A 53,101-nucleotide genomic window follows, 5' to 3' on the forward strand; every position below is an offset into this window, starting at 1 on the left:
CTGCACCCGCTCTACACCGTCGACGGCTACGAGTTGGGTGCCGAGGCGGTCATCGACACCCTGCCCGGCTACGCCGGCTCCCGGCCGGTCCGGGTCGGCAACCTCGCCAACCACCAGCTCCAGCTGGACGTCTTCGGCCCCATCGCGGACCTGATCGCCGCCGTGGCCGACGCGCGCGGCTCGGTCCGCGAGGACGAGTGGCGGGTGCTGGAGAACATGGTCGAGGCGGTCCGCCGCCGCTGGCACGAGCCCGACCACGGCATCTGGGAGGCGCGCCTCGCACCGCGGCACCACATCTTCTCCAAGGTGATGTGCTGGATGACCGTGGACCGGGCGCTGCACGTGCTGCGCCAGCACGGCGGCGAGGACCAGCCCGAGTGGGTGGAGCTGCGCGACCGGATCGGCGCCAACGTGCTGGAGTACGGCTGGCACGAGGAGGTCGAGGCGTACAGCGTCGCGTACGGCGACGAGGACATGGACGCCTCCTCGCTCTGGATCGGCCTCTCCGGCCTGCTCCCCGGCGACGACCCGCGCTTCCTCTCCACCGTGCTCAGGATCGAGGCGGACCTGCGCAGCGGCCCGGTCGTCTACCGGTACCACTGGGACGACGGCCTGCCCGGCCGGGAGGGCGGCTTCCACATCTGCACGGCGTGGCTGATCGAGGCGTACCTGCGCACCGGCCGCCGCACCGACGCGGAGGAGCTGTTCCGGCTGATGGTCGACACGGCGGGCCCGACCGGGCTGCTCCCCGAGCAGTACGACCCGCTGGCCGAGCGCGGGCTGGGCAACCACCCGCAGGCGTACAGCCACCTCGGGCTGATCCGCTGCGCCCTGCTGCTGGACAACATGCTCAAGCAGTGACCTGAGCGCGTTCACGGCGGTCGGAGACGAGGTCTCCGACCGCCGTCGCGCATCCGCACCGTCAGACGTCGAGGGCGCCGACCACGTCGCCGATCACCACGATCGCCGGCGGGCGCAGGCCGGCCGCGACCGCGTCCGTGGCCACCGCGCCCAGGGTCGACCGCAGCGTCCGCTGGGCGCCGGTCGTCCCCTCCTGGACCACCGCGACCGGGGTGGCCGGATCCTTGCCGTGCCCGACCAGGGTGGCGGTGATCGCCGCGAGGTTCTTCAACCCCATCAGCACGACCAGGGTCCCGCGCAGGCCGGCCAGCGCCTCCCACCGCACCAGCGAGGCCGGGGAGTCCGGCGCGACGTGGCCGGAGACCACGGTGAACTCGTGCGCCACCGACCGGTGGGTCACCGGGACGCCGGCCGCCGCCGGCACGGCGATCGCGCTGGTCACCCCCGGCACCACGGTCACCGGTACGCCGGCCGCCGCGCAGGCCAGCAGCTCCTCGCCGCCCCGGCCGAAGACGTACGGGTCGCCGCCCTTGAGCCGGACCACCACCTTTCCGGCCCGCGCCCGGTCCACCAGGATCCGGTTGATCTCCTCCTGGGCCCGGGACGGGCCGTACGGGATCTTGGAGGCGTCGACCAGCTCGACGTCCGGGCGCAGCTCGTCCAGGAGCAGCCCGGGTACCAGCCGGTCGGCGACCACCACGTCCGCCTCGGTGAGCAGCCGCCACCCCTTCACGGTGATCAGCTCCGGGTCACCCGGCCCGGCCCCGACCAGCGCGACCCGCCCGACGGCGACCTCGGCGGGCGCCCCGGCCGCCAGCCCGGTCCGGACGGTCAGCAGTTCCCGGATCGCGTCCCGGACGCCCATCGCCCGGCGCGGGTCGCCGCCGCCGAGCACCGCCACGGTGACCGGCCCGTGCCGGGTCACCGCGGGCGTCCAGGCGGTCGCCGCCGCGCGGTCGTCGGCGCGTACGCAGAAGATCCGCCGCTCGGCGGCGGCGGCGCTGACCGACGCGGCGGCGACCGGGTCATCGACCGCGACCTGGACCAGCCACGCCCCGGCCAGGTCGTCGGGGACGAAGCGGCGGGGCAGCCAGTGCAGCCGACCGGCGTCGGCGTGCCCGTGCAGGGCCGGGGTCAGCTCGGGGGCGACGAGGAGTACGTCGGCGCCGGCGTCCAGCAGCGCCGGCACCCGCCGGGTGGCGACCGCTCCCCCGCCCACCACGACCACCCGTCGGCCGGCCAGCCGCAGGCCGAGGGGGTAGGGGTTGTCGCTCACGCCGCCGCCTCGCTCCGCTCCGCAGTGGCGCGAGGCGCCGCGCTACCGAGCCGGATGGTTCGCTCGCTCCGCTCGCTCACTTCTCGGAGACCCCCGCCGAGTCGAAGGTGGCGACCTCGTGCAGCACCCGGACCGCGCCGGTGACCACCGGCAGCGCCAGCAGCGCGCCGGTGCCCTCGCCCAGGCGCAGGCCGAGGTCGATCAGCGGCATCAGGTCGAGGTGTCGCAGCGCGACGGTGGCGCCCGGCTCGGCCGAGCGGTGCCCGGCGACCATCGCGCCGACGGCAGCCGGGGCGAGGGCCGCCGCGACGAGCGCGGCGCTGGCCGCGATCACCCCGTCGAGCAGCACCGGAACCCGCCGGGCGGCAGCGCCGAGGATCAGCCCGGCCAGCGCGGCGTGCTCCAGGCCGCCGACGGCGGCCAGCACGCCCAGCGGGTCCGCCGGGTCGGGCCGGTGCCGGGCCAGCGCCGCTCGCACCACGTCGATCTTGCGCCGGTAGGTCTCGTCGTCCACCCCGGTGCCCCGGCCGGTGGCCTCGGCGGGATCGACGCCGACGAGCGCGGCGACCAGGGCCGCCGACGGGGTGGTGTTGCCGATGCCCATGTCGCCGGTGAGCAGGATGCCCGCCCCGGCGTCGATCAGCTCCCCGGCGATCCGAATGCCGGTCTCCACCGCCGCGCGGGCCTCGTCGCGGGTGAGCGCGGCGGTGACCGTCATGTCCCGGGTGCCCCGGCGGACGTTCGCGGCGACCAGGCGGGGCGCGACAACCTGGCCGTCCCGGTCGGATCCGGCCGGGACCGCGTCCGGGTCGACCGGGAGCGGGGTGGCCACGCCGACGTCGACCACGGTGACCGAGGCGCCGGCCTGCCGGGCGAAGGCGTTGACCACCGCGCCGCCGGCCAGGAAGTTGGCGATCATCTGGGCGGTGACCTCCTGCGGCCACGGGGTGACGCCCTGGGCGTGCACCCCGTGGTCACCCGCGAAGATCGCCACCGCGGCCGGCTCGGGCAGCGGCGGCGGGCACGACCCGGCCAGCCCGGCGAGGCGTACCGAGAGCTCCTCCAGGGCGCCGAGGGAGCCGGCCGGCTTGGTCAGCCGCCCCTGGAGGTCGCGGGCGGCGGCCATCGCCGGCTCGTCGAGCGGCCCGATCGCCGCAATCGTGGTCTCCAGCATCATGCCTCCAGGATCTCCGCCAGTACCTCGGTGAACGCGTCGGTGGTGCCCGGGTCGCGGACCGCGACGCGCAGCCAGTCGGGGCCGAGCCCCGGGAAGGTGTCGCCGCGCCGGACCGCCCAGCCACGCTCACGCAGGGCCTCCCGGATCCGGTCCGCGCCGGCCAGGTGCAGCAGGACGAAGGCGCTGGCCGGGCGGCCCGCGACGCGTACCCCGGGCAGGGCCGACAGGCGTGCGACCAGGTGCTCGCGGTCGGCGGCGAGCCGGCCGGCGATCGCGCGCTCGGCCGCCACGGCGGCCGGCGACGCGCAGGCGGTGGCGGCGGCGAGCGCCGGGGTGGAGACGGCCCAGAGCGGCTGGACGGCGGCCAGCCGGGCCAGCAGCGCGGCCTCACCGAGCAGGTAGCCGATCCGCAGCCCGGCCAGCCCCCAGGTCTTGGTGAGGCTGCGGACCACCACCAGGCCGGGCAGGTCCCGCCGGCCGGCGAGGGACTCCGGCTCGCCGTCCGCACCGGGTGCGCCGGTGGTGTCGGCGAACGCCTCGTCGACCACCAGCACCCGGCCCGGCCGGGCCAGCGCGGCCAGGTCGGCGGCGGGATGCAGCACCGAGGTGGGGTTGGTCGGGTTGCCGATCATGACCAGGTCGGCGTCGACCGGGACCCGGGCCGGGTCGAGCCGGAAGCCGTCGGCGGGATCGAGCAGCAGCCGGTCCACCGCGTGCCCGGCCGCGCGCAGCGCCGCCTCCGGCTCGGTGAACTGGGGGTGCACCACCACCGGGCGGCGCGCCCCGGTCAGTGCCCGGGCGAGCAGCACGAAGCCCTCGGCGGCGCCGGCGGTCAGCAGCACCTCCTCCGGGGGACGGCCGTGCCGGGCGGCGACGGCGGCCCGGGCCGGCCGGGGATCCGGGTACGCGGCCAGCTCGCCCAGCGACGCGGTGAGCGGGTCGGCCAGCCAGTCCGGCATCACGTCCCGGCGCACGTTCACGGCCAGGTCGATCAGGCCCGGGGTGGCCTCGGCGTCCCCGTGGTGCCCGAGATCGGGCTCGTCCCCGGTGCCCGACGGCACGTCGATCAGCTGACCACGCATGTCCGTGATCCTGCCGGGAAGCCGCCGTACGGGACAGCGGATCCCAACGTGGGTCACGTCACCGCCCGGCGACACCCTCGCCCGTTTATGAATTCTTCTCATTTCTGAATCGGAAATGTCATAACTTGACCACGTGAGCAACCGACCCCTTGCTGCCACTGGTCGTTCCGTTCCTCTCTTGCGCGCCGGGCTGATCGCCGGCATCGTGATCGCCGCCGCGGCGTACCCGTTGGCCGCCGTGACCGGCGTCGGCGCGAAGGCCACCGCCCACGCGGTCGAGCAGAAGACCGACATCCTGCGCACCGCGCTCCCGGCCGAGACGTCGTACCTCTACGCGCCCGACGGCAAGACCGTGCTGACCATGTTCTACGAGGAGTACCGGCAGTACACGAAGCTGTCGGACATGTCGCCCAACATCCAGCAGGCGATCGTCGCCGCCGAGGACAACCGCTTCTACCAGCACCACGGCGTCGACCCGAAGGGCGTGGCCCGGGCCTTCGTGGCCAACGCCCGCTCCAGCGGCGTCTCCCAGGGCGCCTCCACACTGACCATGCAGTACGTGCGGATGGCCCTGCGGGACAGCGCCAAGACGCCGAAGGAGGTCCAGGAGGCCACTCAGCAGACCAGCCTGCGCAAGGTCAAGGAGATGCGGATGGCGCTGGACGTCGAGAAGGCGCTCACCAAGGACGAGATCCTGGAGCGCTACCTCAACTCGGCGTACTTCGGCCACCGGGCGTACGGCATCTACGCCGCCTCGCAGATCTTCTTCTCCAAGACCCCGGCCACGCTCACCCCGGTCGAGGCGGCCACCCTCGCCGGCCTGGTCAAGTCCCCCTCCGAGTACGACCCGATCAGCTCGGACCAGAAGGACGCCACCGGCCGGCGCAACTACGTGCTCGACCGGATGTCCCAGCTGGGCTACCTCTCCCCGGACGCGGCGGCCGTGGCCAAGGCCGAACCGATCCGGACCAGGGTGACGACCCCGCCCAACGACTGCGCCTCGATCCCGGAGAAGTACCAGACCTGGGGCTTCGCCTGCGACTACGTGAAGAACTGGTGGAGCGCCCAGCCGGCGTTCGGCGAGAACCGGCTGGAACGGATGGACAAGCTGCGCCGCGGCGGCTACCGGCTCGTGCTCAGCCTCGACCCGAAGATCCAGGGGGCCGCGGAGAAGAACGTCGGCGCGAAGGATGGCGTGGGCAGCCCCTTCGCCAACGGCATCGTGGTCGCCGAACCAGGCACCGGCCGGGTCAAGGCGATGGCGGTGAACCGGAACTACTCGCTGGACCTCAGCGAGAACGGGCCCAGCTCCAACCCGGAGGCCGACCCCAACGTCAAGGCGAACTACCCGAACACGGTGGCGCCCCTGCTCGGCGGGGGCAGCCTCCCCGGGTACCAGGCCGGATCGACGTTCAAGATGTTCCCGATGCTCGCCGCGCTGGACTCCGGGATGCCGCTCTCCACCGCGTACGACTCGCCGTACCGGTACCAGTCCAGGGTCTACGACGGCTGGGCCCCGTCCAACGCCAGTGGCGCCATGACCGGCCGGCAGACCATGTGGTCCGGCTTCGGCAAGTCGGTGAACACGTACTTCGTCCAGCTGGAGGAGCAGCTCGGGGCGGAGAAGGGGGTGCGGCTGGCCGAACAGCTCGGGCTGCGCTGGCGCACCGACGTCGACCGGGACCACGCCTCCCCGACCAAGGCGAACAAGTGGGGCGCGTTCACCCTCGGCGTCTCCGACGCCACCCCGCTGGAGATGGCCAACGCGTACGCCGCGATCGCCGCGGACGGCCGGTACTGCGAGGCGATGCCGGTCTCCTCGATCACCAACCGGGACGGCACCCCGGCCACCTACCGGACGGCGGGCGGCATCGAGCGGGAGGTGGCCAAGCCGCGCTGCCGGCAGGTGGTCAACGCCGACGCGGCCCGGGCGGCCACCGACGCGGCCCGCTGCCCCACCGGCGACACCCCGGCCCGGGGCGCCTGCGGCGGCTGGTCGACGGCGGACAGCGTCCGGGGCACGGTGGGCCGCCCGGTGGCCGGCAAGACCGGTACCACCGACAGCACCCGGTCGGCCTGGTTCGTCGGGTACACCCCGGAACTCGCGGCGGCGAGCTTCATCGCCGACCCGGACAACCCGTTCAACGCCGTGGGTGACGGGCAGTCGCAGATCCCGGTGAACGCGGTCGCCCAGACCCTGCGCGACGGGCTGAAGGGCACGACCACCCGCCAGTTCACCCCACCGTCGGACCGCATGGTCGGCTGACGCCCGCCCGCCGGTGGTGGGTCACGAGCTTCGCGTCAGGAACGGTGCGGTTCCTGGCGCGAACCTCGTTCCGGCCCGACGGGCGGCCGGACGGTGGCCCCGGCCGGCCGGGCTAGTGCAGGTCGGCGGCGACCAGTGACCACAGCTCCAGGTCGACTCGGGCGCCCCGGACGTAGCCCGCGTTGCGCAGCAGACCCTCGTAGCTGAAGCCGGCCTTCTCGGCGACCCGGCGGGACGCCACGTTGCCCGGCGCCACCCGCAGCTCGACCCGCTGGAAGCCGTGTTCCAGGATCAGCGCGATGGCCAGCGCGTCCACCGCCTCGGCGGCCAGCCCGAAGCCCCGCGCGTGCGGTGCCAGGGCGTACGACACCTCGGTGATCCGGGCACCCCAGTCGGTACGCCGGGTCCAGAGGCAGCCGACCACGCGGTCGTCCTCCCGGCGGAGCACCGCGTAGTGGTCGCCCTCGCCGCTGTCGCGCCGCTGCCGGGCCAGATCGGCGCACCAGGCGTGCCCCTCGATCCGCCCCGACGACTCGGCCAGCGGCAGCCAGCGCTGGGTCTGCCGATCGGCGAAGACCTCGTCGACCGCCTTGGCGTCCCCGGCCGCCAGTGGACGCACCTCGGTCCGCGGGGTGGAGACGGTCAGCTGCGGGAAGCGGCGTACCGCCACCTGCCCGATCACGCCGGGGCTCCCACGCCCTCGGCGCCCGCGGCCACCCCGGCCGCCGCGACCAGCCGGGTCGCGACCTCCGGGTGCGCCGCCCAGTGCAGGCCCAGCTGCGAGGCGTGCACGCCCCGCCAGACGAAGCCCTCGGGAGAGCCGCCGTCCCAGCTCCACGCCGGGCGCTGACCGGCCCGCGGGGTGAGCACCCCGGCGTGCTGCTTGTAGCCCACCGCCACCGCGCCGGCGTCCGCCAGCACGCTGTCGCTCAGCGCGGTCGCCTCCCGGTAGCCGACCACCAGGCCGTCCCGGCTCTCCCCGATCGCGTCCAGCACCCCGCACATCGGCAGCCCGTCCAGCTCCCGGGCCAGCCAGAGCAGGCCGGCGCCCTCGGCGAGCACCGGCCGGCCGGTGCGGGCCAGCTCCGCCACCGCGATGCAGAGCCGGCGGTTGGCGGAGAGCTCCCGGGCGTACGACTCGGGCAGGCCGGCGCCGACGACCAGCGCGCGGACCCCGGCCGGCAGCGCCTCGTCGCTCAGCGGGTCGACGGTGACCACCCGGGCCCCGGCGGCGCGGATCAGCTCCGCGGTCTCCGGGAAGCTGTAGCTGCCGCCCGGGCCGCCGGCCAGCGCGACCAGCGGCGCCTCCCCGGGCGGCGGCGCCGCACCCGGCGGGTTCGCGGCCGGCGACGGGGACCACGCCGGCACCGGCAGCGCGGGCGCGGACCGGGCCAGGGCGAGCAGTCGGTCCAGGTCGACCGTGCCCGCGACCGCCTCGCCGAGGCGGCGCACCGCGCGGACCGCCTCGCCGTCGCGCCGGAGCACCGGCACCACGCCGTGCCGCCGTGCGGGCAGCACCGGCGGCAGCTCGTGCCGGCGCAGGGCGCCGTAGACCGGGACGTCGACGTCGTCGAGCGCCTCACGCAGCATCGTCTCGTGCCGCTGCGAGGCGACCTGGGTGAGGATCACGCCGCCCAGCCAGAGCTGCTCGTCGTACGAGCGGAAGCCGTGCACCAGCGCGGCCACCGACTGCCCCATCGCGGCCACGTCCACCACCAGCACGACGGGGCTGCGCAGGGCGGTGGCGACGGCCGCCGTGGACTCCGCCTCGGGCCGGCCGGCCACCGAGTCGTAGAGGCCCATGGTGCCCTGCACCACGGCCAGCCCGGCGCCCTCGGCACCGTGCCCGAAGAGCGGTACGAGCCGGTCGGCGCCGACCAGCCGCGCGTCGAGGTTGCGACCGGGCCGGCCGGCGGCCAGCCCGAGGTAGGCGGCGTCGATCTGGTCCGGGCCGACCTTGAAGCCGGCCACGTCCACCCCCCGGTCGGCCAGCGCGGCGAGCAGCCCGATGGACAGGGCATTGGTGCCATGGCCGGAGGAGGGCGCGCTGAGCACGAGGCGCGGCACGGCGGTCATCATCGACTCCTCGTTGGCGGCAGTGGCGGCGCGCGGACCGACCGGGAGGAACGGGACGGCGATCCGCTCGCGTGACCATACCCGCCCCGACCGACGTCCGGCGGCCGCCGAGTGGTCGCTGCCCCGGGCCGTCGCGGTCAGTGGCCCCGGTCATACGGGTAGCCTCGTACCGTGTACCGGTTCCTGCTGACGCCACGCTGGCTGGGCTATCTCGCGCTGACCCTGGTCGCCGCCGCGGTGATGGTGCTGCTCGGCAACTGGCAGCTGGCCCGCTACCACGAGCGCACGGCGGTCAACGAGCGCATCGACGCCGGTAGTCAGGGCACACCCGCGCCGCTGCGCGACCGGCTCCCGGCACCCACCGGCGCGGCCGGCTCGGCCGGCCCGGCCCCGGCTGAGCGCGACGAGTGGAGCCGGGTCACCGCCACCGGCCGGTACGACGCGTCGAACATCGCCCTGATCCGCGGTCGGACCGTCGACAGCCAGGTCGGCTTCGAGGTGGTCGCTCCCCTGGTGCTGGCCGACGGCACGGCCGTGCTGGTGGACCGGGGCTGGATCCCGCCCGCGCCGGGTGGTGCGGTGGCGGTTCCCCAGGTGCCCGCGCTGCCGACCGGCGACGTGACGGTGGTCGGCCGGGTGCGCCCGACGGAGTCCGGTGGCGGCGCCGTCGACCGGCGCGACGGCCGGCTGGAGGCCCGCCGGATCGTCGTCGGCAAGCTGGCCCGCGAGCTGCCGTACCCGGTGCACGGGGCGTACCTGCTGTTGGACGAGCAGACCCCGGCGAACGACCCGGCGTTCAGCGCGGTGCCGATCGGGCACGCGAACAACTGGCAGAACTTCGGCTACATCGTGCAGTGGTGGCTCTTCGCGGGGATGTCGCTCTTCGGCTACGGCTGGGTGGCGCGACGCGAGGCACGCCGGCTTGCCGGGGGCGACGCGCCGGCGAAGCCGCTGGACCGGGCCGCCGAGCCCGCCCCCTCCGCCTGACCGGCGACCACTGCCCGTTCCTCGGCCGGAACCTGACCTGCTCGGCAGGGTGCGATGCCCCCCGGGCCGGGTCAGCCGGGCGCCCGGCCGGCGTGGATGGCCCGGACCATGTCGATGGTGTCGGCCTCGGCCGCGGCCTTGTCGTCGCGGTAGCGGACCACCCGGGCGAAGCGCAGCGCCATCCCGCCCGGGTAGCGGGAGCTGGTCTGCACCCCGTCGAACGCGATCTCCACCACCTGCTCCGGACGGACCCGGACCACCCAGTCACCGCGCTCGACGGCGAGGGCGAGGAAGCGTTCGGTCTGCCAGCGCAGCAGCTCGTCGGTGAGGCCCTTGAAGGTCTTGCCGAGCATGACGAACTCGCCGGTGTGCGGATCACGGGCGCCGAGGTGCAGGTTGGAGAGCCAGCCCTGCCGCCGGCCGCTGCCCCACTCCACCGCCAGCACCACCAGGTCGAGGGTGTGCCGGGGTTTCACCTTGACCCAGGCGGCGCCTCGCCGGCCGGCGTCGTAGGGGGCGTCCGGGGCCTTCACCACGACCCCCTCCTGGCCGGCGTCGAGGGCGGCGGCGAACGCGGCCCCCGCCTGCTCGGGCCCGTCGACCTCCAGCCGGCCGACCAGCAGCGACTCGTCGACCGCGCCGGCCAGGGCGGCCCACCGCTCCCGGCCGGGCAGGTCGATCAGATCCGTGCCGTCGAGGTGCAGCAGGTCGAAGAAGTACGGCGTGAGCACCGTCGTGCCGGTGGTCTCGGCGGCGGCGAGCACGGCCGGGGCGACCGGGGCACGGCCCGTGGTGCTGGGGGTGGTGCGCCGGGCCGCCCGGCTGGAGGTCTGCTGGAACGGCAGCGGCCGCCCGGTGGCGTCCAGCCCGATCGCCTCGCCGTCGAGCACCAGATCCCGGCCGGGCAACGCGCGCACCGCGGCGACCACCTCGGGCACCCGCGGGGTGATGTCGTCCAGGCTCCGGGTGAAGACCGCGATGTCGTCGCCCGAGCGGTGCACCTGGATCCGGATGCCGTCGAGCTTGACGTCGACCACCGCCGGTACGCCGGTGGCGTCGAGCGCCGTGTCCACCGACGGGGCGCTCTGCGCCAGCATCGGGGCGAGCGGCCGCCCCACCTGGAGCCCGAAGGCGGTCAGCGCGGCGGCGCCCCCGGAGAGCGCGGCCACCGCCACCGCCCGCAGGTCACCGGCGAGCAGCAGCGCTCGGCGCACGACCGCGACCGGCACCTCGGCGGCCCGGGCGATCGCGTCGGCGAGCAGCCCCGCCTGGGCGCCCTGCCGCAGCTCGCCGCTGAACAGGCCGACCAGCAGCCGTTGCTCGTCGGCGGTGGCCGCGGCGAAGAGGGCGCCTACCAGCTCCCGCCGGCGGGATTGCGAGCCGGGGCCGTGGACCGCCGCGATCCCGTCGATCGCCGCGTCGACGGCGGCCACGGTCAGGGTCGGCTCGGCCGCCGGCGGGGGTAGGTCACGCAGGCTGGCCCAGCCGACGCCGGTCTGTCGCTGGCGCAGCTCACCGGCGAGGTAGCCGGAGCCGGCGGGCACCTCGGCCGGGTCGAGCGAGCGCAGGGCGGCGGCGAGCAGCTCCACCTTGGCCCGCCGGGCGCCGGTGGCGCCGACGGCCGCGGAGGTGGCTGCCAGGTCGAGGAACCGCACGGCCCTATCCTGCCAGCCACCCCCGACACCACCCGGGCATTGCCGTGCCCGGGCCGCCGTCGGCCGCCACGCGGAGGTCAGGCGGAGACGGGCTCCTCGATGCGCAGGCCCCGGGCGCGCACCTCCTCGGCGACCCGGGAGAGCACGCCGTCGAGGGCGACCAGCGCGGCCGAGAGCTCGCCGAGCTGATCCTTGAGCGTGTCCTCGGGCCACGCGGAGACATCGACGTCCCCCAGAGCACTCACGGCGGCCTCGAGCCGCGCCATCACGTCGTTCGTACGCATGTTCGAAAGGCTATAACACCCCTGCGCCCGACACATCGGAAACTCCGACATCGACCCCGAAGTTACGGTTCCGCGACCTAACCGACCTGGCGGCCGGCCTCGGCGACCTTCGCCAGCAGCAGCGCCTCGGCCAGGCAGACCCGGGCGAACTCCCCCAGGTGCAGGCTCTCGTTCGGGCCGTGCGCCCGGGCGTGCGGGTCCTCCACGCCGGTCACCAGGATCGCCGCCTGCGGGAACATCTCCTGGAAGGTGGCGATGAACGGGATCGAGCCGCCGACGCCGATGTCCACCGGGTCGGTGCCGTCCCAGGCGCCCCGGAAGGCGGCGCGGGCCGCGTCGAACATCGGCCCGGTGGCGTCGATGACGCAGGGGTCCCCGTCGTGCTCGAAGGTGACCGTCACCTGCGCGCCCCACGGGGCATGCTTCTCCACGTGGGTGCGGAGCGCGTCGTACGCGCGCGTCCGGTCGTCGCCCGGCGCCAGCCGTACGCTGAGCTTGGCCTTTGCCGCCGGCACCAGCGCGTTCGGCGCCTCGCCGGTGGCCGGGGCGTCGATGCCGAGGACGGCGAGCGCCGGCTTGGTCCAGAGCCGGTCGGTGATCCGGCCGGTGCCGAAGAGGGAGGCGCCCGCGACCAGGCCGGCCTCGGTGCGGAACCGGTCCTCCGGGTAGTCGACGCTGGCGCCCTCCCGGCCGACCAGCCCCTCGACGGCGACGTCACCGGCGTCGTCGTGCAGGGTGGCCAGCAGCCGGGCCAGCGCGGTCAGCGCGTCCGGCACCGCGCCGCCGAACATGCCGCTGTGCACGGCGTGGTCCAGGGTGCGCACCTCGACGAAGCAGTTCACGATGCCGCGCAGCGAGGTGGTCAGGGCGGGCACGCCGACGTCCCAGTTGGTGGAGTCGGCGATCACGATGACGTCGGAGGCGATGTCCTCCCGATGCTCGGCGAGCAGCCGCTCCAGCGAGTCGGAGCCGTACTCCTCCTCGCCCTCGATGAAGAGGACCACGCCGACCGGGAGCTGGTCGCCGAAGGCGCGCAGCGCGGCGACGTGCGCCATGATGCCGGCCTTGTCGTCGGCCGCGCCCCGGCCGTAGAGGCGGCCGTCCCGCTCGACCGGCTCGAACGGGTCGGACTCCCACAGCGACAGGTCGCCGACGGGCTGCACGTCGTGGTGGGCGTAGAGCAGGACGGTCGGTGCGCCGGCGGGGGCGGCCCTCTTCCCGATCACCGCGGGCTGACCGCCCGAGCGCACCACCTTTGTGTCGAGGCCGCAGCCGCGCAGCAGCTCGGCCACCGCCTCGGCGGAGCGCTCCACGTGCGAGTGGTCGAAGCCCTCGAAGGCGATGCCGGGGATCCGGACGAGGCGTTCCAGGTCGGCACGGACACCGGGCAGTTCCCGCTCGACGGCGGCCCGTACCTCGGACTCGGACATGATCGGAGTGGTCATGACCGGCATCGTATGCCGGCCTTACCCCGGCGTACCCTCCGAGCCCGCGTCGGCGCCGTTCGGGCGGGCGGCGCCGGCCCGCCGGGCCCGGCCGGCGGCCTCGCTCGCCGCGCCCATCCAGGACCGGGCCCGGCCGGCAGTGCCGCCCACCCACTCGCCGACGTCGGCGGCGCCGTCGCCGAGCCGGCGCAACAGCCCGACCAGCGGGTCGGTGGAGTGCTCGAACGCCTCCCGGTACGACTCGGCCGCCGCCCTGATCTCCTCCGAGACGCTCGTCGCGGCGTCGTCGTCGCGGCGCGGGTACTCCCCGGCCAGCACCCGCCCGTACGCTCCGGAGTCGATCCACCGGCGCAGCTCGGCGGCCCGGGCCACCGGCACCGGGTGGGTGCTCCACGCGGTCATCCGCAGCTTGTGCAGGCTGTCCCGCAGGTCGCCGCCGCCGGAGTACTCGGCGGCCTGTTCGAGGAAGGCGGCCGTGTCGGTCTGGGTGAGGTCCCCGCCGCCGGCGAGCTTCATCAGCAGCCGCAGCGCGGCGGCCGGGTCCTGCCCGGCGAGCAGGCCGGCCCGGTCGGCGGAGAGTTCCGCCTTACGCCACCACTCCAGCATCGCCGCGATGATCGCCCGCAGCGCGATCGCGCCCACCGGCAGCCAGCTCAGGTTGGCCGCCCAGCGGGTGACGATCATCAGGATGGTCTTGTACACCGCGTGCCCGCTGAGCACGTGACCCAGCTCGTGGCCGAGCAGGCAGCGCAGCTCGTCGTCGTCCAGCTGCTGCACGCAGGCCGAGCTGACCACCACGAACGGCTTGTCCAGCCCGATCGCCTCGGCGCGCAGCCACGGCGACTGGGTCACGTAAAGCTCGGGCAGCTCGGCCACGTCGAGCGCGGCGGCGGCCTCGGCCCAGCGCTGGTGCACCGCCGGGTACTGCCGGTGGTCGACCCGGATGCCGGCGGCGAGGAACTGCAGCCGGAAGGCGCGCTCGTTCCACATCCCGAAGAACGCCTTGACCACCTCGTCGAAGCCGCGCAGCTCGCGTAGGGCGACCAGGGCGCCCCGGTCGGCCGGATGTTCCCAGGCCCGGGAGCTGACGCCGGTCAACGTGATCCGGCGCCGCGCGGGCGTCTCCGCTGCTGCCATCTGGGCTCCCCGTTCCCCGGTACCGGTGTCCCCGCATCGTGCCGCAGGCGCCGGCCCGCGTCCATGCCCCGTTCGACCGGCCCGGCTCGGCGGTTCCGCCTCAGGGCCGCCGCACGTAGTAGCGCCGCGCGTCGTGCGGCAGGGTCGGCGCGCCGTCGACCACCAGGTCGACGTGGGCGGCGGTGTCGTCGGCGGCGAAGTGCGACCGCTCCCCGGCGTGCCAGCGGCGCAGCTCGGGCAGGATCTCCGGGCCGTCCCGGGCCACCGCGCGGGCCAGCCGCAGCGACGGCGGCGCGGTGACGAGGACGGCGAGGCTCAGCTCGGGCCGGATCGCCGCCCGGGCCGCGCTCACCCCCTCCACCAGCAGCACCGGCGCGACCGGCACCGGCACGGCCCGGGGCAGGAAGGCCTTCCGCACCCAGCTGTACCGCCGGTACTCCCCCGGCCGGCCGGCCCGCAGGGGCGCGAGCACCCACTCCTCCAACCGCTCCCAGAAGGTGAACTGGTCGTCCCAGCCGTCGAGCAGGTCGTCGGTGTGCACCACGGGCGGCGGTCCGTCACCGGCGAGGTCGCCGAGGGCCTCCGCGAGGCGCGCGGCGAAGACGCTCTTGCCCGCGCCGCTCGGCCCGTCGACGGCCACCAGTCGGGTACGCCCCAACCGCGCCGGCCCGGCCAGCACCCGCCGGGCCAGCGTCGCGTACGCCTCGACCAGCGCCACCGTCACGGGTGCGACGCTAGTGGGTGTCCCCCGTCAGCCTGGTTCCGGCACCGGAGCCGGCGTTCGCCGCGCGGTCGACCCTGGTGAGCGGCATGATCTGGACGTGCTCAATGACGTGATGAGTCCCGGCGTGGACGCCCTGCTGGAACAGGCCCGTTCCGGGCTGCGCCGGTTGACTCCGCAGGCGACGGTCGAGGCGGTGCGGGCGGGTGCCCTGCTGGTCGACATCCGTCCCGAGGAGCAGCGCCGCGAGCAGGGCAACCTGCACCTGCCTGGCGCGATCGTCATCGACCGGACGGTGCTGGAGTGGCGCCTGGACCCGGCCAGCGAGTCGCACGTCCCCGAGGCGACCGGGTACGACCGCGAGATCGTGCTGATCTGCCGGCACGGGTACAGCTCCAGCCTCGCGGCGGCGAGCCTTCAGGCGCTGGGGCTGCGCAACGCCACCGACGTGATCGGCGGGGTGGAGGCGTGGCGGGAGGCGGGGCTGCCGTTCTCCGACGACCCTGCCGACATCCGGCCCTGACCCGCCCTGGCGCTCGTCGGCCCGGCCCCCGCCGCCCTGGCGCCCGGGCCAAGCCCGGCGCAGGGGTGGGGTCAGCTCGCCGGCGGGGCACCGGGCGGGATGAAGGGCAGGTCGGCGGGCGCGCCGCTCTCGATCAGCCGCCACAGCGCGTCGGTGTCCAGGTGCTCCTCGACGAGGTCGCCGAGCAGGTCCAGGGAGCGTTCGCGAGCGGCGGCGAAGGCCGTGTCCGGGGCGACCGTGAAGCCGGAGCGGCCGGCCGCCCGGGCCACCTCGGTGAGGAACCGGCGGCGGAACTCGTCGGACTCGAACGCGCCGTGCCAGTGGGTGCCGTGCACCGCGCCGAGCCGGACCCCCTCGCCGGTGCCGTCGGCGTAGGTGAGCAGCGGGACCAGGGTCGGGTCGGCGGTCGAGACGTACCCGTGGTGGATCTCGTAGCCGCGGACCGGGACCCCGTCGGCGGCCATGCCGGCGGCCTGGCGGACGGTCTTGCGCGGGTCGAAGGTGATCTCGACGGGGAGCAGCCCGAGCCCGGGGACGCTGCCCCGCCGGCTCTCCACCGGGTCGTGGATGGCGCGGGCGAGCATCTGGAAGCCGCCGCAGATGCCGAGCAGCGGCCGGCCGGCGGCGGCGTGCGCGGTGACCGCGTCGGCGAGCCCGGTCTCCCGCAGCCAGGCCAGGTCGGCGACGGTGGACTTGGAGCCGGGGAGGACGACCAGGTCGGCGGCGGCCAGTTCGGCGGGTTCGACGGTGAGCCGGACCCGGACGCCGGGCTCGGTGGCCAGTGCCTCCACGTCGGTCGCGTTGCTGATCCGGGGCAGCCGGACCACGGCGACGTCCAGCCAGTCGGTGCCGCGCGGGGCCGCGGGTCGGCCGAGCACCCGGCCGTAGGCGAGGGAGTCCTCGGCGTCGAGCCAGAGGTCGAGGTGCCAGGGCAGCACGCCGTAGGTGGGCCGCCCGGTGACCCCGTGCAGCATGTCCAGACCCGGCTGGAGCAGCCCCAGGTCACCCCGGAACTTGTTGATCACGAAGCCGGCGATCAGCGCCTGGTCGGCCGGGTCGAGCAGGGCGACGGTGCCGAACATCGAGGCGAAGACGCCGCCCCGGTCGATGTCACCGACGACGATGGTGGGCAGGCCGGCGTGCCGGGCCAGCCCCATGTTGACGTAGTCGCCGGCCCGCAGGTTGATCTCGGCCGGGCTGCCGGCGCCCTCGCAGATCACCACGTCGTACGCGGCACGCAGCTCGGCCAGCGCCGCGTACGCGGTCTCGGCGAGCCGGGGCCGCAGCTGCCGGAAGTTGCTGGCGGTGACCGTGTCGACGGCCTCGCCGAGCAGCACCACCTGGCTGGCCAGGTCGCTGCCGGGCTTGAGCAGCACCGGATTGAAGCGCAGGTCCGCGGCGAGGCCGCAGGCGGCGGCCTGCATCGCCTGCGCGCGACCGATCTCGCCGCCCCGGCCGTCGGCGCCGACCACCACCGCGGAGTTGTTGGACATGTTCTGCGCCTTGAACGGCGCCACCGAGACACCCTTGCGGTGCAGCCACCGGCAGATGCCGGCGGTGAGCACGCTCTTGCCGGCGTCGGAGGTGGTGCCGGCGACCAGCAGCCCGCCGCTCACCGGGCCCGCCCGTCGGCGGCCCGGCCGCCGGCCAACCCGGTCCGACCGACCGCCCCGCCTCGACCGACCGACCCGGTCCGACCGGTCGACCCGGTCCGACCGGTCGACCCGGTCCGACCGACCGACCCGGCCCGGCCCGACCCGCTCCGACCCGCTGGCGTGAGCGCGTCCAGGGCGCGCCGGCCGGCGGCGGAGACCAGCCGGCCGGCGGTCAGCGGCCAGGCCGCGGCCAGCCCGAGGGCGGCGAGTCCGACGGCGCCGGAGACCCGGGCGGCCCGCTTGAGGTGGCGTGCCTCCGGGCGGGGGCCGTCACCGAGGAACGGGCGCACCTCGGAACGTCCGAAGTAGACGTTGCGCCCACCGAGGCGGACACCGAGGACGCCGGCCATCGCCGCCTCGCACTGCCCGGCGTTGGGGCTGGGGTGGTCGGCCCGGTCCCGCCGCCAGACCCGCCAGGCGGCGGCCCGGTCGCCGTGGGCGGCGGGGGCGACCGCGATCGTGAGCAGCCCGGTGAGCCGCGCCGGCGCGAGGTTGAGCAGGTCGTCGAGGCGGGCGGACGGGGTGCCGAAGCGGGCGTAGCGCGGGGAGCGGTGCCCGACCATCGCGTCGAGGGTGTTCGCCGCGCGGTAGCCGAGCAGGCCGGGCAGCCCGGCGAGCGCGCCCCAGACCAGCGGCGCCACCACCGCGTCGGAGGTGTTCTCGGCGACCGATTCGACGGTGGCCCGGGCCAGCTCGGGCTCGTCGAGGGTGGACGGGTCCCGCCCGCAGAGGTGGCCGAGGCGTCGCCGGGCCGCCGGCAGGTCGCCGCGGCGCAGGGCTCTGCCCATCACCTCGGACTCGTGCCGCAGGGTGCGCCCGCCGAGCACCGTCCAGGTGCCGGCGGCCATCAGCGCGGCGCGGGCCACCGGGTGGCGGCGGGTGGCCAGGGTGCCGGCCACGCCGAGCAGCACGGGCGCGCCGACCGCGAGGCTGGTGAAGAGCGCACCGGCCGCCCGGTCGGGCCGGTAGACCCGCCGTTCCAGTGCCCCGGCAGCGCGGCCGAACCCGGCCACCGGGTGCCAGCGGCGCGGGTCGCCGAGCAGGCTGTCCAGGGCGTATCCCGCCACCAGCCCTGCCGCGTTCGCCACCGCGGTCGAGTGCCGCACCCGCACCACCTCCGGCCGGCCAGCCTAGCCGTACGGCGGGGTGGCCACGTTCACCGTCGCCACCCCGCCCCCTCGTACGCCCACCCGGTCCCCTTCCTCCCGGCCGGCCCGGCACTGCCTCCTCGCCCCCGGCCGGCGCGGGCCGGACCTCAGGCCGGTACGGGCACCCGGCCGCGACCGCGCCGGCCCCGCCCGGGCGGCGCGACGGCCGGCTCCTCCGAGGGCGGGTCCAGTTCGCCGGCCCCGCCGGGCTGGTCGGCGTCACCGTCCCCACCGTCGCCGGGCAGCGGGGCGAGGTCGTCGCCCGCCTCGCCCCGGTCGTCGGTCTCCTCGTCGAACGGGTCGGCGATCGGCGGGAGGTCGATGCCGGAGCCGGGCAGACCGGAGCCCGGCAGACCGTGGCCGGCGCGCGGGTCGGTGAAGCCGGAGAACTCGAACTCCTCGTCGAACGGCCGGTCGTCGGGGGTGGCCGGGGCCTGCTCGTGTGGCACCGGCTCGGTCGGCTCGCCGTGCACCCGGGCCGAGGCCTCGGCGTCCTCGACGCTGCTGGTGGTCATGCTGGGCTTGTTGCGCAGGAACCGGGCCCGGCCGCGGGACAGATCGTGCCCGACCGCGACGGCCTCCAGCTCGTAGAGGGTGCGGTGGTTGCCGGCGTCGTCGGTCCAGTCCCGGGTGTAGAGGCGACCGGCCACCACCACCGGGTCGCCGACCATCACCGAGGCAGCCACCCCCTCGGCGAGCCTGCGCCAGCAGTTGACCCGCACCCGCAGGCTGTTGCCGTCGACCCAGCGCCCGCTGTCCCGGTCGAGCCGGCGGGCGGTCGAGGCGACCTTGAAGTTGGCGACGAGCGTGTTGCTCTGCGTGGTGCGCCGCCACTCCGGCGCGGTCAGCACGTTGCCGACGATCGTGACGTAGGTGTCGAACATCGTCCCCTCCCAGGGGTCCAGGGCCGGCCGTGGCGAGCCGACCTCGTGCCGAGACTGGCCGGGCGGCAGGGCCCGCCGCGACCGGTCCGGCCCGGTCTGTGGACGACGGGACCGGCTGTGGACGAACACCTGATCAAGGTCCCGGTGTGCTAGGGCCGGCCGGCCCTGGGACGGCGTACGGCCGGCCACCACGATCGGAACCCGGGGTCGCCCGGAGTGAGGACGACCCCGGCTGGGTACTGAATTGATCAACCGTCCCGACGAGAAAGGTCAGCGCTGATGACTCTCAGCTCGCTACCCATGACCGGCTCCGCCCGCACCGAGCGGGAGGTGCGGCGGTGAGCGCGGTGACCAACCCGGCGACCGTGGCCGAGTGCCTGCGCGTCGGCGCCGGCTTCTCCCAGGGCGACCGGAACTGGATCGTCGAGCAGTTCGCGACGCTGGACGCGCGGCTGGCCGCCTTCCACGCCGACGCCACCGAGCTGGAGGTGTCGGTCAAGGACCGCGAGGCGCGCGGACAGAAGGTCACGCTGGAGTGCTGGATCGCCGGGCGGCAGAAGCTCGTCACCACCTCCAGCGAGGAGGACCTACGGGCGGCGCTCAACGACGCCCGCGACGACCTGCGGCGCAAGCTCAACGACGCGAAGACCAAGCAGGAGCCGCGGCACAACAAGCACGTCCGGGAGATGGGCCAGCCCGTCCCGGAGCAGCCCGCCGACGCCGGGACCGACGCCGAACGGGTCGACGCCGAGACGGCCTGACCACGTCCGGCGCGTCCCCGTCCGACCGGTGCGGCCGGACGGGGACGCGCCGGGGGCTACCGCCGGGTAGCGTCCGGGCGTACCGTCGCGGACGTGGAACAGGACGTGCTGGGGCCGCCCTACGAGCGGCAGACGATCGACCTGGGCACCGACGACGAGGGGCCGGTGGTCGCGACCCTGGTCCGGCGGCGCGCCGAGCGCCCCACCGGCCGGGCGGTGCTCTACGTGCACGGCTTCGTCGACTATTTCTTCCAGACCCACGTGGCGGACTTCTTCGCCGAACGGGGCTGGGACTTCTACGCCCTCGACCTGCGCAAGTACGGCCGCAGCCTGCTGCCGCACCAGACCCCGAACTTCTGCCGCGACCTCGGTGACTACTTTCCCGAGCTGGACGCCGCCGCGAAGATCATCCGCGAGGACGACGGGCACGACACCCTGCTCGCCATGGGCCACTCCACCGGCGGTCTGATCATCTCGCTCTGGGCGGACGCCCGACGCGACGCCGGCCTGGTCGACGGGGTCTTCCTGAACAGCCCCTTCTTCGACATCAACGCCCCCTGGCTGGTCCGTCGACCCCTCGCGGCCGCCGTCTCCCGGCTGGGCCGCCGGGCGCCGCAGCGCATTCTCCCGTTCGGCCTGGGCACCGTGTACGGCGAGAGCCTGCACGCCGAGCATCGCGGCGAGTGGACGTACGACCTGGCCTGGAAGCCGCTCGCCGGGTTCCCCGTCCGGGCCGGCTGGCTGGGGGCGATCCGCAGCGGTCAGCAGCGGCTGCGCGCCGGCCTGGACATTCCGGTGCCGGTGCTGCTGGCCTGCTCGACGCGGAGCTTCAAGGGCACCAGGTGGCACGACTCGGCCGCCCTCGCCGACGCCGTGCTGGACGTGGAGCACATGGTCCGCTGGGCGCCCCGGCTCGGCCGGCACGTCACCCTGGCCCGCTTCGACGGCGGCATGCACGACCTGACGCTCTCCGGCCCCGCCGTACGGGAGAAGGTCTTCGCCGAGGCCGGACGGTGGGCCGAGGCGTTCCTCGGCGCCGGCCCCACCTCGACCTCGGCCGCCGCGGACGCTGCCGGGCGGGGATCGGCCATCCCCGCCGGCCGCACCTCCGCCGAGGCGGACGAGCCGGCCGCGCAGGGCACCTGAGGTCAGGTTCCGGCGCCAGATTCGCCGGGTGAGACCGGCCGGGCGGGTCCGGTCAGGCGGGCAGGCCGGCGACGATCCGGTCGAGGGTGGCCAGCGGGTGGCTGCCCTCGCCGGGCAGCACCAGGCCGAGGCAGCGCAGGCCGACCTCGCCGGCGGCGTCCGGCCGCACGGCGAAAACCGGCGCCCCGACGTACCCCTCGGGCAACCCGGCGGTGATCCGCAGGCCGGCGTCGTCGCGGACGGCGCGCTCGACGGCCACCTCCAGCGGCCGTGACCCGTCGGGGCGGACGCCGAGGGCGAGCACGATCGCGGAGACCGGCTCCGCGCCCAGCGCCTCGACCTCGTCGGGCCGGACGGCCACCGCGTCGGGCACCGGCTGGGTACGCCAGCGCCAGCCCTGCTCGGCCGCCTCCGCGTGCAGGCCGGCAGACGCCATGATCGCCGCGCCCGCCTCGGGCCGGTGCGCCCAGCGCGCCGGGAAGTCCGGAAGTACCAGCTCGTCGGGGGCGACGCCGGCCGGCTCGGTGAGGCTGGCCCGCAACCCGATCCCGCCGACCTCGGCGGTGGTGACGGCGTCGGCGGTCAGCAGGTACTCCCCGGTCGGGTGCGCGAAGAAGAACGCCGTCCCGGCTGTGCCGAGCGGCACGATCGCCCTCCCCAGGAGCTGGCACAGCTCGTAGGCGACCTCGTTCTCGGCATCCGGTTCCAGCAGCACGAACCCGAGGGTACGGGCCGCCCGGCACCGGAACCCGGGTGACCTCCGGACCGGTCGCGTGAGAACCTGATCACCGGCGTCGAGACGGCGACCCGTTCCCCCGCCGCGTGCGGGGTCGGCGGTACCCTCTTGGCGCGACACGTACGCCGCGCGCCCGTAGCTCAGCGGATAGAGCAGGGGACTTCTAATCCCAAGGCCGCAGGTTCGAATCCTGCCGGGCGCACCACTGTCACCGCAGGTCAGCGGCTTCCCGCTCGCGGTTGAAACGATCACCGCGGCCCCGTACAGCCATTCGTACAGCCAAGTCCGCCCGCTAACACCGGCGCTCGCCGACAACGATTGACCGGCTGACCAGGTGCGCAATCGCCTGACAAGCCATCCCGGATTTCTTCTAAAATCAAGGCCGCAGGTTCGAATCCTGCCGGGCGTACAGGCACTCCCCTCGCTTGACCGGCTCGCGTGGGGGCTATTCGTGGTGCGAGCGCGTTACGGTGGCCCCCTTGGCAGCCTCGAACGGACGCCGCGGCCCATCGCCGGCAAGGAGCCAGCACATACCGGGCGGGATGTGCCGCTAGCCGTCGCCCCTGGCCGGACGGATTGCGAGCATCGGATTCAGCTTTCTTTCCACGTTCCCAACGGTTCGCCAGACTTGAAGTACACCGTGATCCTTATTGGTGGCTCGCCGTCTGCAGCTTGACTGCACGCCACTTTCCAGAATCTGCGCGTTGCCGGCCCCATCTTGTCGCTGCCTTTGGAACTGTACACAACGTCGGCCGCACCTGAGCCGCCATCGGCACATGCGATGAGGTCGGGGGTGAACTGCCAGGTCCCTTTAAATACCTCAATTGTGACGTCATAAACGAAGGAGTCCCCGATTACCGAGTCATCGCGACCGAGGGAGACAAGGACCGATGCTTCGACTCCATCCCGCTTGATAGTCAGAGGGTCTGCAATACGCAAGTCATATGACTCCTCGAGCGGCGCAGATGTAGGCGTCGGACTTCCATCAGTCCCTGGCGGGTGGGCCGATGCCGCACTTCCCGCGGCAGGAGAGTTGCTACTGGACTCTCCCCAGACTACGGGAATTATCGCAAGGACAAACGCTCCAATGAAGGCAACCAACGCTGCCGCTTTCCAGCGCCCCCTTGCCACGTCAACAGATCTGTGCACATCGTAGTCCACGCCGTTCACGGTCGAATATGAATGGGCGTGTCCCCCCGCCGTGCCGCTATAGGTCGACCCACCGGAGCTTGCTGGCTTCTTTACCACCGCTGCAGCGATGGCACCCAAGGCGCCGATGAACGCGGCGCCTAGGGGTACAATCTTGACCCAGTCCACCGGACCATCCTCCATCAGCAGCGAACCATGGTCGTCCCTTATCAGGCTAAAGCAGTGTCGGTCTTGATGAAGGACGGTTACTTCGTAGCGTCGTCTATGTGACTCAACGATCGCGCTGCGCTAGGCCCCTCCTACAATAGCGATCCGAACTTGAGACGAATCAAGACCTGTCGCCCCGTACATCGCGGCAGCGACAGCCGGACTAAGGGCACCCGCACTCCGCCGTCTGGCCGTTCGGGAAGCTGAACGACCAGCTGCGGCGACCTCCTGACCCGTCAGCCGGTGACCCACTGGGGCAGCGCTACGAGGGCGTAGACCGGATCATGGGCGTGGATGTCGTCCCGAGGAGGTCGGGTGGAGACCTGGCGCTACCTGGCCGCTGCGGTCATGAGCCTGGCCATGTGCCTGCTCGGGGTCGCCCTGGCCACCAACTTCCGCGGCGTGACCCAGTGGCACGTGCGGCGGTCGATGTCCGTCGCCAGCGTGCTGCGGAGGATTCCGCCGTGGCGGTCGCTACCGGATGCCGGGTACGGCCCGCGCCTGGCACGCTTCGTCCTGTTGGAGCGGGTGATCGGCGCGGGCTTCGCCGCAGCCGGGATCATGTTCCTGATTCTTCTCGGCTACTACGTCGTGTCCGGCCAGCCGCTGCCGTCGAGCCGATGACGAGGCCGCGCTCGGACGGATGCGGCGGCCGGGCCGACCATGAAAGAGTCGTCAGTGGACGAACTCGAAGACCGTCCCGGTGACATCCAGGGGACGAGGTGCGCCGTCAAGACGGTGCACGCCCACCGAGAAGCGCACATCGTCCGGGGCGTGAAACGCCTCCTCCACGAAACCGGCATCGCGGAACCAGGCCCGGACCGTCGGCGTCAGATCGGGCGCTCGCCGCGCCCTGGTCCAGATCACGGTGGCGCCCTCCGCACACAGCTGGGGAAGAGCGGCGACGGTGCGCTCCACGTCGGCGTCGGAGATGTTGCCGAAGACCCCGACCATGAGCACCAGATCGGCCGGAACCGTTCCGACGTATGACGAGAGCCGGCCCGCGTCCGCCTGCCGGACCAGGAGGTTGGCGAGCCCCGCCTGGTCGGCCGCGGCCCGGGCGGCGGCCACGTTGCCCGGGTCGTACTCGAGCAGCGTCCCGCGTACCCGCTGGGCGTCGGGCCGTGCGGCGAGGACACCGATGAGGTCGTGGCCCTGCCCGGCGCAGGCGCTCACCACGGTCAACCGCTCGTCCGAACGTTGATCGAGCCACGAGGCGATGTGCTGCTGAACCAGCCGGAGCCGGCGGGACAACGGAGAGCTCTCATCGGCGTACGCCTCATGCCACGCCTGCCAGTGCGTCCGGGTGGTCATCGGGAGCATCCTGCCAGAGAACCCGGTCGAGGAAGTCCTCCACCGCCGTGGCCATCTCGCCCAGCACCGTCGCTGACCTCGCGAGCGGCCCCGGCACGCGAAGCCCGTGATCGGCACCCTCGGCTTCGTACACGTGCGGCGACAACTCGCGAGCCAGACCGGGACGCCAACTGCTGTCCGCCGTACCGCCGATCAGCAGCCGGGGCGCGCTGGCCCGGCGAAGGCCCTCGACCACCTCCGGGCGGTGCAGCAACGGCGTGATCCAGATTGCGGGCAGTCCGTGGTCGGCGGCGAGAGCAGTGGCGAGGGTGCCCAGCGAACTGGCGATGATCAACGGCTGGGGCAGGCCCCGCAGCGCCGCCGCTATCTGCGTGACCGCCCACGGACCCCGCGCCTGCGGCTCCGGTGGCAACTCGCCGCGCCACGACACGTGGTGCAGCCGGGCGCCGCGTGCCCGCGCCGCATCGACGGCAAACAGCTGGTGGGGCAGGTGCCAGCAGCCACCGCTGCCCGGAACCACCAGGGCCGTTCGCTTCGCCGACACGACATCCTCCCCGCGGCGGGACCCCTGCCGACAATCCCCTCGGCGGGCCGTCTTCGCGGAATCCCTCGCCGACGGCAAACTACCCGGCGCCGTGGCCGGCCGGTGCCCCTTGGCTGCGCACGGGCCCACGAGGGCTGTGCGCACGGGCCCACGAGCGCCTGATCCCCCGCTACATTGCTGGGCATGTTCGTCACAGGGCTGGTCAATCTCTACACCGCCGACATCGAGGCCGGGGTCCACTTCTACCGCGATCTCCTCGGCTTCGAGGAGACCTTCCGCACCCCGCGCGAGGGCGTTCCCGCGCACGTCGAGCTTCGCCTGAACGGGTTCACCATCGGTCTCGGCACGGTCGAGGCGGCCAGGAACGTGCACGGGGTGGAGGCCGCACCGGGCAGCCCGGCGATGGTCCTGGTGGTGTGGACCGACGACGTCGACGAGGCCTACCACCGGCTGGTGGCCGCCGGCGTTGCCGCGCTCCAGCCCCCGCACGACTCCGGCAACAACAACCGCAACGCCCTGCTGCGCGACCCCGACGGAAATCTCGTGGAGATCGTCGCCAAGCTCTCGTGAGCCCGGGCGCTCCCCGGCCACCTGGCACCATGGCCTGGTGGAGGTCTACTCGGTCACGGCACCCGTACCGCCGGACACGTGCGACCCGGTGGTGCTGCTGGTCGCGGCGGACCGCGCGGCGACCGCCGCCCGCATGCTGCGCGAGGCGGGGGTACGACACGTCCGCTGGCAGGACGCCCGCCCCGCGAAGGACCCGGCCGGGCGGACGATCGCCCGCGCCGAACCCGGGGTGATCTGGGCGGGCCGGGGCGACCGAGGGGGCCCGCTGGCAGCGCGTGCCGCCCGGCACCTCGGCCGAGTCGAGCCTGGCCGCCGCCGGGGCCGGCTGATCCGCGCGGGCCGTCAGTCGTCGGCGAAGACCTGCGCGAGAGCGTGGGAGACCTGGCGGATCATGCCCGGATTGGTGTCCCAGTAGTACGGCATGGCCATGACGGCCTGAAAAAGCGCCCAGCCGCGCCCCCGCAGCCAGGACGCGTCGTCGGCGCCGACCTCCGCGCGGAACCGCTCGCGGCTGCGGCCCGCGAAGACGTTCCAGGCGGGTTGCAGGTCGCAGGCGGGATCACCCACGTTCAGCCCACCGAAGTCGATCACCGCCGAGAGGCGCCCGTCCACCACGAGCAGGTTGCCCGGCAGCAGGTCACCGTGCAACCACACCTCCGGGCCGTCCCAGGCCGGCGCGTCGAGCGACTCCTGCCAGCAACGGAGGGCGCGGTCGCCGTCGATCCGGTCGCCGAGCTGCGCGACCGAGCGGCGTACGGACTCGTCGAACTCGGCCAGCGGCGATCCCCTGCCGCCAGGCCGGCGCGGAAAGGCGCCGGTCGTGTCGATCCGGCGCAGCGCGCGCACGAACCCGGCCAGGTCCACGGCGGCCCGGTCCAGGTCGGTGATGGTGCCGTTGGCGTTCTCGCCGGGCAGCCACTCGCACACCGACCAGGCGAACGGGTAGCCCTCCCCGGCACGGCCCATGGCCACGGGTACGGGCACCGCGAGCGGCAGGTGCGGGGCGAGCTTCGGCAGCCACTCCGCCTCTTTGGCCGCCTGCCCGGTCGCCCAGCCGATCCGGGGTAGCCGGGCGGCGAGGTGCTCGCCGAGCCGGTAGATGTCGTGGTCGGTGCCGTACGAGTCGACCTGACGGATCGGCAGGTCGGCCCAGTGCGGGAACTGCCCGGCCAGCAGGCGACGGACCAGGTCCGGGTCGGTCTGGACCTCGTCGGCGTGCATCTTCATCGCGGCCATCGCCGGTCAGCCTCTGAGGAACTCGACGAGCAGCCGGTTCACCTCATCGGGGCGTTCCAGGCTGGGCAGGTGACCGGCCCAGTCCAGTTCGAGATGACGGGCGCCGGCGATCCGCTCCGCCAGCCCGACGGCGATCCGGCGGAAGTCCGCCAGGTCGTGCGCGCCGGAGACGAGCAGGGTACGCGCCGTGATGGTGGCGACGTCGAACTCGGGCCTGAGCTGCGGGAACTCCTCGGTGGCGGCGAGCTGCACCTCGAAGGCCCGCTGCTGCATCCGGCGTACCTGCTCCCGGGTCGCCTCGTCGGCGTGCGGCCCGAGCCAGGTGTCCACGTTGAGTGCGGTCGCGCCCGCGACGTCACCGGCCTCGAGCAGCGTGTCCTCCCGCTCGCCGACGGCCCGGAGTTCGGCGCTCGGCTCGTGCCCCGTCGACGCGGTGCAGAGCAACGCCAGCGCGGTCACCCGCCGGGGCCAGCGGGCGGCGACCTCCAGCGCGACCCGGCCACCGCCGGACGCGCCGACCAGCGCGGCCTCTTCGACCCCCAGCTGGTCCAGCAGGTCGACGACGTCCTGGGCGTTGTTGTAGGGACCGTCCGGCACCGGCGTTTCGCCGAAGCCGCGCAGGTCGCCGCGCACCACCCGCCAGCCGGCCTGGACCAGGGCGGGCACCTGTGGATCCCACATCCTCCGGTCGCAGACCGTGGAGTGCAGCAGAACTACCGTCGGGCCGCTCCCGGCCACGTCATGTGAAATCGTCATCGCGGCCAGGGTAGCGATCGGGCGTTCGGCGCTCATCCGAATTTCCGGTGCCGTGAGCGGGAGAGCCGGGACAGGCCGTGGATGGACGGCCGCGGCCTCAGGCGGTCTCCACGGTCCCGGTGCGGTCACCCGTACGTCGGCCGCTGCGGCCAGCCGGGCGGGGAGTCCTCCCAGTCCTCCTGCCGCCCGTACGGGGTGAGGTCGAGGATGCTGTTGGCGAAGAGCAGCCGGTCGACCCCGCGGGCGGTGGTGGAGTACGTGCGGTAGACCTCGTCGGAGTCGCGGAGGAACACGCTGAGCAGAAAGCCCCGCCCGGCGCCGCAGTCGTCGCTGAAGGACGTGCCGCGCGAGGAGAGGAACGGCAGCGTCCAGCCCTTGCGGGCCTGGTATTCCTCGATCTGGGCCAGCGGCATGTCGGAGATGGTGGCCCAGCTGACCCCGCTGCTGGCGAGCGCCGCCAGGCCGCCCGGGGGGATGTTGTCGGTGAAGGCGGTGCAGCCGCCGCAGAACTTGCCCGGCCCGACGTCCATGAACTGGTAGACGACGAGCTGGTCGCGACCCTCGAAGAGGTCGAGCAGGGTCCGGGTGCCGGTGGGCGACGCGAAGGCGTACCCGTTGTCGAAGCGGACCATCGGCAGCCGGCGGCGCCGCGCGGCGAGCGCGTCGAGCGCCCGGGTGGCCTCCTTCTCGGCGTTGAGGAGCTCGTCGCGGGCCTGCTGCCACTCGTCGGCAGCCACGATCGGTGGTTTCTCCATGCGCCGATGATGCACCGCGACCCCGACACATTTCCCTGAGGCGATGTCGGACGCTCCCGCTACGGTCGCCGCCATGACGGGAACGGACGAGATGACCAGGATGCCGACGGCCCAGGACGAGGAGCGGTTCTGGGCTCTGGTGGAGGCGGCGTGGGCGCGGCTCGGCCCCGAGGCGGCGACGCAGCGCCGCGCGCTGGCCGAGCGGGATCCCGACGATGACGGTGCCGACGAGTACGCCGTCGACGCCTGGCTCGATCCGTTCCTGGGTCAGCTGCGCGAGCTCTGCGTCGACCTCACCGCGCGGGAGTTGACCGACCTCGACCGGGTGGTGGAGCGCAAGCTGTACGACATCGACCGAGCCGACGTCCAGGAGGTCACCGACGGCTCCGACGACGGCTTCCTGTACGCCCGGGGCTGGATCGTCGCGCTCGGCCGCGACTACTACGAGGCGGTCCGGGCCGACCCGGCCATGGCGGTGCTGGACGCCGACTGCGAGCAGATGTGCTACTTCTTCGCCCACCTGCACGAGGAGCGCTTCGGCGGTTGGCCCGAGACCGGCTCGGGCATCTCCCGGGAGACCGGCGACAATGCGGCCGGCTGGGCGGAGGACTGAACGCCAAAGAACCCTGCAGAGCGGCGGCCGTTGGGGGGGTACGGCCGCCGCTCTGGCGCGCTCCCGAAGGGGGCGCGGGTTCGGCGCGCGTCGCGCGGACGGCGGGGGGGGGTGTCGTCCGTACGACGCGGCCGGGCCGACGCAGGGCGGGAACGGGGGGTGGGAGGGTGCCCCGCCCGGCGTCGGAGTCAGCGGGTGGTCGGCGTGCTGGTCGGCTTGTGGCCGCCACCGGGGGCGTCGGTGTGCGTGCCCGCCGTCGGGAGGGTCCCCGGCTTGCCGGCGGAACGGCTCGGCACCGCGGTCGGGCGGGTCGACGGCCGGGTGGAGGGCTTGCCCTTGGCGGTGGCCAGCAGGGCGTCGCAGTAGGCGGCCACCTTGTCGGCGCCGCCGGCGGTGGTGGTCAGCACGGTGAAGGCGGGGTTCTCCAGCGCCTTGCCCGGGTTGTCAACGGCCTTCGCGGCGTACGCCCGGCAGAGGCCGACCAGCGACGGCGAGGGCGTGCCCTTCCCGCCCGGAGCGGCGGACTCCCCGCCCTTGTGGTCCTTGTCGGCGGGGGCGCCGGTGGCGTGCGCGGACGACGTGGCGCTCGTCGTGGTCAGCGGGTTGGGCAGGGCGCCGTTCGCGGCGGCGAGCGCAACTCCGCCGGTGGCGGTCACGGCGAGCACCGTGGCACCGGCCTTGAGGGTGAGCAGTTTAGCCAGGGCGGTCTGAATCATGAACATCTCCGGTCGTGGGGGGCGAGATGCGGAGCCGCTGATCGGGGCGCCTTCCGATCAACAACCTTCCGTGCCCCTCAGCGCCGTGCCCCCGTGAGATGTCACACCGACCGGCGAGCGCCGGTCAGGAAACCGACGCCGGCAGCCCAAAGGCGCGGAACACCGCCGCGACGGGGTCGGCGGTCGAGGCTCGCCACAACTGCCCGGCGTGACGGGGCCGGTACGGCCCGCACCGGCGGGCGGGGCCGGTAAACCGGGTGACGGCCCGGCCCGGCCCGATCCAGCATCGACGGATGACCGCGATCCGACCGCCCGAACCCGATATCCGCCGCTACTACACGGAGGTGTTCGACGAGGCCGGGCGGCTGGGCCGCAGCCCGCAGGGGCGGCTGGAGGAGCTGCGTACCCGGGAACTGCTGGCCCGGCTGCTGCCCCCGCCCCCGGCGACGGTCCTCGACCTCGGCGGCGGTCCCGGCGCGTACGCCGGCTGGCTGACCGCCGCCGGGCACCCGGTGCACCTGGTCGACCTGGTCCCGGCGCACGCCGTGGCGGCTCGCCGCGACCACCCGGTGGCCAGCGCCAGCGTCGGCGACGCTCGGCGGCTGCCGTTCACCGCCGACGCCGTGGACGCCGCCGTGCTGCTCGGTCCGCTGTACCACCTGACCAGCCGGGCCGAGCGGGTCGCCGCGCTGCGGGAGGCCGCCCGGGTCACCCGCCCCGGTGGCCCGGTGCTGGCCGCCGCGATCAGCCGGAACGCCCCGCTGATCGACATGGTCGGCAAGGGCCGGGTGGACGGCCTCACCCGCCCGGCGCTGCTGGAGTCCTACGCCACGGGGGTGAACGACTCGGCCAACGGCTTCACCACCGCCTACTTCCACCGGCCCGAGCAGCTGGTCGACGAGTTCACCGCCGCCGGGCTGCCGCGGCCCACCGTGTACGGCATCGAGGGTCCACTCTGGCCGGTGCTGAACGCGCTCGACGTCGGCGAGGATGCCTCGATGTTCCGGGAGGCGCTCGGGTGCGCGCGGGCGTTCGAGACGGACCCGGCGGTGCTCGGCGCCAGCTCCCACCTGCTCGCCGTGGCCACGGTGGTCGCCGGCTGACCGGTCAGGCTGGTCGGGGGGGGAGGAGGGCGGGCCGGCTGACCGGTCAGGCGTCGCGCATCCACACCGGCAGGGCCCGGGTGTCGTGCTGGCCGTGCCCTGCCGCGTGCGCCGACTCGCCGACGGCCCGCGCGGCGTCGACCAGCGGCAGCCGGGGTTCCACGTCGAGGCAGAGCCGCAGGTCCTTGGTGAGCATGTCGACGGTGAAACCGGCCCTCTCCGGCGGCCCCTGGTCGAGGATCTGGCGTACGGCCGGGAACGCCGCGCCGAGCGGGCCGTCGCCGACCAGTTCGGCCACCACGTCGGCGGGCAGGTCAAGGCGGTCGGCAAGCCGCAGCGCGTCGCCGATGCCGGCGAGCGCCAGGCCCAGGGTGAGGTTGCGGACCAGCTTCGCGGCGCTGCCCGCCCCGGTGGGGCCGACGTGCCGCACCTTCGCCGGGTCGCCCCAGAGCTCCAGCAGCGGGCGGGCCTCCTCGACATCCTCGGCCGCGCCCCCGGCGAGCACCCCGAGGGTACCCTCGGTGGCCGGGCCGACCGAGCCGTAGACCGGCGCGTCGACGTGCCGCAGCCCGCGCCCGCGCAGCGCCTCGGCGGCGCGTTTCGAGGCGTCCGGGCCGACGGTGCTGGCGTCCACCACGAGGGTGCCGGGGGCAGCGCCGGCGACCACCCCGTCGGCGCCGAGCAGCACGGCCTCCACCGCCGCCGGGTCGGCGAGCATCAGCACCACCACGTCCCGGTCGGCGGCGGCCTCGGCCGGCGTACCGGCCACGGTGGCGCCCGCGGCGGCGAGCGAGTCGGCTTTGCCGGCGCTCCGGTTCCAGACGGTCAGGTCGTGGCCGGCGTCGAGGACGTGCCGGGCCATCGGAGTGCCCATCCGGCCGAGTCCGAGGAAGGCGACCCGTGGCCGCCGCGCTGCGTTGGTCATCCTCGCAGTCAACCGCACCCGGCGGCCGCCCGTCGGGTAGAACCGCCAGCGACGTGCCGCGTACCGAGGGTGATCGTCGTGCGGCTTTCGTGCTATTCTCCGACGTCGATGCACCGCCGTGCGGACCCGGACGGGTCGCTGCCCGAAGGACACCCTCCCCGATGTCGGCCGTACCCGCCCCGACCTCGTCGCCGTCGCTGCTGGATCGGCCGGCCGGCGGCGCGTTCCACCGCATCTTCACCACCCTGCCGGCGCTGCTCCGGCTCACCTGCGGGCTGGTCGGCGCGGCTGCCGCGCTGGCCGTGCGCACCCCGCCGGTCCGGGCCGGCCTGCTGCTGGCCACGGTCGCCGGCCTCACCGGCTGGTCGGTTCTCTACGCCGTCCGGGCGCTGCGCCGCGGCATCGGCCCGGCGCTGATCGCCGGGGACGTCACGCTCACCACGGCGGCCTGCCTGCTGATCCCGTGGCTGGTCGCGCCGGAGGTGCTGCCCGGCGAGGGGAGCTGGATCGCGGTGCTGGCCAGCACCACCGTGATCAACGCGCAGGCGACCGCGCCGGCCCGCTGGTCGGTGCCGTTGGGGCTGGCGGTCACCGCGGCCTACGTGACCGGTACGCGAGCCGCCGGCAACCCGGTCGAGGCGGGCGCCCACGCGGCGACCCTGCTCGGGCAGACCGCTCTGGCGGCGCTGATGACCGCGGTGATGCGCCGCTGGATCGGGCGGGCCGACCGGGCCTTCGCCGACTACCAGGGGCTGCACCGGGACGCGCTGGTCGCTCGGGCGGCCCGCGCCGCGGAACGCCGGCAGAACCGGGACCTGCACGACACCGTGCTGGCCACGCTCACCATGGTGGGGCTGGGTGCGGTACCCGACGGGTCGTCTGCGCTGCGCGCGCGGGCCGCCGCCGACCTGCGTACCCTCGTCGGTCTCGCCGACGCCCGGTCCACCTCGGACGGCGGGCCGGTCGCGGTCGAGGAGCGGTTGCGGGAGGTGCTCGCCGCCCACCCGGAGCTGCCGGTCGCCGCCGAACTGACGCCCTGCACGGCGCCCGCCGAGGTGGCCACGGCGCTGGCCGACGCCACCGCCGCCGCGCTGGCCAATGTGGCCCGGCACGCGCCGGGATCGACCTGCGTGCTGCGCCTGCGGCCCGACGCCGGCGCCGTGGTGGTCGAGATCGTCGACGACGGCCCGGGTTTCGACCCGGCCACCGTCCCGGCCCACCGGTACGGGCTGCGCGAGTCGGTCCGCGCCCGGCTGGCCGAGGTGGGTGGACGCGCGGAGGTGACCTCCGCCCCTGGCGCCGGCACCCGGATCAGGCTGGACTGGCCGAATGTCGGCTGACCTCGGCGCGGCGCGGGTGGTCGTACCCCGGGCCGGGCCGGCCCGGACGGGCGGTGAGCGGCCCACGAGCGGTGCCGGCCCGGCGGTGGAGGTGGCCCGCGCCTCCGACCGGGGCGCCCGGATCGCGGCCGTCGTGATCGCGCTGGTGTGGCACCTCGCGATCGGCCTGCCGGCGCTGCTCGGCGCCTGGGCCGCGCTGGCCGCGCCGGCGGTGGTCGGTGCCGGCTGGCTGGTCGCGGCCGCGGCCGGCGGGTACGCCGGCGCCCGGCTGCTGCGCGGTCCCCCGCTGCCGGTCGGGCCGCTGGTCGCCGTGCTGCTGGCGGTCGACGCGGCGGTCTTCGCGGCGGCCGGGGAGCGGCAGCTCTTCACCGCGGCGAACTGGGTGTGGAGCGGGCTGGGCTGGTTCTTCGTGGTGGCGCTCTGGGGGCGCCGGATCCACTGGCTGGTGGCCCTGCTCGCCGCCCACTCGCTGATCGCGCTCGCCGCGGTGGTGGGCCTGGGCGCCACCGCCCCCGCCGACCTGACCCGGTACGCGATGTACGCCTACGGCGTCTCGTCCCTGCCGGTGGCGGTCTTCACCGGCGCGGTGGCCATCTCCGCGCTCGCCCGGCAGCGCGCCGACACCGCGGCGGCGGCCCTGGCGGTGGCCGCCGAGCGGGACGCCGCCGAACGGGCCCGGGAGGAGCGGCGGGCCCGGCTGGCCGCCGTCGGCGGGGACGCCGAGGCGGTGCTGGCCGAGCTGGCCGACGGGCACGCCGACCCGGCGGACCCCCGGGTGCAGCGGCGCTGCGTGCTGGCCGCGGCCCGGCTGCGCCGGTTGATCGCCGAGTCGGACGACGTGCCGGACCCGCTGCTGCACGAGCTGCGCGCCGCCGCCGACCTGGCCGAGCGGAACGGCCTGCCGATCGAGCTGGTCGCGATCGGCGCTCCCCCGCCGCTGCCGGTGGCGGTCCGCCGTCGGCTGGCCGACCCGCTCACCGCCGCCCTGGCCGACGCGACCGGGTGGGCCCGGCTCACCGTGGTCGCCGGCCCGGACGACGTGACGGTCAGTCTGGTGACCCCCGAGGTGGACGGCCCGGAGGCGACCGGGCCGCCGCTGCCGGCCGGCGCGGACGGTCAGGTCGAGTACGTGCACGAGCGGGACGGGGAGATCAGGTGGACGCAGACCCGGTGGTGCAGGACGTGAGCGCCCAGCGCCCGGTCGGGGTGTCGATCGTGGACGACCATCCGGTGGTCGTCGACGGGGTACGGGCGTGGCTGTCCACCGAGCCCCGGCTGCGGGTGCTGGCCACCGGCGACGACCCGGACGCCGTGCTGCGGGCCGCGCCGGACGCCGACGTGATCCTGCTCGACCTGCGGCTGCACGGGCGGATGGTGATCGACAAGCTGGCCGAGCTGAGCGCCGCCGGCCGGCGGGTGGTGGTCTACTCGGAGCACACCGATCCGGCCACCATGCTCGCCGCGCTGGACGCCGGGGCGGCGGCGTTCCTGGCCAAGCACGAGGGGCGGGAGCACTGCGTGGCCACCGTCCTGGCGGCGGCCAGCGACCGCCCGTACGTGCCGCCGGCGCTGGCCGGGGCGATGGTGGGCGACCCGCGGCCGGACCGGCCGGCGCTGTCGGACAAGGAGCGCGAGGCGCTGCTGCTGTGGTTCCAGTCCATGTCGAAGGCGTCGGTGGCGCGCCGGATGCGGATCAGCGAGCACACCGTGAAGCAGTACGTGGACCGGGCGCGGATCAAGTACACCCGGGCCGGGCGACCGGCGGCCACCAAGGCGGCGCTGCTGGCCCGGGCGATCGAGGACGGGCTCGTCCGTCCGGAGGAGATCGGCATCTACCGGTCCCAAGCGGCTGCCGACCGGCCGACCCCCTAACGGGTGTCATGACAGCCCCGGCGGGGTCGGCGAGGCTTACCGGCAGGAGGACCAACTGCCCGGGAGGTCGTGCCGATGCGCGAGGACGCGTCCCCGTTCTTCATCGCACCGCACCGCTTCGACGCGCCGGACGACGAGCTGCGGCCCGTGCTGGACCGGAGCCACGAGCTGGTCCCGGAGCCGGGTGAGCGGGTGCTCGGTCGGGTCCGGGTTCCGGTGGCGGGTTGCCTGCTCAGCCCCACCGGCGCGCGCCGGCACTGGGCGCTGCCGGTGCCGGCGACGGTGACCGTCACCGACCGGCGGCTGGCGTACGCCTGCACCGGCGGGGAGCTCTCCGTGGTCGCCGGGCGGGGCGACCGGACGTACGCCCGGCACCGGCGCGCGGTCCGGCTGCCCCGCCTGGTCAGCGGGCAGGTCCGCTGGCAGTGGCCGTCCCGGCTGGAGCTGTCGGCCGACGCGCCGACGGAGGAGGGCGACGGGGAACTGCTGATCGTCTGCGACGCGCTGCGCACCATCCAGCAGCCGACCCTCGCGCTGGCCGGCCCGGTCGGGACGGTCACCGAGCTGGCTCGGCTGGTCCGCCGGTCGGTGGCCTGGTTCCGGCTGGCCCATCCGGAGCTGGTGGAGCTGGCGCCCCCGGAGCGGGACGTGCTGATCCGGCGAACCAACGCCGCGCCGCTGACCGGTGAGGCACGGGTGACGCTGCCCGGCTCGCTGCCGGTGGAGTTCCTCTCCCGGGAGGACTACTACCGGACCCCGGAGCCGTCGACCCGGGGCGTGGTCGGCGGCTGAGCCGGCGGGGCCGGAGTAGCGGCCGACGCCCCGGTCGGTGGCCGGGTCCGGGCCCGGAGCCGGCGCAGCATCCGCGCGTCGGTGAAGCCGACGGCGCGGGCGGCGGACTCGACGGTGGCACCGTGCCCGATCAGGTGCTCGGCCCGCTCGACCCGGAGCAGCTGCTGGTAGCCGAGCGGCGTCAGCCCGGTGGCCTGCCGGAACAGCCGGGTCAGGGTGCGTTCGGCGACGCCCACGGTGGCGGCCAGGTCGGCCAGCGGCAACGGCTCGACGAACCGGCTGTCGATCAGGTCCTGGGCCCGGTGGATCGCGTCGGACAGGTGCGAGCGGTGCCGCATCATCGCGCTGGCCTGCTGCTCGTGACCGTTGCGCCGGGCGTAGACGACCAGGGTGCGGGCGACCCGGGCGGCGGCGGCCGGGCCGTGCCGGGTGGCCACCAGGTGCAGCGCCACGTCGATGCCGCTGGCGATGCCGGCCGAGGTGACCACCCGGTCGTCGACCACGTGCAGCACGTCGCGGACCACCCGTGCGGCGGGGAAGGCCCGGGCCAGGTGGTCCTGCACGTCGTGGTGGGTGGTGCAGCGCCGCCCGTCGAGCAGGCCGGCCCGGCCGAGCGCGAACGCGCCCGCGCAGACGCTGGCCACGGTGCCACCGCCGGCGTGGTGGTCGGCCAACCGTCGTAGGTCGTCCGGGCCGACCGGCCCCGCCGGGCCGTGCGCCCGCAGCCGCCAGCCGGGTACGACGATCAGGTCGCCCTGGTCGAGTTCGGGCCACTCGGTGGCCGCGCCCAGCGCCACGCCCTGCACGGTCGGCACGGTCGGCCGGTCGGCGACGTAGTGCAGTTGATAGTCGTACCCGTCGTCGGCGGCGGCGGAGAAGACCTGCGCCGGGCCGGCCAGATCCAGCAGGTGCAGCTGCGGGACCAGCAGGAACACGACCCGGGCCACCGCGGTCAGGCTCCGGCGCCGGCCGGCACGGCGCCGGTGACCTCGTCGACGGTGCGGACGGTGGCGAACCGGCCGGCCAGCGCGTACTCGGTCCGGGCGATCATCTCGTCGGTGCCGAGCGTGCGCGGGTCGGCAAGGATCTCCGCCCAGGTGGCCGAGGCCGGCAGGTCCCGGTGCGGGGTCGGGAAGGTGACCGTCGCGTCGGTCACGAAGGTCATCTCGTAGCCGAGGTCGCAGCCGACCCGGGTGGTGGTCTCCACGCACTGCTCGGTCCGGATGCCGCAGACGGTCAGCTCGCGGATGCCCGCCATCGTGAGCAGCTGCTGCAGGTGGGTGGTGGTGAAGGCGTTGTGCGAGGTCTTGGTCAGCGTCGGCTCCCCGGCGCGCGGTGCCAGCCCGTCGATCAACCGGACGTGGCCGAGCGCGGGGTCGAAGACGTCACCGGTGCCGGGCTCGGCGTGCAGGACCCAGACCACCAGGTCGCCGCGCCGCCGGGCCGCGTCGACGAGCCGGTTGACGTCGTCGACGATGTCGGGGTTCGAGGCGTACGCCCAGCTCGGGCGGTGGCGGAACGACTCCTGGACGTCGATCACGATCAGTGCTGCTCTGCTCATGCGGTAGATCCTGGCCGGGTGGACGCCGGGGCGGCAGACACCATCCTGCCCGGATGCGGAACGATCCGGCCACCCGCGGCGGCGCTCGACCGGCCGGTCAGGAGGCGGCGGGCCGGCGGGGGCGCCGGTCCAGCTCGGCGGCCTCCTCCAGGGTCGGCGCGGTGCCCCCCAGGTGGACCGGGAGCCACCAGGAGTCCTCAGGGCCGGCCGGCTTGTCCGGGTACTCCTGCTGCGCCCGGTCGACCAGGGCGTTGAGGCGGCTCTTCAGCTCGGCGGTCATGGTGTTGGCGTCCGGGTACGCCGCCGGGTCCATCGGGTCGCCGATGAGGATGGTGATCGGGGTGTGCCGACGGGTCAGGGTCTTCGGGCGCCCCTTGGTCCAGAGCCGCTGGGTGCCCCAGATCGCCACCGGCAGCAGCGGCACCTCGGCCTCCTGCGCCATCCGGGCGGCCCCGTTCTTGAGCTCCTTCACGGTGAACGACCGGCTGATCGTCGCCTCCGGGAAGAGGCCGACCACCTCGCCGCGCCGCAGCGCCCCCACCGCGGAGCTGTACGAGCCGGCGCCGGCCCGGCGGTCCACCGCGATGTGCTTCATGCCGCGCATCAGCGGGCCGGAGATCCGGTGCGCGAAGACCTCGTGCTTGGCCATGAACCGGACGAGCCGGCCGGACTCCTGCGCGCCGTAGCCGCAGAAGATGAAGTCGAGGTAGCTGACGTGGTTGCTGGCCATCACCGCGCCGCCGGTACGGGGGACGTGGTGGCTGCCCTCGATGGTCAGGCGCAGGTCGAGGACCCGGAACATCGTCTTGGCGGCGGCGATCACGGGCGGGTACACGAGTTCCGGCATCCGCCAACTTTACCCCGCGTAGGTTACGCAACCGTAGGGGCGATCGTCGCCTGGCTCGACCGCCCGGCTTCTGCCCGTGGCAGAGCGGGCTTCCGGAGCGCCGGCACCCGCCGGCACGATGGCGCCATGACGGCACGCGGGGTACTGCTCTGGATCCACGGCGGCGGATGGCGGGGACGGTCGGCGGAGGACGGCGCGGCGCTGACCCGGCTCGGGCTGCGGGTGGTAGCGGCCCGTTACCGCTTCGTCGACGAGGCCCGCTGGCCGGCCCAGCTCGACGACGTACGCGCGGCGGCCCGGGCGGCCCGGAACGCGGCGGGCGGAGGTCCGCTGCTGGTGGGCGGCGACTCGGCCGGCGGCACCCTGGCCCTGCACCTGGCGCTGCGCGGGATCGACCGGCCGGACGACGTGACGGCCGGGCTGGCGTACTGGCCGGCGGCCGACCCCCTAGCCGACGACTGGCACCGGCTTCGGGCCGACGACGACCCGTGGGCCGGGCTGATCGGTCACCGGCCGACCGCCGGGGACCCGGCGACCGTCGACTCGACCGTCGCCACCCACCTCGGCAACCGGGTGCCCGTGCTGCTGGTGCAGGGCGCCGACGACATGGCCGTTCCGGTCAGCCAGGCGGTGACCCTCACCGGCGCGCTGCTCGCGTCCGGGCACCCCACCCACACCTGGATCACCCACGGCGGGCACGCCCTGCCGCTGGACCGGCCGGACGTCCTGGCGGCCACCGCCGCCTTCCTCGACACCGTGCTCCCGCCCGGCTGACCGGCCCGGAAATCACCCGCCCCGGGGGGCCGGTGGACGGCTACCGTCAGCGCCATGCCGGAGCTGCACTCCATCGTGATCCACTGCCGTGACCCCTACGTCATGGCACCGTTCTGGAGCGTGGTCACCGACCTGCCGGTGGCGGCGGAGGACGAGCCGAAGCTGGCCGACCGCTCGCTCGCCCCGGGTGAGTCGGTACTGCTGCGCGACCCGCACCGGCACCGGCCGGACGTCTGGATCTCACCCGCCGACGATCTGCCCGCGCCGGGCCGGATCCACCTCGACCTGACGGGCGACGCCGAGGAGCGGGCCGCCGTGCTGGAGGCCGGTGCCACGGTGGTCCGGGAACTGCCCGACTGGACGGTGCTCGCCGACCCCGAGGGGAACGAGTTCTGCCTGCTCCCCCGCCGGCCGTGAGGCCGACGGGAGAGCAGGCGTCGGGTCAGTCGCCCAGCCGGTGCAGGTCGAGCCGGCCCCGGGCGAAGGCGTCCACCCGGCCCCACCGGCCCGGGATGTCCAGCATCTCGATCCGGCCCATGCCCACCGGCAGCACCGGCTCGACCGCCAGGTGCCCCTCGTGCGGCTCCAGCCCGAGCATCGTCCGCAGCAGCAGCAGCGGGGTGCCGGTCGACCAGGCCTGCGGGCTGCACGCCGTCGGGTACTCCACCGGGAACTTGGTCTGCTCCCGGGGGTACCCGCCGAACGCCTCCGGCAGCCGCCCGTTGAAGTACGTCGCGGCATCCAGGATGCCACTGGCGATGGCGGCCGCCTCCTCGGTGAAGCCGTACCGGCGCAGGCCCCAGGCGATGAACGAGTTGTCGAAGGGCCAGATCGTGCCGTTGTGGTAGCCGATGGGGTTGTACCGGACCTCTCCCTCGGCGAGGGTGCGTACCCCCCAGCCGGTGAAGAGCCGCGGGCCGACCAGGTGCTGGGCGATCTTCCCCGCCCGCTCGTGGTCGACGATGCCGCTCCACAGCAGGTGGCCGATGTTGGAGCTGAGCACGGCGCACTGCCGGCCGTCCGGGTCCAGGGCGAGGGCGTAGTACTCCCCGTCCTCCACCCACCAGTCCCGGTTGAACCGCTCCTTCAGCAGCGCCGCCTCCCGCTCCAGCTGCTCGGCGTAGCCGGGGTCGTCCCAGAACTCCCGGGCCATCCGGGCGGCCCGCCGCTTCGCGTCGTACGCGTACCCCTGCACCTCGCAGGTGGCCCGGGGGAACGGTGGCAGGGTGCCGTCGGAGTAGGAGATCGAGTCCCAGGAGTCCTTCCAGCACTGGTTCTCCAGGCCGGTGTCGGTGTTGCGCCGCTCGTACCAGATGTAGCCGTTGCCGACCAGGTCCGCGTAGTCGTCGACCCACTTCAGCGCGGCCCGGCACTCCCGTTCCAGCTCGCGGACCAGCGCGACGTCGCCGCTCCACTTCTCGTACTCGTCGAGCAGGATCACGAAGAGCGGGGTCGCGTCCACCGAGCCGTAGTACGGCGAGTGCGGCTGCTCCTCGAACGCGGCCGTCTCGCCGTAGCGCATCTCGTGCAGGATCCGGCCCGGGTCCTCGTCGCGGAAGTCGTCGAACCGGGTGCCCTGCAACGCGGCCAGGATCCGCAGCGTGGTCTTGGACAGTTCCGGGGCGAAGGGCAGCGCCTGCAGGCAGGTGAGGACGCTGTCCCGGCCGAACATGGTCATGAACCAGGGCAGGCCGGCGGCGGGCAGCGTCTGGCCGCCGAGGGAGAGCGGCGAGAAGCGCAGCGCCGCGAGGTCCACCAGGCTGCGCCGGTAGGTGGAGGCGATCCGGCCGTGCTCGCTGTTCACCTTGGGGGCCTTGGCGATCCACTCCTCCAGGTCGTGCTGGAGGGCGAGGCGCTCGGTGCCGTGCACCCGCAGCCCCATCCGCAGGTCCCGGCCGCCCGGACCGACCGCGTGCGTCCGCACGTCGATCGCGGTGTCCCACTGCTCGTTCGGTTCCAGGTGCACCGTGTACGCGAAGCCGTTCCGGTCGTACCGGGCCGGCATGGACGAGCCGATCACCGTCTCCCGGACGAAGTTGCCCCGGCGGTAGCCCAGCCGCAGCCGGTCCGCCTCGACCTCGGTGTAGATCTCGCCCTTCTTGTTCAGGATCTCGTCCTTGACCTGGAACAGGTCGGCGAAGTCGGACCCGACGTCCATCCGGATCTCCAGGTCCACCGCCTTCTCGTCGTGGTTGAGGATGGTCAGCGTCTCCCGGAAGCTCCCGCCCACCGAACGCTCCCGGATGACCGACAGCTTGGCGTCGATGTAGTGGGTGGCCATTCCCGGCACCAGGAAGAACCGGGCCTCGTAGTACTGGAGGTCGTCGTAGGAGAGGGCGTTGAGGCGATCACCGTTCACGGTGAGCACCCACCGGGACAGGAACCGGGTGTCGATGGAGAAGAGCCCGGTCGGCTCGCTCGGGGTCGCCTCGATGTCACCGGTGTCCTCGGAGACGACGAAGGTGTTGCCGTCCAGGATCCGGACCGTGTTGGTCTGCGCCATCAGTGCACCTCCCGCTGGAAATGCCGGCGCGGCCCGTGCGAGTGGGGCGGACTGGGGAAGATCCGCTCCACCTGGACGACCAGCCGGGCGTCACCGGTCACCGTCATGTCCCCGCGCAGCAGCGCCGCCAGGCCGTGCTCCCGCCCGGCGACGAGGTCGTCGAAGAGCGTCGGGCTGGTCCCGATGACGGTGTCCGCCTCTCGGTCCTCCTGGCTCACCTGCAGCCGCCCCCGGTCGATTTCGAGCAGCCAGTGGGTGGTCTGTGCCCCCTCGTGCAGGTCGAACCGGAGCGTCCCGGAGGTCTTCGCCAGCAGCGGCTCGTAGCCCCGCCGGTCGAGATCCTCGAAGAATCTCGTGGTCGTGTCCACCATCGGAGCCTCTCCCCCCGTAGATCCATGGCACTGCCAGGTAGCGGGGTCCCCACCGGGCATCCGGTCAACCTCGCCCGAATCGGGTGAGGCGACGCCGCCGGCTGTCGCACCGGCGCGGTAGCGTGCCGGGACAGGGCGGAACGGGAGGGCACATGGCGGGCGCTACGCCGCAGGTCCACCGGGGTCAGGTGCTCGCCCACCGGGCGCGGGCCCAGCAGCTCCACCGCCCGGGCGGGCTGCGCCCGGCCGAGCTGGCGGTGCTCGACATCGGCGTGCAGGACACCCCGTACGGCTCGGCCCGGCAGGCGCTGGCCGCCCGCGGGGTCACCGACCTCGACGATGACCGCCTGACGCTGGTCTGGTCCACCCGGGGAGCGCCGCACCTGCACCGCACGGCCGAGCTGGCGACGCTGACCGCCGCGCTCTGGCCGCTGAGCGACGCCGACGCGGCCCGCCGCATCGCCGGGCAGATCCGCGACGGCGCGCGGCTGGGGCGCGCCGCGTTCCACGCCGCGGCCGAGGCGTTCCGCGCGGTGGTCACCGCCCCGATGGCCCGGGGCGAGGTGAGCCGGGCGGTCAGCGCGCGGATCCCCGACGCGTTGAACTACGACTGTCGCGCCTGTGCGTCCCGGCACGTCTCGGGTTCGCTGTTCCAGCAGGCCGGCCTGGCCGGCGGGGTACGCCTCGCGGTGACCGGTCGGGCCGCCACCCTGCTGCCGCGCGACGAGCGGCCGGCGCCGCCGGAGCGGGCCGCCGGCACCGACGAGCTGGTCCTGGCCTGCCTGCGGCTGCTCGGCCCGGCCACCGTCGCCGACATCGCCGGCTTCCTCGGCACCTCCCCAACCGAGCTGCGCACGGTGTGGCCGGCCGACCGGCTCACCGAGGTGCGGGTGGACGACCGGAGGGCCTGGCTGCCCGGCGACCAGCTCGACGCGCTGCTGGCGGCGGCGCCGCTCGACGGGGTGCGGCTGCTGCCACCCGGCGACCCCTTCCTGCAGGCCCGCGACCGCGAGGTCCTGGTGACCGAGCCGGCCCACCGGGCCGAGCTCTGGCGGGTGCTCGGCAACCCGGGAGCCGTGCTGGTCGACGGCGAGATCCGGGGCACGTGGCGGGTGAAGCAGGCCGGCCGGGGCCGGTTGGAACTCACGGTCACCCCGTTCGCCGCGCTCCCGAAGCGCGCCGTCTCGCAGCTGGAGGCCGAGGCGGAGACGGTACGGGTCGCCCGCGCCGCGTCCGAGGTGACCGTCAGGTGCGACTGAGCCGGCGCTCCCGGCCCGGCTGGACGAGCGACGCCGGCCCCGGGAATCCAGGGGCCGGCGTCGTACCGGGGCGGACAGGTCAGTTGTTCGGATCGTCGGCGCTGATGTCCGCCAGCACCGACTGGGGTTCGCGCTCCACCGCGAGGTCGCCCATCGACACCAGGCCGACCAGGCGGCCGTCGTCGATCACCGGCAACCGGCGTACGGCGTAGGTGCGCATCAGGTCGGCCGCGGCGACCGCGTCGTCGTACTGGCTGACCGTCTTCACGTCCTTGGTGGTGACCTGGTTGAGTCGGGCGGTGTTCGGGTCCATGCCCTCGGCGACGCCCCGGACCGTGATGTCCCGGTCCGTCACGATGCCGACGATGCTGTCCCCGTCGGTCACCACCACGTCGCCGATCGCGCTGTCCCGCATCTCCTGCGCCGCCGCGGTGAGCGTGTCGTTGCCGTCCATCGTCACCAACCGGGTCGTCATGAATTCTCCGACCGTTGTCATGGTGCTCCCCTCTCGGTGTCGGCACGCCCCGTCTACCCGCCGCCCCCGAGCAGGTAACGCCGACCTACGTGGCGGTGCGGCTCACCCGTCGGGCTCAGCCGCGTGGCGGCATGCCGTAGACCCGCTCGACGTGCAACCGCAGCACCAGCCGCCCCTCGGCGACCATCGCGGCCCGGAAGTCGTCCCAGTCGGGGTGCTCGCCCTGGACCGCCCGATACAGCCCGACGAGCTCCTCCACGGTCGGGTCGTCGGGGCGCTGCGCGACCGGGGTCAGCTCCGCCCGCGCCTCCGCCACCGCGTACGCCCAGCCGTCGTCGCTGCTGACGTGGAAGCTGGCGCGGGGGTCGCGGCGCAGGTTGGCGGTCTTGGCCCGGCCGTCGGTCACCGAGACCCGGATCAGCCCGTGCTCCTGGTCGAAGGAGTAGACCACGTTGGACAGTTGGGGCCGCCCGTCGCGCTTGATGGTGGCCAGCACGCCGAGCCAGCGGCCGGCGATCAGGTCGGTCAGGGCCTGCGTGGTCTCGTCGTCCGCCATGTCGTCCTCCAACTCGTCGGTCCCGGTGGCTCCATCCCACCGCACCGGCGGCCGTTGCGCGACGCTGCCGCGCGGCGCGGCGCGGCGGACGACGCAACCATCACGGACGGCGGAGGGGAACGATGACGGAAAGAGCGATATGACTCCCGGTCATATTCATGACGGGGAGTCATATCGCTCTTCAGAACATCGTTCCGCGGGCCCGCACCGCCACCGCGCGGGTCAGCGGCGCTCGGCCGCCACCAGCTCGGCGAGCTGCACGGCGTTGAGCGCGGCCCCCTTGCGCAGGTTGTCGTTGGCGCAGAAGAGCGCCAGACCGTGCTCGACGGTCTCGTCGGCGCGGATCCGGCCCACGTAGGTCGGGTCCTGGCCGGCCGCCTCCAGCGGCGTAGGCACGTCCGACAGCGCCACGCCGGGCGCGCCGTCGAGCAGCTCACGGGCCCGCTGCGGGGTGATCGGCCGGGCGAAGCGGGCGTTGATCTGGAGCGAGTGACCGGTGAAGACCGGTACCCGGACGCAGGTGCCGGAGACCTTGAGCCCGGGGATTTCGAGGATCTTGCGGCTCTCGTTGCGCAGCTTCTGCTCCTCGTCGGTCTCGAACGAGCCGTCGTCGACGATCGAGCCGGCCAGCGGGAGCACGTTGAACGCGATCGGCCGGGCGAAGGAGCGCGGCGCGGGGAACTGCACGGCCGCGCCGTCGAAGGCCAGCGCGGCGGCGTCCTCGGCGACCTTGCGGACCTGCTCGTCCAGCTCGGCGACACCGGCCAGGCCGGCGCCGGAGACCGCCTGGTACGTGGAGACGACCAGGCTGACCAGCTCCGCCTCGACGTGCAGCGGGCGCAGCACCGGCATGGCGGCCATGGTGGTGCAGTTCGGGTTGGCGATGATGCCCTTCGGGCGGTCGGCGATGGCGTGCGGGTTCACCTCGGCCACCACCAGCGGCACGTCCGGGTCCATCCGGTACGCCGAGGAGTTGTCGATCACCACCGCGCCGGCCGCGGCGACCCGGGGTGCGAGCTCCCTGGAGGTGCCCTTGCCGGCGGAGAAGAGCACGATGTCGAGCCCGGAGAAGTCAGCCGTGGCCGCGTCCTCGACGGTCACCTCGCCGCCCCGCCAGGGCAGGGTGCGCCCGGCCGACCGCGCGGAGGCGAAGAGCCTCACCTGCTCCGCCGGGAACTCCCGCTCCGCCAGCACCTGCCGCATCACGCCACCGACCTGGCCGGTGGCACCCACAATGCCGATCCTCATGCCCGCGAGGCTACCCAGGCGGCCGGCCCGGACGGGAACGCTTTCCCACCGCCCGGACCGGTTTCCGCCCGTCTACAGCGTGGCGTCGGTCACCTCACCGAGCCCGGTCGCGGTGAGTTCATCGCGGATCACCGCGGCGTCACCCTCCACCACCAGGGTCAGCGACTCCGGGCGCAGGTGGCTGGCCGCGGCCGCCGAGACGTCCGCCACGTCGGCGGCGAGCAGCGACTCGCGCAGCCGGGCGTGGTAGTCGTCCGGCAGGTCGTGCACCACCAGGGTGGTCAGCGCCGACGCGATCGCCCGGGGGCTCTGCAACTCGACCGAGAGCTGACCGGCCCGCCAGAACCGGGCCACCGCCAGCTCGTCCTCGGTCACCCCGGAGACCTGGGTACGGGTGATCTCCCCGACCGCCTCCACCAGGGCCGGCGCGGTCACCGCCGTCTGCACCCCCGAGCTGACCGCGAAGCGGCCGAACCGGCGGGACGAGGCGAAGTCGCCCCGGATGCCGTACGTGTAGCCGCGCACCTCGCGGATCAGGTGGTTGAGCCGGGAGGTGAACGCGCCGCCGAGGACCGTGCCGGCGAGCGTCATCGGCACGTGATCCGGGTGGGCGCGGTGCGGCGACGGGTGCCCCAGCCGCAGCGTGGACTGCACCGAGCCGGGGCGGTCCACCAGGATGATCCGCCGTCCGGCCGGCATCGGCACCTCGATCGGGCCGCCCCGCTCGATCTGGCCGCCACCGGTGCCGGCGAACGCGGTCGCGCCCAGCGCGTCGAGGTCGAGACGGTCCAGGTCCCCGGCGACGATCAACGTGCCGGGGCGGATGAACCACTCCGAGTGAAAAACCGTGACGTCCTCGACGTCCAGCGCGGCCACCGAGTCGGGGTCGCCGTACAGCGGGCGGCCCCAGCGGTTGTCGGCGCCGAAAAGGTCGGCGCGGAGCACCGCGTCGGCGCGCGGGCCGGGGTTGGCCCAGTCCATCCGCAGCGCGGTCGCCTCGTCGTCGCGGACCCGGCGCACGTCGTCCGGGTCGAGCCGGGGCGTGCGGACGGCCTCGGCGAGCAGCTCCACCGCCGCGCCCAGCCGGTCCACCGGCACCTGCACGGTGACCTGGAATGAGTCCCAGTCCAGCCCGGTCACCAGCTCCGCGCCGAGCCCCTCGACGGCGAGCGCGTACGTGGTGGCGTCCCGCTGCGCGGTGCCCTCCTCCAGGGCCTTGGCCAGCACCGCGCCGAGCCCCTCCTTGCCCACCCGCTCCCGCCCCGCGCCGGCGTCGAGCAGCAGTAGCGCGACGGCGAGGTTCTGCCCGGGCAGGTGCGCGGCGACCACCCGGCCGCCGGCGACGTCGCGCCGGACCACCGTCGGGAACCGGTACGGGCGGGCGGCGCCCGGCGCGGGACGGGCGGCGATCAACGTCATGAGGTCTCCTCCGGCAGGTAGGTCAGGGTCGCCCGGTCGGCGGCGCCGAGCACCTCGGCGGCCAGTTCGGCGATCTGCTCGGCGGTTACCGCCTGCCAGGCGGGCAGCCGCTCGGCGGCCCTCGCCGGGTCGCCGAACTGGGTGGCGTACCGGCCGAGGGTGTCGGCCCGGCCGTCCACGGTGGCCATCTGTCGCCACCAGGCGGTGCTGAGCAGCGCCTTGGCCCGGTCCAGCTCGGCCGCGGTCACCGGCACGGTGGCCAGCTCGTCAACCACCTCGGCCACCCCGCTGCCGAGCCGTTCGGCGGTCACCCCGGGGCGGGCGGTGGCGGTGGCGATCAGCGGTGCCGGGCCGTGCGCCAGGTCCACCCCGTACGCCCCGACCAGGTCCGGCTGGGCGAGCCGCTCACCGTCGGCGAGCCGCTGGTAGAGCCGGCTGCCCCGGCCGCTGCCGAGCACCGTGGCGGCCACGGTGGCGACGTCGTACCCGGGGGTGCCGAACGGGTGGGTGCGGTGCGCGACGTACACCCGGGGGGCGGGCACGTCGGCGGTGACCGTCTCGACGGCGGCCGTGCCGGTGGCCGGCACGATCATTCCGGCCGGCGCGGCGGGGATGTCCCCGCGCGGCGGCAGCGCGCCGAAGTACTTGTCCGCGAGCGCGAAGACCTCGGCGGCCGGTGCGTCGCCCACGACGGTGAGCACCGCGTTGTTCGGCGCGTAGTACGTGCGGTGGAAGTCCTGGAAGGTGCCCAGGTCGGCGGCGTTCAGGTCGGCCATCGAGCCGATCGTCGCGTGGTGGTACGGGTGCCCCGGCGGGTAGAGCAGCGGAAGCAGCCGCAGCCACGCGTCGCCGTACGGGACGTTCTCGTAGCGCTGCCGGCGCTCGTTCTTGACCACCTCGCGCTGGTTGTCCAGGGTCTCCTGGGTCAGTGCGGGGACCAGGCCGCCCATCCGGTCGGCCTCCAGCCAGAGCGCCAGCTCCAGGTGCTCGGCGGGCACGGTCTCGAAGTAGTTCGTCCGGTCCGGGTTGGTGGTGGCGTTGAGCGAGCCACCGGAGCCCTGGATCAGCTTCATGTGCTCAGTCTTGGCGACGTTGACCGAGCCCTCGAACATCAGGTGTTCAAAGAGGTGGGCGAAGCCGGTCTGCCCGTGCGGCTCGTGCCGGGAGCCCACGTCGTACCAGAGGTTGACCGCGACCGCCGGCGCGGTGCGGTCCTCGCTCACGACCACGCGCAGGCCGTTGTCCAGTCGGGTGGTCTCGATGGGCCAGGGGTAACCGCTGTCGGGCATGACCCGACGCTATCCGATCTCCCGGGCGCAAAGGTGACGTGTCGGGGGTCGGCGTACGACCGGGGGCATCGACCGGCCGGCGCGGGGTACCGGAGGGGTCATGCGCGTCCCCTCCACCGTTACCCGGGCGGCCGTCGTCGCCGCCGGCGCGGCCGCCGTCCTGACCCGGCTGCGCGGCGCCCGCCTGCTGCATCCGGCCGGCCGCTCCTTCGCCGCCGAGGTGATGATCTGGGGTACGTCCGGACCGCCGACCGGCGTCGCGCTGCTCGACGAGCCGGGCCACTACCCGGCGACGGCACGGCTCTCGAAGGGCGTCCCCACCCCCGGCGGCTGGCCGGACGTGCTGGGCCTGGCGGTCCGCCTGCGCCTGCCGCAGGGGCGCCCGTTCGACCTGCTGGTCAGCTCGAGCGGCGCGGCGCCCGTGCTGCGGAACCTGCCGCTGCCCCGGCGGGGCTTCACCGGGACGTACAGCACAATCATGTCGTACCGGGTGGGCGGGCGGCGGCTCTGGCTGGCCGCGCTGGCCGACCCGGACTCGCCGGAACTGGGCCGGAGCCTGCCCGAGGTGGCCGCCGCGGTCGGGGCGGACGCGCCGCGGCTGGTGCTCGCGGTCGCGTCCGCCGTCGGTCCGTGGCGGCCGTTCGGCCAGGTCACCCTCGGTGACCAGCTCGACGCCCGCACCGACGCCGCGCTGGCCTTCGACCCGGTCGGCAACCTGCCGCCGGGCCTGCGGGTCGAGGGGCCGCTCGCCTGGCTGCGCGAGCAGACCTACGCCGGTTCCCGGCGGGCCCGGGGCGCGGCCGGCCGTCAGTCGGGGGGCTCGTTGGGGGTCACCGTCTGATCGGAGGTGCGGTGCTCCAGCACGGTGTCCGGGGCGACGTTCCGGTCCTCCTCCCGGATGTCCGACTCGGTGAGGATCGCGTCGGCCTGGGCCTGCGGGTCGTCGCTGCCCACCGCCGCCTCCTCGGGCAGCAGGTGGGCACGGGACTCCACCCGCTCCTGGTCGCTCTGTTCGTGACTCATGCCGAGCCACTTACCCCGCGCGGGGCTCAGCGGAACGGACCGCGCACCTCGTAGGTGATCCCGCCGGAGGACGAGCCGGTGGTGCCGCGCTGCGACGAGAAGTAGAGCCGGCTGCCGTCGGGCGAGAACGCCGGCCCGGTGATCTCCGACGACGACTGCCCAGTGATCCGGAGGAAGGGCGTGACCACGGCGTCCGGGGTGATGAGATTGATTTCCATGTTGCCACCGTCCTCGGCAATGTAGAGGTCGCCGTAGCGGGAGCCGGTGATGTTGTCCACGCCGGTCAGCGGGGCGGTGCCGGTGGTCACCAGTGAGTCGTCGTAGGCCAGGTCGATCCGCAGGTTGACCGCGTCGTACGCCCACACCCGGTTGTCGCCCTTGGTGGTGAACCAGCAGGTGCCGTTGGCGTACCAGCAGCCCTCGCCGCCGTTGAACTTCTTCGCCCCGGAGACCTGCTGCCGGGTGTAGGTCGGCGAGCCGTCCGGGTCGGGCACCCGGGTCCAACTGACCGGGCCGCTGGTGGCGGTGCCGGCCACCAGCACCTCCAGGGTGCCGCTGGACAGGTCACCCCAGACGGTCGGCCGGAACCGGTAGAAGCAGCCGCTCGTCTCGTCCTCGGTCAGGTAGATCACCTTGCGGTCCGCGTCGGCCGCCGCGGCCTCGTGGTTGAACCGGCCCAGCGCCGGGCGGCGTACCGCGGCGACGCCGCCCTGCGGGTAGGTCTCGTAGACGTACCCCCGGCTGACCTCCTCACAGGAGAGCCAGGTCCCCCACGGGGTGGCGCCGCCGGCGCAGTTGCGGTTGGTGTTGGCGAGGATCCGGTACGCCGAGGCGATCGTCCCGTCGGCGTTGAACCGGACCGCCGAGGCCCCGCCGGTGGTGGAGATCTCCGAGTTGGAGACGTAGATCCAGCCGGTGCCGGTGGGGAAGCAGGCGCCGCCGTCGGGGGCGTCGTGCCAGGCGTACGACGTCCCGGCCACCGTCTGCCGGGAGCGCGCGATGATCCGGCTGGTGAAGCCGGCGGGGAGCTGGATGCCGCGGGCGTCGGCGGTGCCGAGCGGCCCGTACGGGCCGACGCCGGGCTGGGCCGGGGCGGCCGACGCGGCGCCGGACCAGAGGCTGCCGGCGAAGGCGGCGGCCCCACCGGCGACGGTGGCGCGCAGGACGGTACGACGATCCATCGATGACCTCCGGGAGGATGCGGGCGGTGCTGGTGACGTTACCGCCGGTTCCATCGACACAGGTGAACATGGAGCGAGGCTTTCCGGACGGCCCGGTGAGCCGGCGGCGTCCGGTCGGGTACGCTTACCGGCGTGACGCGTGCGTATCGATGGTTTAGGCAGCCGGCTCCGATGCCGGTGACCTCACCATGAGCTGACGTCACCTGAGATCGAGCCGGCCGGGCAGGAGCTTGAAGTTCCTGCCCTTCTGCATACGAGCAGCCGGCTCGACCTGGGCACCGGCCCCGGGGCACGGTCGGCGGAAGGAAAGCCCACCGTGACGACCTCGGAGACCGGCGCGGTCATCGACCAGCGGATCGACCGCGTCGTGCCGTTGACCACCCCGGCCCTGCTCCTGCACGAGCTGCCGCTCCAGCCCCCGCTCGCCTCGACCGTGCTCGACGGCCGGCGCGCCGCCGCGCGGGTGCTGGACCGCGACGACGACCGGCTGCTGGTGGTCGTCGGCCCGTGCTCGGTGCACGACCCGGCCGCCGCGTTGGAGTACGCCCACCGGCTGCGCGAGACCGCCGAGCGGCACGCCGACGACCTGCTGGTGGTGATGCGGGTCTACTTCGAGAAGCCGCGGTCGACGGTCGGCTGGAAGGGTCTGATCATGGACCCGGCGCTGGACGGCTCCGGGGACGTCAACACCGGCCTGCGGACCGCCCGCGCGCTCCTGCTCGACGTGCTGCGCCTGGGCCTGCCGGTGGGCTGCGAGTTCCTCGACCCGATCACCCCGCAGTACATCGCCGACACCGTCGCCTGGGGCGCGATCGGCGCCCGCACGGTGGAGAGCCAGGTGCACCGCCAGCTCGCCTCCGGGCTGTCCATGCCGATCGGCATGAAGAACCGGCCCGACGGCAGCATCGCCACCGCGGTGGACGCGATCCGGGCGGCCGGCGTGCCGCACGTCTTCCCCGGCATCGACGTCTCCGGCACCCCGGCGATCATGCACACCCGGGGCAACGCCGACGGGCACCTGGTGCTGCGCGGCGGCGGCGGCCGGCCGAACTACGACGCGGAGTCGGTGGCCGGCGCGCTGGACCTGTTGCGGGCCGCCGGCCTGCCGGAGCGGCTGGTGGTCGACGCCAGCCACGCCAACAGCGGCAAGGACCACCGCAACCAGCCGAGGGTCGCCGCCGACGTGGCCGACCAGCTCGCCGCCGGCCAGCGCGGCATCGTCGGCATCATGCTGGAGAGCTTCCTGCTCGACGGCCGGCAGGACCTGGACCCGACCCGGGAGCTGACCTACGGCCGCTCGGTGACCGACGCCTGCATCGGCTGGGACACCACGGCCGAGGTGCTGGAGCACCTCGCGTCGGCGGTGCGCGCCCGGCGGGCCACCCTGCCCACCCCCGCCTGAGGTGGTTTGACCGTTTCGGGCCCGGGTAGCTGACCGGGGTGACCGACGACGCACCAGTGACCGAGCAGCCGGACACCCGGCAGCTCGACGAGCTGCTCGACGACATCTACCACGGCCAGGAACGGATCAGCCAGGCCGACATCTACCGCCGGGCGGTCGCCGCCGAACTCCCGGCCGAGCTGCTCACCCAAATCGCCGCGCTCCCCCAGGGCGAGTACGCGGTCGACGAGGCGGCGGACCTGCTGGGTGGGTCGGTGGCCTGACCGGCCACCGACGGACGAGAGGACGGTGCGATGAGCCAGCACCAGGAGCACGAGCACGAGTCGTTGCCGGCGCTCGGCCAGCCCTCGGAGGGCGTGGACACCCTCCCCGAGCCGGACTTCGCCAACGAGCACGACCGCACCGCGGTCGACCGGGAGATCATCACCGGGGAGGACGAGGACGAGCGGGAGCCCGAGGCGCCGCGCGGCTGGGCCGGCGAGAACCACGGCACCACCCCCACCTGACGGGCGACGAGAAGGGGGCCGGCGGATCGATCCGCCGGCCCCCTTCTCGCGTACGGGTCACTTCTCGTCGTGGTGCCCGCCCTCGGCGGCCTGCTGCGCCACCGCGTACCCCATCTGGAGGAAGTCGGAGGCGGCCACCGCGGTCAGCGCGGTCGCCACCAGCCGGGTCAGCCGGGGAGCCAGCACCAGGCCGCCGGTGAGGCCGGTGGCCACCCAGACAGCCAGGCAGAACGGGCAGCTGAGCAGCTCACCGATGGCGTGCCGGGTGGGGCTGCCCTGGTCCCGGACCTGCTCCATCACCTCACCGCTGCCGATCGGGTGGTCGTAGCGGGTGAACGGCGCCCGCAGCGGGCTGGTCACCGCGTCCTTGGCGAGCAGCCGGCTCAGCTTGTGCGTGGCGACGGAGAGCAGCACCACGTCGGCGGTGGCCGGCCGCTCGGGCACCGGTCGGCCGCTCGCCTTCACCAGGCCGGCCAGGGACGCGGCGACGGCGGCGTACGTGCCCATCGCCTTGAGGTAGCCGTCCAGCGGCCGCTGCTCGTGCGGCGCGTACGCCTGGCGCAGTCGCGCCACCTTCTGCTTCAGGCCACTCTCGGCCACCGGCGTCTCCTCCTTCTCGTCGCGGATCGCACGGGGGTGCTCAGCCCGCGGTGAGGTTCTCGGCCACCTCGCGCGCGAGGTTGGTCAGCGACTCGTCGGCCAGCCCGGGGTCACCCTCGGGCAGTTCGAGGCGGACCCGGGAGCCGCCGGCGTCCACCGGCTCGACCCGCAGCTCGGCCGCGCCGGCGTCGCCCTCCCAGCGGGCGCGCAGTTGCCCACCGTCGGTCTCCGCCGGCCCGTTGCCGTTGCGGCGCAGCGAGTCCGGCAGCCAGGCCGACACCCGGTCCGGGTCGGTGGCGGTGCTGAAGACCACCTCGGGCGGGGCGGACATGCCGCGCTCGGCGTGCGTCCCCATCAGGAGTCCCGCAGCCGGTG

General features: G+C 74.4%; 58 protein-coding genes, 1 tRNA gene and 1 pseudogene (2 of these 60 running past the window's edge). 23 read left to right on the forward strand and 37 right to left on the reverse strand.

From position 1 onward, the window contains the following. Window positions 1-861, forward strand: the end of a protein-coding gene (otsB, locus tag AC5RWQ_RS22865; RefSeq protein ID WP_494284723.1) for a trehalose-phosphatase. The gene continues 1,746 nt to the left of window position 1, outside the view; the window shows 861 of its 2,607 coding nt (coding positions 1,747-2,607); its start codon lies beyond the left edge, outside the window; its stop codon occupies window positions 859-861. Between the two features lie 61 nt (window positions 862-922). On the opposite strand, the gene cobA is transcribed toward otsB, so the two are convergent. The 3 genes from cobA to cobC all read right to left on the reverse strand — a co-directional run bounded on the left by cobA (window position 923) and on the right by cobC (window position 4,396). Continuing rightward, window positions 923-2,137 carry a uroporphyrinogen-III C-methyltransferase gene (gene cobA, locus AC5RWQ_RS22870; protein ID WP_494284724.1) on the reverse strand — a complete coding sequence of 405 codons (1,215 nt, stop codon included), beginning with the start codon at window positions 2,135-2,137 and terminating at the stop codon, window positions 923-925. A 76-nt stretch (window positions 2,138-2,213) separates the two neighbouring features. Beyond that, the gene (cobT, locus tag AC5RWQ_RS22875) at window positions 2,214-3,311 is read right to left on the reverse strand and encodes a nicotinate-nucleotide--dimethylbenzimidazole phosphoribosyltransferase (protein ID WP_494284789.1); all 1,098 of its coding nucleotides are present in this window, start codon (window positions 3,309-3,311) and stop codon (window positions 2,214-2,216) included. After that, a complete protein-coding gene (cobC, locus tag AC5RWQ_RS22880) occupies window positions 3,311-4,396 on the reverse strand; it encodes an Rv2231c family histidinol phosphate aminotransferase CobC (RefSeq protein ID WP_494284725.1) in 1,086 nt (361 codons plus the stop codon). The genes cobT and cobC overlap by 1 nt, the downstream gene beginning before the upstream one ends. Window positions 4,397-4,529: 133 nt before the next feature. Between cobC and AC5RWQ_RS22885 the strand changes: the two genes are divergently transcribed. After that, the gene (locus AC5RWQ_RS22885; RefSeq protein WP_494284726.1) at window positions 4,530-6,662 is read left to right on the forward strand and encodes a transglycosylase domain-containing protein; all 2,133 of its coding nucleotides are present in this window, start codon (window positions 4,530-4,532) and stop codon (window positions 6,660-6,662) included. A 112-nt stretch (window positions 6,663-6,774) separates the two neighbouring features. Here AC5RWQ_RS22885 and AC5RWQ_RS22890 read toward each other — a convergent pair whose 3' ends face one another. Both AC5RWQ_RS22890 and AC5RWQ_RS22895 read right to left on the reverse strand, forming a co-directional pair. Then, entirely contained in the window at window positions 6,775-7,344 is a 570-nt protein-coding gene (locus AC5RWQ_RS22890; RefSeq protein WP_494284727.1) for a GNAT family N-acetyltransferase, read from the reverse strand. Then, a complete protein-coding gene (locus tag AC5RWQ_RS22895) occupies window positions 7,341-8,738 on the reverse strand; it encodes a cobyrinic acid a,c-diamide synthase CobB (RefSeq protein WP_494284728.1) in 1,398 nt (465 codons plus the stop codon). The genes AC5RWQ_RS22890 and AC5RWQ_RS22895 overlap by 4 nt, the downstream gene beginning before the upstream one ends. A gap of 171 nt (window positions 8,739-8,909) precedes the next feature. Here AC5RWQ_RS22895 and AC5RWQ_RS22900 point away from each other — a divergent pair, with 171 nt between their 5' ends. Next, window positions 8,910-9,725, forward strand: coding sequence for an SURF1 family cytochrome oxidase biogenesis protein (locus tag AC5RWQ_RS22900; RefSeq protein WP_494284729.1), 816 nt, complete (start codon window positions 8,910-8,912; stop codon window positions 9,723-9,725). 71 nt (window positions 9,726-9,796) lie between these two features. On the opposite strand, the gene AC5RWQ_RS22905 is transcribed toward AC5RWQ_RS22900, so the two are convergent. The 5 genes from AC5RWQ_RS22905 to AC5RWQ_RS22925 form a co-directional block, all read right to left on the reverse strand. Next, window positions 9,797-11,380, reverse strand: a complete 1,584-nt coding sequence (locus AC5RWQ_RS22905) for an ATP-dependent DNA ligase (RefSeq protein ID WP_494284730.1) — start codon at window positions 11,378-11,380, stop codon at window positions 9,797-9,799. Between the two features lie 77 nt (window positions 11,381-11,457). After that, window positions 11,458-11,664 (reverse strand): hypothetical protein, encoded by a 207-nt coding sequence (locus AC5RWQ_RS22910; protein WP_334487310.1) that lies wholly within the window; start codon window positions 11,662-11,664, stop codon window positions 11,458-11,460. Window positions 11,665-11,741: 77 nt separating this feature from the next. Next, window positions 11,742-13,094, reverse strand: a complete 1,353-nt coding sequence (locus tag AC5RWQ_RS22915) for a dipeptidase (protein ID WP_334487541.1) — start codon at window positions 13,092-13,094, stop codon at window positions 11,742-11,744. A 36-nt stretch (window positions 13,095-13,130) separates the two neighbouring features. Then, window positions 13,131-14,246, reverse strand: coding sequence for a M48 family metallopeptidase (locus tag AC5RWQ_RS22920; protein ID WP_494284731.1), 1,116 nt, complete (start codon window positions 14,244-14,246; stop codon window positions 13,131-13,133). Window positions 14,247-14,346: 100 nt separating this feature from the next. After that, window positions 14,347-14,970 carry a uridine kinase family protein gene (locus AC5RWQ_RS22925; RefSeq protein ID WP_494284732.1) on the reverse strand — a complete coding sequence of 208 codons (624 nt, stop codon included), beginning with the start codon at window positions 14,968-14,970 and terminating at the stop codon, window positions 14,347-14,349. 112 nt (window positions 14,971-15,082) lie between these two features. Between AC5RWQ_RS22925 and AC5RWQ_RS22930 the strand changes: the two genes are divergently transcribed. Beyond that, complete coding sequence (locus AC5RWQ_RS22930; protein WP_494284790.1) at window positions 15,083-15,490, forward strand: rhodanese-like domain-containing protein; 408 nt, start codon at window positions 15,083-15,085, stop codon at window positions 15,488-15,490. Window positions 15,491-15,561: 71 nt separating this feature from the next. Here AC5RWQ_RS22930 and AC5RWQ_RS22935 read toward each other — a convergent pair whose 3' ends face one another. The 3 genes and pseudogenes from AC5RWQ_RS22935 to ssb form a co-directional block, all read right to left on the reverse strand. After that, window positions 15,562-17,106: a cobyric acid synthase gene (locus AC5RWQ_RS22935; protein WP_494284733.1), complete on the reverse strand. Its 1,545-nt coding sequence runs from the start codon at window positions 17,104-17,106 to the stop codon at window positions 15,562-15,564. A 170-nt stretch (window positions 17,107-17,276) separates the two neighbouring features. Further along, a pseudogene (locus tag AC5RWQ_RS22940) lies at window positions 17,277-18,251 on the reverse strand (cobalamin biosynthesis protein); the annotation flags it as partial. A 149-nt stretch (window positions 18,252-18,400) separates the two neighbouring features. Continuing rightward, entirely contained in the window at window positions 18,401-19,177 is a 777-nt protein-coding gene (ssb, locus tag AC5RWQ_RS22945) for a single-stranded DNA-binding protein (RefSeq protein ID WP_494284734.1), read from the reverse strand. A 338-nt stretch (window positions 19,178-19,515) separates the two neighbouring features. Between ssb and AC5RWQ_RS22950 the strand changes: the two genes are divergently transcribed. Together AC5RWQ_RS22950 and AC5RWQ_RS22955 are read left to right on the forward strand one after the other, a co-directional pair. Next, window positions 19,516-19,938 (forward strand): HPF/RaiA family ribosome-associated protein, encoded by a 423-nt coding sequence (locus tag AC5RWQ_RS22950; RefSeq protein WP_494284735.1) that lies wholly within the window; start codon window positions 19,516-19,518, stop codon window positions 19,936-19,938. 93 nt (window positions 19,939-20,031) lie between these two features. Continuing rightward, window positions 20,032-21,084, forward strand: a complete 1,053-nt coding sequence (locus AC5RWQ_RS22955) for an alpha/beta hydrolase (protein ID WP_494284736.1) — start codon at window positions 20,032-20,034, stop codon at window positions 21,082-21,084. 52 nt (window positions 21,085-21,136) lie between these two features. Here AC5RWQ_RS22955 and AC5RWQ_RS22960 read toward each other — a convergent pair whose 3' ends face one another. Beyond that, window positions 21,137-21,799: a hypothetical protein gene (locus AC5RWQ_RS22960; protein WP_494284737.1), complete on the reverse strand. Its 663-nt coding sequence runs from the start codon at window positions 21,797-21,799 to the stop codon at window positions 21,137-21,139. 150 nt (window positions 21,800-21,949) lie between these two features. Between AC5RWQ_RS22960 and AC5RWQ_RS22965 the strand changes: the two genes are divergently transcribed. Beyond that, window positions 21,950-22,025 (forward strand) — tRNA-Arg (locus AC5RWQ_RS22965). Window positions 22,026-22,411: 386 nt separating this feature from the next. Here the strand turns inward: AC5RWQ_RS22965 and AC5RWQ_RS22970 are convergent. After that, window positions 22,412-23,137 (reverse strand): hypothetical protein, encoded by a 726-nt coding sequence (locus tag AC5RWQ_RS22970; RefSeq protein ID WP_494284738.1) that lies wholly within the window; start codon window positions 23,135-23,137, stop codon window positions 22,412-22,414. A 354-nt stretch (window positions 23,138-23,491) separates the two neighbouring features. Here AC5RWQ_RS22970 and AC5RWQ_RS22975 point away from each other — a divergent pair, with 354 nt between their 5' ends. Then, window positions 23,492-23,800: a hypothetical protein gene (locus tag AC5RWQ_RS22975; protein WP_494284739.1), complete on the forward strand. Its 309-nt coding sequence runs from the start codon at window positions 23,492-23,494 to the stop codon at window positions 23,798-23,800. Between the two features lie 51 nt (window positions 23,801-23,851). Here AC5RWQ_RS22975 and AC5RWQ_RS22980 read toward each other — a convergent pair whose 3' ends face one another. Together AC5RWQ_RS22980 and AC5RWQ_RS22985 are read right to left on the reverse strand one after the other, a co-directional pair. Continuing rightward, window positions 23,852-24,490 carry an SAM-dependent methyltransferase gene (locus AC5RWQ_RS22980; protein WP_494284740.1) on the reverse strand — a complete coding sequence of 213 codons (639 nt, stop codon included), beginning with the start codon at window positions 24,488-24,490 and terminating at the stop codon, window positions 23,852-23,854. Beyond that, a complete protein-coding gene (locus AC5RWQ_RS22985; RefSeq protein WP_494284741.1) occupies window positions 24,456-25,034 on the reverse strand; it encodes an alpha/beta hydrolase in 579 nt (192 codons plus the stop codon). The genes AC5RWQ_RS22980 and AC5RWQ_RS22985 overlap by 35 nt, the downstream gene beginning before the upstream one ends. Window positions 25,035-25,217: 183 nt before the next feature. Between AC5RWQ_RS22985 and AC5RWQ_RS22990 the strand changes: the two genes are divergently transcribed. Together AC5RWQ_RS22990 and AC5RWQ_RS22995 are read left to right on the forward strand one after the other, a co-directional pair. Then, a complete protein-coding gene (locus tag AC5RWQ_RS22990) occupies window positions 25,218-25,604 on the forward strand; it encodes a VOC family protein (RefSeq protein WP_494284742.1) in 387 nt (128 codons plus the stop codon). A gap of 37 nt (window positions 25,605-25,641) precedes the next feature. After that, window positions 25,642-26,019: a hypothetical protein gene (locus AC5RWQ_RS22995; protein ID WP_494284743.1), complete on the forward strand. Its 378-nt coding sequence runs from the start codon at window positions 25,642-25,644 to the stop codon at window positions 26,017-26,019. On the opposite strand, the gene AC5RWQ_RS23000 is transcribed toward AC5RWQ_RS22995, so the two are convergent. From AC5RWQ_RS23000 to AC5RWQ_RS23010, 3 genes are all read right to left on the reverse strand, one after another. Next, entirely contained in the window at window positions 25,947-26,840 is an 894-nt protein-coding gene (locus AC5RWQ_RS23000; protein WP_494284744.1) for an aminoglycoside phosphotransferase family protein, read from the reverse strand. The two genes, AC5RWQ_RS22995 and AC5RWQ_RS23000, sit on opposite strands and share 73 nt — an antisense overlap. A gap of 6 nt (window positions 26,841-26,846) precedes the next feature. Beyond that, window positions 26,847-27,596, reverse strand: a complete 750-nt coding sequence (locus tag AC5RWQ_RS23005; RefSeq protein WP_494284745.1) for an alpha/beta fold hydrolase — start codon at window positions 27,594-27,596, stop codon at window positions 26,847-26,849. Window positions 27,597-27,721: 125 nt separating this feature from the next. After that, the gene (locus AC5RWQ_RS23010; RefSeq protein WP_494284746.1) at window positions 27,722-28,351 is read right to left on the reverse strand and encodes a DUF899 family protein; all 630 of its coding nucleotides are present in this window, start codon (window positions 28,349-28,351) and stop codon (window positions 27,722-27,724) included. 73 nt (window positions 28,352-28,424) lie between these two features. Between AC5RWQ_RS23010 and AC5RWQ_RS23015 the strand changes: the two genes are divergently transcribed. Beyond that, window positions 28,425-28,964 carry a DUF4240 domain-containing protein gene (locus tag AC5RWQ_RS23015; protein ID WP_494284747.1) on the forward strand — a complete coding sequence of 180 codons (540 nt, stop codon included), beginning with the start codon at window positions 28,425-28,427 and terminating at the stop codon, window positions 28,962-28,964. A gap of 188 nt (window positions 28,965-29,152) precedes the next feature. Here AC5RWQ_RS23015 and AC5RWQ_RS23020 read toward each other — a convergent pair whose 3' ends face one another. After that, on the reverse strand, window positions 29,153-29,680 hold the full coding sequence (locus AC5RWQ_RS23020; RefSeq protein ID WP_494284748.1) for a hypothetical protein: 528 nt from the start codon (window positions 29,678-29,680) through the stop codon (window positions 29,153-29,155). A gap of 293 nt (window positions 29,681-29,973) precedes the next feature. Between AC5RWQ_RS23020 and AC5RWQ_RS23025 the strand changes: the two genes are divergently transcribed. Then, window positions 29,974-30,783, forward strand: a complete 810-nt coding sequence (locus AC5RWQ_RS23025) for a class I SAM-dependent methyltransferase (protein WP_494284749.1) — start codon at window positions 29,974-29,976, stop codon at window positions 30,781-30,783. A 46-nt stretch (window positions 30,784-30,829) separates the two neighbouring features. Here AC5RWQ_RS23025 and AC5RWQ_RS23030 read toward each other — a convergent pair whose 3' ends face one another. Next, on the reverse strand, window positions 30,830-31,708 hold the full coding sequence (locus tag AC5RWQ_RS23030; protein ID WP_494284750.1) for an NAD(P)-dependent oxidoreductase: 879 nt from the start codon (window positions 31,706-31,708) through the stop codon (window positions 30,830-30,832). Between the two features lie 161 nt (window positions 31,709-31,869). Between AC5RWQ_RS23030 and AC5RWQ_RS23035 the strand changes: the two genes are divergently transcribed. From AC5RWQ_RS23035 to AC5RWQ_RS23050, 4 genes are all read left to right on the forward strand, one after another. Further along, window positions 31,870-33,048, forward strand: coding sequence for a sensor histidine kinase (locus AC5RWQ_RS23035; RefSeq protein WP_494284751.1), 1,179 nt, complete (start codon window positions 31,870-31,872; stop codon window positions 33,046-33,048). Then, a complete protein-coding gene (locus AC5RWQ_RS23040; RefSeq protein ID WP_494284752.1) occupies window positions 33,038-34,234 on the forward strand; it encodes a hypothetical protein in 1,197 nt (398 codons plus the stop codon). The genes AC5RWQ_RS23035 and AC5RWQ_RS23040 overlap by 11 nt, the downstream gene beginning before the upstream one ends. Next, on the forward strand, window positions 34,204-34,920 hold the full coding sequence (locus tag AC5RWQ_RS23045) for a response regulator (RefSeq protein WP_494284753.1): 717 nt from the start codon (window positions 34,204-34,206) through the stop codon (window positions 34,918-34,920). The genes AC5RWQ_RS23040 and AC5RWQ_RS23045 overlap by 31 nt, the downstream gene beginning before the upstream one ends. A gap of 75 nt (window positions 34,921-34,995) precedes the next feature. Further along, window positions 34,996-35,712: a hypothetical protein gene (locus tag AC5RWQ_RS23050; RefSeq protein WP_494284754.1), complete on the forward strand. Its 717-nt coding sequence runs from the start codon at window positions 34,996-34,998 to the stop codon at window positions 35,710-35,712. Here AC5RWQ_RS23050 and AC5RWQ_RS23055 read toward each other — a convergent pair. The 3 genes from AC5RWQ_RS23055 to AC5RWQ_RS23065 form a co-directional block, all read right to left on the reverse strand. Continuing rightward, on the reverse strand, window positions 35,667-36,659 hold the full coding sequence (locus tag AC5RWQ_RS23055) for a GlxA family transcriptional regulator (protein ID WP_494284755.1): 993 nt from the start codon (window positions 36,657-36,659) through the stop codon (window positions 35,667-35,669). The two genes, AC5RWQ_RS23050 and AC5RWQ_RS23055, sit on opposite strands and share 46 nt — an antisense overlap. 5 nt (window positions 36,660-36,664) lie before the next feature. After that, window positions 36,665-37,273, reverse strand: a complete 609-nt coding sequence (locus AC5RWQ_RS23060; protein ID WP_494284756.1) for an isochorismatase family protein — start codon at window positions 37,271-37,273, stop codon at window positions 36,665-36,667. A 97-nt stretch (window positions 37,274-37,370) separates the two neighbouring features. Continuing rightward, on the reverse strand, window positions 37,371-38,120 hold the full coding sequence (locus AC5RWQ_RS23065; RefSeq protein ID WP_494284757.1) for a lysophospholipid acyltransferase family protein: 750 nt from the start codon (window positions 38,118-38,120) through the stop codon (window positions 37,371-37,373). Between the two features lie 126 nt (window positions 38,121-38,246). Here AC5RWQ_RS23065 and AC5RWQ_RS23070 point away from each other — a divergent pair, with 126 nt between their 5' ends. After that, window positions 38,247-38,894, forward strand: a complete 648-nt coding sequence (locus AC5RWQ_RS23070; RefSeq protein ID WP_494284758.1) for an alpha/beta hydrolase — start codon at window positions 38,247-38,249, stop codon at window positions 38,892-38,894. Between the two features lie 54 nt (window positions 38,895-38,948). Continuing rightward, on the forward strand, window positions 38,949-39,311 hold the full coding sequence (locus AC5RWQ_RS23075; protein ID WP_494284759.1) for a VOC family protein: 363 nt from the start codon (window positions 38,949-38,951) through the stop codon (window positions 39,309-39,311). Window positions 39,312-39,336: 25 nt separating this feature from the next. Here AC5RWQ_RS23075 and AC5RWQ_RS23080 read toward each other — a convergent pair whose 3' ends face one another. Together AC5RWQ_RS23080 and AC5RWQ_RS23085 are read right to left on the reverse strand one after the other, a co-directional pair. Further along, the gene (locus tag AC5RWQ_RS23080) at window positions 39,337-41,397 is read right to left on the reverse strand and encodes an amylo-alpha-1,6-glucosidase (RefSeq protein ID WP_494284760.1); all 2,061 of its coding nucleotides are present in this window, start codon (window positions 41,395-41,397) and stop codon (window positions 39,337-39,339) included. Continuing rightward, complete coding sequence (locus tag AC5RWQ_RS23085; protein ID WP_494284761.1) at window positions 41,397-41,768, reverse strand: SCP2 sterol-binding domain-containing protein; 372 nt, start codon at window positions 41,766-41,768, stop codon at window positions 41,397-41,399. The genes AC5RWQ_RS23080 and AC5RWQ_RS23085 overlap by 1 nt, the downstream gene beginning before the upstream one ends. A gap of 152 nt (window positions 41,769-41,920) precedes the next feature. Between AC5RWQ_RS23085 and AC5RWQ_RS23090 the strand changes: the two genes are divergently transcribed. Beyond that, on the forward strand, window positions 41,921-43,027 hold the full coding sequence (locus AC5RWQ_RS23090; RefSeq protein WP_494284762.1) for a DNA glycosylase AlkZ-like family protein: 1,107 nt from the start codon (window positions 41,921-41,923) through the stop codon (window positions 43,025-43,027). A gap of 79 nt (window positions 43,028-43,106) precedes the next feature. Here AC5RWQ_RS23090 and AC5RWQ_RS23095 read toward each other — a convergent pair whose 3' ends face one another. The 5 genes from AC5RWQ_RS23095 to AC5RWQ_RS23115 form a co-directional block, all read right to left on the reverse strand. Then, window positions 43,107-43,523, reverse strand: a complete 417-nt coding sequence (locus tag AC5RWQ_RS23095; protein ID WP_494284763.1) for a CBS domain-containing protein — start codon at window positions 43,521-43,523, stop codon at window positions 43,107-43,109. A gap of 94 nt (window positions 43,524-43,617) precedes the next feature. Next, window positions 43,618-44,058 (reverse strand): PPOX class F420-dependent oxidoreductase, encoded by a 441-nt coding sequence (locus AC5RWQ_RS23100; protein WP_494284764.1) that lies wholly within the window; start codon window positions 44,056-44,058, stop codon window positions 43,618-43,620. A 222-nt stretch (window positions 44,059-44,280) separates the two neighbouring features. Continuing rightward, entirely contained in the window at window positions 44,281-45,306 is a 1,026-nt protein-coding gene (locus AC5RWQ_RS23105; protein ID WP_494284765.1) for an aspartate-semialdehyde dehydrogenase, read from the reverse strand. 72 nt (window positions 45,307-45,378) lie between these two features. Further along, window positions 45,379-46,725 (reverse strand): M16 family metallopeptidase, encoded by a 1,347-nt coding sequence (locus AC5RWQ_RS23110; protein ID WP_494284766.1) that lies wholly within the window; start codon window positions 46,723-46,725, stop codon window positions 45,379-45,381. Beyond that, window positions 46,722-48,014 carry a M16 family metallopeptidase gene (locus AC5RWQ_RS23115; RefSeq protein WP_494284767.1) on the reverse strand — a complete coding sequence of 431 codons (1,293 nt, stop codon included), beginning with the start codon at window positions 48,012-48,014 and terminating at the stop codon, window positions 46,722-46,724. Before AC5RWQ_RS23115 ends, AC5RWQ_RS23110 begins: the two co-directional genes overlap by 4 nt. A gap of 100 nt (window positions 48,015-48,114) precedes the next feature. On the opposite strand from AC5RWQ_RS23115, the gene AC5RWQ_RS23120 reads away from it, so the two are divergent. Next, window positions 48,115-48,855: a phosphodiesterase gene (locus AC5RWQ_RS23120; protein ID WP_494284768.1), complete on the forward strand. Its 741-nt coding sequence runs from the start codon at window positions 48,115-48,117 to the stop codon at window positions 48,853-48,855. Here AC5RWQ_RS23120 and AC5RWQ_RS23125 read toward each other — a convergent pair. After that, window positions 48,822-49,037 (reverse strand): hypothetical protein, encoded by a 216-nt coding sequence (locus AC5RWQ_RS23125; RefSeq protein WP_334487427.1) that lies wholly within the window; start codon window positions 49,035-49,037, stop codon window positions 48,822-48,824. The genes AC5RWQ_RS23120 and AC5RWQ_RS23125 overlap by 34 nt on opposite strands. A gap of 26 nt (window positions 49,038-49,063) precedes the next feature. Beyond that, window positions 49,064-50,218 (reverse strand): alkaline phosphatase PhoX, encoded by a 1,155-nt coding sequence (locus tag AC5RWQ_RS23130; protein ID WP_494284769.1) that lies wholly within the window; start codon window positions 50,216-50,218, stop codon window positions 49,064-49,066. Window positions 50,219-50,534: 316 nt separating this feature from the next. On the opposite strand from AC5RWQ_RS23130, the gene AC5RWQ_RS23135 reads away from it, so the two are divergent. From AC5RWQ_RS23135 to AC5RWQ_RS23145, 3 genes are read left to right on the forward strand one after another with little or no spacing between them, the layout of a single operon-like run. Continuing rightward, window positions 50,535-51,620 (forward strand): 3-deoxy-7-phosphoheptulonate synthase, encoded by a 1,086-nt coding sequence (locus tag AC5RWQ_RS23135; RefSeq protein ID WP_494284770.1) that lies wholly within the window; start codon window positions 50,535-50,537, stop codon window positions 51,618-51,620. A gap of 29 nt (window positions 51,621-51,649) precedes the next feature. Further along, on the forward strand, window positions 51,650-51,883 hold the full coding sequence (locus tag AC5RWQ_RS23140; protein ID WP_494284791.1) for a hypothetical protein: 234 nt from the start codon (window positions 51,650-51,652) through the stop codon (window positions 51,881-51,883). A gap of 30 nt (window positions 51,884-51,913) precedes the next feature. Then, window positions 51,914-52,126: a hypothetical protein gene (locus tag AC5RWQ_RS23145; protein WP_494284771.1), complete on the forward strand. Its 213-nt coding sequence runs from the start codon at window positions 51,914-51,916 to the stop codon at window positions 52,124-52,126. Between the two features lie 57 nt (window positions 52,127-52,183). Here the strand turns inward: AC5RWQ_RS23145 and AC5RWQ_RS23150 are convergent, their stop codons facing one another. The 3 genes in view from AC5RWQ_RS23150 to AC5RWQ_RS23160 are tightly spaced (at most 40 nt apart) and all read right to left on the reverse strand, a layout consistent with a single transcriptional unit that may run on beyond the window. After that, complete coding sequence (locus AC5RWQ_RS23150) at window positions 52,184-52,726, reverse strand: DUF1360 domain-containing protein (RefSeq protein ID WP_334487438.1); 543 nt, start codon at window positions 52,724-52,726, stop codon at window positions 52,184-52,186. Window positions 52,727-52,766: 40 nt separating this feature from the next. Continuing rightward, window positions 52,767-53,081, reverse strand: coding sequence for a hypothetical protein (locus AC5RWQ_RS23155; RefSeq protein ID WP_494284772.1), 315 nt, complete (start codon window positions 53,079-53,081; stop codon window positions 52,767-52,769). Next, window positions 53,081-53,101: the end of a DUF6158 family protein gene (locus AC5RWQ_RS23160; RefSeq protein ID WP_494284773.1), read on the reverse strand. Its footprint extends 300 nt past the window's final position; the window shows 21 of its 321 coding nt (coding positions 301-321); its start codon lies beyond the right edge, outside the window; it ends in the stop codon at window positions 53,081-53,083. The genes AC5RWQ_RS23155 and AC5RWQ_RS23160 overlap by 1 nt, the downstream gene beginning before the upstream one ends.

Source organism: Micromonospora sp. BS32 (assembly GCF_059089345.1).

What these genes read in the sequence shown, in the direction of transcription:
- cobT (WP_494284789.1), bottom strand. Translation starts at nt 3,311, where the DNA reads ATGCTGGAGACCACGATTGCGGCGATCGGGCCGCTCGACGAGCCGGCG.
- cobC (WP_494284725.1), bottom strand. Translation starts at nt 4,396, where the DNA reads ATGCGTGGTCAGCTGATCGACGTGCCGTCGGGCACCGGGGACGAGCCC.
- AC5RWQ_RS22895 (WP_494284728.1), bottom strand. Translation starts at nt 8,738, where the DNA reads ATGACCGCCGTGCCGCGCCTCGTGCTCAGCGCGCCCTCCTCCGGCCAT.
- AC5RWQ_RS22910 (WP_334487310.1), bottom strand. Translation starts at nt 11,664, where the DNA reads ATGCGTACGAACGACGTGATGGCGCGGCTCGAGGCCGCCGTGAGTGCT.
- AC5RWQ_RS22915 (WP_334487541.1), bottom strand. Translation starts at nt 13,094, where the DNA reads ATGTCCGAGTCCGAGGTACGGGCCGCCGTCGAGCGGGAACTGCCCGGT.
- AC5RWQ_RS22920 (WP_494284731.1), bottom strand. Translation starts at nt 14,246, where the DNA reads ATGGCAGCAGCGGAGACGCCCGCGCGGCGCCGGATCACGTTGACCGGC.
- AC5RWQ_RS22930 (WP_494284790.1), top strand. Translation starts at nt 15,083, where the DNA reads ATGAGTCCCGGCGTGGACGCCCTGCTGGAACAGGCCCGTTCCGGGCTG.
- ssb (WP_494284734.1), bottom strand. Translation starts at nt 19,177, where the DNA reads ATGTTCGACACCTACGTCACGATCGTCGGCAACGTGCTGACCGCGCCG.
- AC5RWQ_RS22980 (WP_494284740.1), bottom strand. Translation starts at nt 24,490, where the DNA reads ATGACCACCCGGACGCACTGGCAGGCGTGGCATGAGGCGTACGCCGAT.
- AC5RWQ_RS22990 (WP_494284742.1), top strand. Translation starts at nt 25,218, where the DNA reads ATGTTCGTCACAGGGCTGGTCAATCTCTACACCGCCGACATCGAGGCC.
- AC5RWQ_RS23000 (WP_494284744.1), bottom strand. Translation starts at nt 26,840, where the DNA reads ATGGCCGCGATGAAGATGCACGCCGACGAGGTCCAGACCGACCCGGAC.
- AC5RWQ_RS23005 (WP_494284745.1), bottom strand. Translation starts at nt 27,596, where the DNA reads ATGACGATTTCACATGACGTGGCCGGGAGCGGCCCGACGGTAGTTCTG.
- AC5RWQ_RS23010 (WP_494284746.1), bottom strand. Translation starts at nt 28,351, where the DNA reads ATGGAGAAACCACCGATCGTGGCTGCCGACGAGTGGCAGCAGGCCCGC.
- AC5RWQ_RS23015 (WP_494284747.1), top strand. Translation starts at nt 28,425, where the DNA reads ATGACGGGAACGGACGAGATGACCAGGATGCCGACGGCCCAGGACGAG.
- AC5RWQ_RS23020 (WP_494284748.1), bottom strand. Translation starts at nt 29,680, where the DNA reads ATGATTCAGACCGCCCTGGCTAAACTGCTCACCCTCAAGGCCGGTGCC.
- AC5RWQ_RS23025 (WP_494284749.1), top strand. Translation starts at nt 29,974, where the DNA reads ATGACCGCGATCCGACCGCCCGAACCCGATATCCGCCGCTACTACACG.
- AC5RWQ_RS23030 (WP_494284750.1), bottom strand. Translation starts at nt 31,708, where the DNA reads ATGACCAACGCAGCGCGGCGGCCACGGGTCGCCTTCCTCGGACTCGGC.
- AC5RWQ_RS23035 (WP_494284751.1), top strand. Translation starts at nt 31,870, where the DNA reads ATGTCGGCCGTACCCGCCCCGACCTCGTCGCCGTCGCTGCTGGATCGG.
- AC5RWQ_RS23040 (WP_494284752.1), top strand. Translation starts at nt 33,038, where the DNA reads ATGTCGGCTGACCTCGGCGCGGCGCGGGTGGTCGTACCCCGGGCCGGG.
- AC5RWQ_RS23050 (WP_494284754.1), top strand. Translation starts at nt 34,996, where the DNA reads ATGCGCGAGGACGCGTCCCCGTTCTTCATCGCACCGCACCGCTTCGAC.
- AC5RWQ_RS23060 (WP_494284756.1), bottom strand. Translation starts at nt 37,273, where the DNA reads ATGAGCAGAGCAGCACTGATCGTGATCGACGTCCAGGAGTCGTTCCGC.
- AC5RWQ_RS23065 (WP_494284757.1), bottom strand. Translation starts at nt 38,120, where the DNA reads ATGCCGGAACTCGTGTACCCGCCCGTGATCGCCGCCGCCAAGACGATG.
- AC5RWQ_RS23070 (WP_494284758.1), top strand. Translation starts at nt 38,247, where the DNA reads ATGACGGCACGCGGGGTACTGCTCTGGATCCACGGCGGCGGATGGCGG.
- AC5RWQ_RS23075 (WP_494284759.1), top strand. Translation starts at nt 38,949, where the DNA reads ATGCCGGAGCTGCACTCCATCGTGATCCACTGCCGTGACCCCTACGTC.
- AC5RWQ_RS23080 (WP_494284760.1), bottom strand. Translation starts at nt 41,397, where the DNA reads ATGGCGCAGACCAACACGGTCCGGATCCTGGACGGCAACACCTTCGTC.
- AC5RWQ_RS23085 (WP_494284761.1), bottom strand. Translation starts at nt 41,768, where the DNA reads ATGGTGGACACGACCACGAGATTCTTCGAGGATCTCGACCGGCGGGGC.
- AC5RWQ_RS23090 (WP_494284762.1), top strand. Translation starts at nt 41,921, where the DNA reads ATGGCGGGCGCTACGCCGCAGGTCCACCGGGGTCAGGTGCTCGCCCAC.
- AC5RWQ_RS23095 (WP_494284763.1), bottom strand. Translation starts at nt 43,523, where the DNA reads ATGACAACGGTCGGAGAATTCATGACGACCCGGTTGGTGACGATGGAC.
- AC5RWQ_RS23100 (WP_494284764.1), bottom strand. Translation starts at nt 44,058, where the DNA reads ATGGCGGACGACGAGACCACGCAGGCCCTGACCGACCTGATCGCCGGC.
- AC5RWQ_RS23105 (WP_494284765.1), bottom strand. Translation starts at nt 45,306, where the DNA reads ATGAGGATCGGCATTGTGGGTGCCACCGGCCAGGTCGGTGGCGTGATG.
- AC5RWQ_RS23110 (WP_494284766.1), bottom strand. Translation starts at nt 46,725, where the DNA reads ATGACGTTGATCGCCGCCCGTCCCGCGCCGGGCGCCGCCCGCCCGTAC.
- AC5RWQ_RS23115 (WP_494284767.1), bottom strand. Translation starts at nt 48,014, where the DNA reads ATGCCCGACAGCGGTTACCCCTGGCCCATCGAGACCACCCGACTGGAC.
- AC5RWQ_RS23120 (WP_494284768.1), top strand. Translation starts at nt 48,115, where the DNA reads ATGCGCGTCCCCTCCACCGTTACCCGGGCGGCCGTCGTCGCCGCCGGC.
- AC5RWQ_RS23125 (WP_334487427.1), bottom strand. Translation starts at nt 49,037, where the DNA reads ATGAGTCACGAACAGAGCGACCAGGAGCGGGTGGAGTCCCGTGCCCAC.
- AC5RWQ_RS23130 (WP_494284769.1), bottom strand. Translation starts at nt 50,218, where the DNA reads ATGGATCGTCGTACCGTCCTGCGCGCCACCGTCGCCGGTGGGGCCGCC.
- AC5RWQ_RS23145 (WP_494284771.1), top strand. Translation starts at nt 51,914, where the DNA reads ATGAGCCAGCACCAGGAGCACGAGCACGAGTCGTTGCCGGCGCTCGGC.
- AC5RWQ_RS23155 (WP_494284772.1), bottom strand. Translation starts at nt 53,081, where the DNA reads ATGGGGACGCACGCCGAGCGCGGCATGTCCGCCCCGCCCGAGGTGGTC.